Source organism: Wujia sp. (assembly GCF_056872695.1).
The window spans coordinates 1-57,671 of the sequence record NZ_DBMFCD010000012.1 but is presented as its reverse complement, the minus strand read 5'-3'; the positions used below and the strand labels follow the sequence as shown (position 1 = coordinate 57,671).

Here is a 57,671-nt window from a genome sequence, read left to right as displayed (position 1 = left end):
AGTACACAGACGCAGGTCGTCACAACCGCCAGCGCAAAGCTGTACGCAAGTGTACCGATCGTATTCGGGCTCGTAAAGAATGCCGCCAGATTCTGCACGGTAAACTGACCTTGTCCGTTTGTAAACGCATAATATAAAAGAACAAACAATGGGGCTACTACAAACAGCAATAGAAAAAGTGCATAAGGTATACCCAGTCCGCTCTTTGCAAAACGTGAAGAACGCATACAATATCACTCCTTTTCTATTTCTTAATGGAAAACTGGATATGCTCCTCCGGAATAACCAGACTTACATAGTCATCCATATTCCACAGGTATTCATCGTTAACGATGAAATCTTCATCCATATCCGTACGGACCACGTAGCTGTAATGATCACCCTTGTAGATCAGGTTGATGATATGTCCGCAGACGATACCCTCTTCCTCATTATCGCTCATGGAAATATGCCGTGGCTTGATTGCAAGCACGACCTTCAGTTTCTCATAATCAATCACGTCACCATGTGCATCTAAAAGCTCATGCGCGTCGTTGAACTTAGAACCCGGAATGATCTTCGTCAGATCACACTGAATCTTTCCATCAAAGATTGTAAGCTCATAATTCTTGTCTACATCACTCTCGATCTTATTCAGTGTGTGTTCCGGAATCATGATATGGATACCGTCCGGTTCCACATTCAGTCCAACCTGGCTTCCAACCGCTGCGGTCTTCGTCGACTGGATCACGATCTCGTTCTTGCCAGATTCCACTGTGATCTCATAGTGGACACCCTTGAATACAACCGATGTAACCGTTCCTGTGATTGCACCATTCTCAGGCGTTGTGATCTCCACATCCTCCGGACGCACAACAACTTCCACCAGCCGTCCATGCTCGACATCATCCACACAGGTAAATTCCGCTCCGCAGAAACGCACCTTGAGCTTGTCTGTCATAATGCCCGTAAAAATATTACTCTCACCGATAAAGTCTGCAACAAATGCATTTTTCGGCTCATTATATATATCCTCAGGAGTTCCGATCTGCTGCATACGTCCTTCGGACATGACAACGATCTTGTCCGACATCGTAAGTGCCTCCTCCTGATCGTGTGTTACATAGATAAAGGTAATGCCAAGTCTTTCATGCATACTTTTCAGTTCAAGTTGCATCTCCTTGCGCATCTTTAAGTCGAGCGCACCGAGCGGCTCATCGAGAAGCAGGATCTGCGGCTCATTGACCAGTGCACGTGCGATTGCGATTCGCTGCTGCTGTCCACCGGACAAGGTTGCTACCTTCCGCGTCTCAAACCCTTCTAAGTCTACCATCTCCAGAACTTTCTTTACCTTCCGCTTAATCTCGTCCTTCGGCAGCTTCTTAAGCTTTAATCCAAAGGCGATATTGTCAAAAATGTTTAAATGTGGAAACAATGCATACCGTTGAAATACTGTGTTGATCGGGCGTTTGTTTGGTGGTAGATTTCCAATCTCTTTACCATCTAGCAGTATTTCTCCCTCTGTAGGAATTTCAAAGCCCGCAATCATGCGGAGTGTTGTGGTTTTACCACAGCCCGAAGGCCCTAAAAACGTTACGAATTCGCCCCTTTTTACCGTAAGGTTAAAATCCTCTACAGCGACAAACCCATCCTCAAATGTTTTTGTGATGTGCTTTAGCTCAATAATGTTTGTTGAACTAGTGTTGTTTTCCAATAAACTCTCATCCTCCTTGTGTTCCTGACATCCTTATCCATGGCATTGGCGGATGCAGGCCAGATTTTTCTTTCGTATTCTCTACGAAAATGCATAAAAATATGCCTGTTTTTTCTTACAAAAACAAGCATATTTTATCAGATTCATATTCTATTTACAATCAATTTTTTAACGTCTGTGATATTTTCTGTCTTCCTCTTCATACTTCGGGGAGCACGTAAGCTGGACACCTATTTTCTTCAGGAGTTGCTCATCCACCGATGAAAGCAATACTGTCGAATGTGCCTGACAATTCTTCAATTTTGAGAGCTGCTCAATTGCAAGCTTTGCTTTTTCATCCTGTGCCGCCGTCGTGGAAAGCGCAATCAGAATCTCATCGGTATGCAGCCTTGGATTGTGGCTTCCAAGATACTGGATTTTGAGACGCTGGATCGGTTCGATGGCTTCCTTGGATACTAACTGTACTTCATGTGGAATTCCGGCAAGTACTTTAAGCGCATTCAAAATTGCAGCTGCCGATGCACCGAGCAGATCTCCGGTCTTTCCGGTTACGATCGTGCCGTCTGCAAGCTCGATTGCCATCGCCGGATGTCCGGTCTCCTCTTCCCTTGCCAATGCTTTCTTTGCCACCAGGCGGTCCTCCATAGAGACACCCGCCTGCCGCAGTAAAAGTTCTAACTTATTCTTGTCATCCTTCGACTGTCCGTAACGCTTTCTGTCACACAGGCACCGATAATACCGGCGGATGATCTCCTGTGCCGATGCATCGCGGCATACCTGATCGTCAATGATACAATTTCCAGCCATATTGACACCCATATCCGTTGGGGACTTATACGGACTGCTTCCGGCGATCAGTTCAAACATTGTCGCAACAACCGGGAATATCTCGATATCGCGGTTGTAATTAACGGTTGTCTCACCATATGCTTCGAGATGAAACGGATCGATCATATTGACATCATTTAAGTCCGCTGTCGCTGCCTCATAGGCAAGATTGACCGGATGCTTGAGTGGCAGATTCCAGATTGGGAACGTCTCAAACTTCGCATACCCGGCTTTCACGCCACGCTTATATTCATGGTAAAGCTGAGACAGGCAGGTTGCCATCTTTCCACTGCCCGGTCCCGGTGCCGTAATGACAACAAGCGGGCGCTCTGTCTCGATATATTCATTCTTTCCATACCCCTCATCACTCACGATATGGGCAATATCACTTGGGTATCCGACAATCTTATAGTGACGGTAAGACTTGATTCCAAGCTCTGCAAGCTTCTTGCGGAAAAGCTCTGCCGATGCCTGCCCGGCATACTTCGTCAGACACACACTGCCAACATACAGTCCTACTGCCTGGAATTCGTCGATCAGACGCAGCACATCCATATCATATGTAATTCCATAATCATCACGTACCTTGTTATTCTCGATATCCTCTGCACTGATTACGATCACGATTTCAGCCTGGTCTTTTAACTGTAACAGCATCTGCAGCTTCGAATCCGGCTGAAATCCCGGAAGCACACGTGACGCATGATAGTCATCAAAAAGCTTGCCTCCAAACTCCAGATATAATTTATTATCAAACTGTGCAATCCGGTCACGTATGTGCTGTGACTGCATCTCTAAGTACTTTTGGTTGTCAAAACCGATCTTCATCTTAATTTTCCTCCCGATAACCGTAATTACGAAGTAAAGTATCGCTGTCTCTCCAGTCCTTCTTTACCTTTACCCATAGCTTTAAATTCACTTTCATGTCCAGCAGATTTTCCATGCTGATACGTGCTTTCGTACCAATCTTCTTAAGCATTGCACCCTGCTTTCCGATAATAATCCCCTTGTGGGAATCCCGCTCACAGATAATTGTTGCCTCAATATCCATGCAACTGCCATCCGGACGTTCCTTCATCCGGTCGATCACAACGGCGATACCATGCGGAATCTCTTTGTCCAACTGTCTGAGTGCCTGTTCACGGATCATCTCCGCCACAATCTGGCGTTCCGGCTGATCGGTAATCGTATCCTCATCGTAAAACTGCGGTCCAAACGGAAGCAGCCGCTTTAACGTCTTAATAAGCTCCGCCTGATTGTGTCCGCGCAGTGCAGAAACAGGAACAATCGCATCAAAATCATGTACCTCTTTGTATGTGTTTATAGCATCTGCAACTGCCTGTTTATCCACGGTATCCGTCTTGTTGATAACAAGCACCACCGGCGTATTTACCTTACTTAGCACATCAATGATATGACGCTCTCCCGCACCGATAAATGTCGTCGGCTCCACGATCCACATGACGATATCCACCTCATTCAATGTGGAGTACGCAACATTCATCATATACTCGCCAAGCTTATTTTTCGCCTTGTTGATACCCGGTGTATCCAGGAACACAATCTGTCCTTCATCATCCGTATATACTGTCTGGATCCGGTTTCTCGTCGTCTGCGCTTTGTTGCTTGTAATCGCAATCTTCTGTCCGATCAGATGATTCATCAATGTGGACTTTCCCACATTCGGACGTCCGATGATTGCAACAAAACCGGATTTGTATGTCGATAAGTTATCCATATGTCTCTCCCTGTGTATTGTACCTAAAATACGCTCTTTACTTCTGTAAATGCATCCTTCGCAGCTTCGATCCGCGCTTCATCGCCGATTGCACAGATCACACCTCCATCGACAGCCGCTTCCACATATCCGGCAAGTCCACGGATTACTTCCGGGGTTGCGCCAAGCACTTCATCTCTTGTCCGCTGCAGATCCGCATCGTCGATTCCCATCAGATAACAAATCAGACTGAAATTGCCATCTGCGGATGGTGTAAGCGGTGCATCCATCCTGCTGATCGCACCGATGATATATTTCGTCATGTCTCTTTCGTCTGCTTCAAAGTTCTTCACATACTCCGGTGCTTTCTTATAGATTTCATACGTCTCTAATAAATTCGGATCACGGTATGAAGTTAAATACGCGTTTCCACTCCGATTGAAGCTGCACATACAGCCGTAAGCACCACCCTTCACACGCACATTGATCCACAGATAATCATATGAGAAGATACACTGCAATACATTCAAAGCGCCTGTATACTCATAGCCACGTTCACAGAAATTACCGGCTGTTGCTACATACTGTACCTGACTTGCCGTCTTGAAGCCCTCGTTCTTCTTTACTACCGGAATTTCCTTCACATTCTCAAACGCCAGTCTTGTCGAAAGCTTGCAGGAAAATCCCGTCAGACTCTCAGTCAGCGTATCCTCCGGCTTCTTATCGGAAGTAAAGTTCACGAGCAGGGAATCTCTGCGCAGAAGCTGGCCAAGTACCTCTTGCAGATCAGCAGCCAGTCCCTCATAGCGTTCTTCGAAATGATCATCCAGATCTGACAGATACATATAATAATCCACACCCTCTGTCAGTTCTTTCACAACACCTATTTTAGAAATATATGCCGTTGCGCGTCCCGCCGCTGTTGTATGTCCGTTCGCAAGCAGATCGTCTTTCATTGCCGCACGCGTCTCCGCAATAATCTCCTTTAATCGCTTCTTATCCGAAAGCTTCGAGGTGAACAAAATCTCCTCAATCAATTCCATTGCCTTATCGAGCTGTTCATCCAGCATCTTTGCACTGACGACAAAATGTGTCACATAACCGCCATATTCTTTCTTATTGGTGACCGTTGTACTGAATCCAATGCCACCGGTGTACAGATTGATTTCGTTCGACAATTCACTGTAACTGAAATGCTCCGTATCCACATACTTAAAAATTTCCGTCAAAAGTGCAATTACCGGGAACTTATCATAGTCGATATCATCCATACAGAAATTCAAGCTGAGATACGTGATTCCGTTTGTGAAAATATCATGACTTAGTACCTTGACATGTTCAATCTCCAGAATGCGGTTATTTATTTTCTTGGCATGCTTCTCGATATCATCGATTGCAAGCATCGGAATCTTCTTCAAGTCTTCCTCCGCATCACCGGAACTCTGGTACTCCTTCAGATGCATCATGTTCGCACGGATCTCCTCGATATCCGCCGCAGAAAGCGTCTCCTTATATGCCGCAAGCCGTGCCTTCTCACGCTCTGCAATCTCATTATTAAGCCCCTTCTTTGGCATCAGCAGACAATATGACTTGTGCGTATTCTGTAAAATATACTGTTTGATCAGAGCCTCAAAATATCCGGTCTCTACATCCTGCTTCAACGCATCATACACATCGTTCAGGCTGAACAGATCAAGCGCTGCCGCATCATCATAAAGCCAGGTAGAAAATGCATTTAATCCGAGCATCAATCCCTTCGGGAATCGTCCAAAGTTTCCTTCCTTGTGCTTAAACTCAAAATAATTGATTGCCGCAAGCAGCGATTTCTTATCCATACCCTGCTCCACAATGGAAGCAAGCGTATCCTCAAGCACCTGTATAAATCGTTCTAAATCTTCTGCATTCGCATTCTTTGCAATGATTGAGAAGTTCGGCTGTTTGATACCGTCATCAAAGGATGACAGAATATCCTTGCCAAGTCCTGCATCAATCAATGCCTTTTTGAGCGGTGCGCCCGGTGCCGACAGCAAGGCATATTCAAGAATCGCGAATGCTGCACATAATTTCTTATCCGCACTTGTACCGATAACCATATTGTATGCCAGATATGTGTTATCCTGCTCGGATTCGTTCTCAGAAATTGAGTAATATGCCCGTTCCGTTACCGGTTTTTCAAATGCCGGCTCGTCTGTCAGAGCCGAATCAATCTCCGCATAATCAAAATTCTGTAAATATTCCTCATCAATAAATGTAAGCTCCTCTGCAGCATCCATATCTCCATACAGATAGATATAACTGTTGCTCGGATGATAATACCGCTTATGAAACGCAATAAAATCCTCCTGTGTCAGATTCGGGATTGCCTCCGGATCTCCGCCGGATTCAAAGCCATATGCTGTATGTGGAAGCAGCGACTTCTCAATAATTCGGTAAAGCTGCTGTTCCGGTGAGGAATACACGCCTTTCATTTCATTGAATACAACACCATTATAGGTTAGCTCACCTGTCTGGTCATCGATTTCATAATGCCAGCCCTCCTGCATCATGATTTCTTTCTTCTCATACATATTCGGATAAAAAACTGCATCCATATAGACATGCATCAGATTATGAAAATCCTTCTCATTCAGACTTGCAAGCGGATATACTGTCTTGTCCGAATAAGTCATTGCATTTAAGAATGTATTCAGACTGCCCTTGCAAAGCTCCACGAACGGATCCTTAACCGGGAATTTTCTGGAACCACAAAGCACCGAATGTTCTGTGATATGCGGCACACCGGTATCGTCGGCTGGCGGTGTCCGAAAACCGATTGTAAATACTTTGTTCGTATCATCGTTCTCAATCACAGCCACCCGTGCCTTTGTCTTATTGTGGGACAGGATATACCCGTATCCGTTAACTTCCTTCAATTCTTTCTTTTCCACTACCGTATATGCGGTCAGTTTTTCTAAATTACTCAAACGATTCATCCTCCATCATCTATTTCAAATTCTCCGGTCCAAAGCTTTCCGGAAGCAGTTCTTCCAATGTATATACCTTATACTCCTCTATTGTGCGTGCTAAAATCACGGTAAATGCGGATGGATTAACGAACTCCCGCAGCACCTGTCTGCACACACCACACGGTGCAGTGTATCCGGTCTGCACAAGCGCATCTTCATCAAGTTTCCCGCCTACGATCGCAATTGCCGTAAATTCCCTGCAGCCTTCACTCACAGCCTTAAACACAGCTGTCCGCTCTGCACAGTTTCCCGGTGTAAATGCTGCGTTCTCAATATTACATCCGGTGTATATCTTCGTATCTGCCCCAAGCAATACCGCCCCGACTGCAAACTGCGAATATGGGGCGTATGCAAATTTACGTGCATCTGCTGCGATCCGGATTAGATTCTGTATCTCTTTCTTTGCTAATTCCATATACTGTTTTTCCTGTATTATTTTTATCTACGAAATCGTATTTTAAGCTTCTATTATACTGTAATCAACAACGGCTTTGACATCGCCCGCCTCTTTGCCGCTCATCTTGACGATCACATGTGTTTCCGTTCTGCCGTCTGTTTTATTCTCCAACTGTGCACGCTCGATCACAAGAGTCTCCCTATACCGCGCCTGACTCTTATATTCCACGCGGATCCGACTGACACGCGTGATATCCTCGAGATATTCATTGGCAAGCAGGATATATTTTGCGTTACTCATATGTCCGTTGTAATCGATGTCGGCTTTTGGCACAACTACTGTGTCAACAACCTCGAATTCCTTCGGCAGACGGATCTTTCTACCGCATCTTTCCATCGGATACCGCGGTCTGATCTCATATCCCTTTGCATCCTCTTCTTCAATCCGAACCGGATGCTTCGTCTCCATATCCATGAGTGTCCACATCGAATCGGCACAGACAATATCCTCGCCGTTCTCATCTGTCACAATAACATTACGATAGCCGATGGATGTTGCAAATTCATACGCCCAGGTCTTCACGCTTATCTCCTCGAACATCTTCGGAATACGGCGGATCTCAATATTCCAGCCGATTGCGAACCAGGTCCGCTTATGCTCAAGCATATAGTCAATGCCTCTGCCTACCGACTCGGAATTGATGTTGACACAATCCTGCATGGCATCCATCAGACTTCCAAACGACATTCTTCTTGTTGCATCAACATCTGAAAAAAGTACTTTTTTATTATATGTGTACATAGTATACCCCTTTATCACGCACGGCTTTCGTGACAAGTGAAATAAATCACCTGATATTCCTTTGCGATTTCTCTTATAAATGCTTTTCCATGCTCTATTTTTTCCTCATCGAGATTTACGAACGGATCATCCAGAATCAGAAACGGCTTTTTCTCCCGGTACATGGCATCCGCGAATGCAAGACGCATGCATAAACCGGTCATATCCTGATATCCCCGGCTGAAATATCCCATATCCCGGTACATTCCCTGCTCCTGCCTTTCCATCCCGAACGTCGCCGTAAGTCCATACGCTGTTCCGTCTTCACCTGCTAACATCCGGTAATACCTCCGGAATGCATCCATAACCGGTGCCTGATAGCGTGCACCGTAATATTCCTTTGCCTGCATCAAAAAAGCCTTAGTCTTTTGTATTATATCACATTTTTCCCGAAGCGTAATCAATTCTTCATTAAGAGAGTGCAATTTTCTTTCCTTTTCCGTCAGTGTGTCAAACTCGCTCTCCAACTCATCAAGTCTCCGGCTGTATTGCAGGATCTGCCTCGACAGCGTCTCCATCTCTGATGCCCGCTGTTGCTGCTGTTCTTCCGAAAGCGGATTTGGCTGCTCCGGCTTTGTCTCCGGTCGTTGTTTTCTCCTGCTTATCGCATAGCCAAGCAGCATAAAAGCACCTGCAGCTACACTGAATCCACCACAGATGAGGATCAACATGCGATACCCTTTGCCTGCGGCAAGCAGTGCATACACGATCACAAGCAGTCCTAAGACGACACCTGTGAACCCTTTATATTTGCGCTGTTCGTTTTTTTCATTTTTTCTGTGCTGCAAGCTATCTGCCTGTTCCTGTCTGGATGGACTTGCAGCTTTTTTCTCATCGTTTTCCCCAGACATTTTCCCTGCGACACATGCATTCCAGTGTGCCTTCACTGCCGTCAACTGGTTTGAAACCGAGTCTAATTCTTCCTGCACTGCAGTTTTTTCCTGTATCTCCTGGGCAATCACTCGCGCTTCCCGTTCGAGCTTCGCAAGTTTTCCGGTGCTCCGCTTATCCGATAACTGATTGATCGCATCGGCAAGCTTTTTATTTGCCACGTCATAGCTTGCCATATCCTCGGTCTCTTCCATCTGATTGCCAAGCTTCGCACTCACACTATCTGTCGCCGCAAACGCCGCACACTCCGCCTGACCGATATAGATGGTCCGCTGAAAGGATTCCGCATCGATTCCGAACAACTCCTGCCCGGTCTGTTCCGTGTAATCCGTACTATCAAGCAAAGTATCCGCATCCTGTAACCGGAAAGAATCGCCCTTTGCTGTCTTCCCGAAGACACGCGACAACAGATAATATTTTCCGTCCACCGTAAATGTAACCTGCCCGCCATAGGTACCACCCTGCCACGGCTGATAACGCTTCCGCTCCTTCTCGATTTCTGTCCGCTTTGTCTCCCCGGCAAAGCCATAGAACATTACACGGATAAATGCCGCAAACGTGCTTTTCCCTGCACCGTTCGGAAGCACAATAGCATTATATCCATCTGCAAAATCATAGGAAAAATCCGACAATTTTCCAAAGTTTTCAATATGACATGTCAGTAGTCTCATACGAACGCCTCCCCGGCAAGTGCCAATATCCCTGTCTGGATAATCTTTGCCTTCTCCTCTTCCGAAAGACCGGTCTGTGCCTGAACCAGCCGAACAAATTCACCCTTTAAAGAGGTATCATATGTATATGACGCATAGTCGATCTCCGGCACGATCCGGTTCACAACCTTTACATAAAAAAAAGATTGCGCAAGCTGCATCGCAAGCAATTCTGCATCTACTTCCACACCTGCAGGCAGACTGCCGGTCAGACAGACCTTCACCAGATCGGCAGACTGCACTTGCATCTCCTGTAACGTCTCTCTGACAGCATCTAAGACATCCACACCGGATGCGCATCCACTTACATCCACCGATGTTTCCCACAGTCTGCGGCTTGCAAACGGGACAAAAGTATCCTGCAGCTTATGATGTGCTGCATCAATATCAAGCAGACAGAACCCATGTAAACCGCATTCATCAAAGCCTCTGCCCTCTAAACAACCGGGATACACATAAATTCCCCTTGCATCGAGCTGCCCGCGCTTGTATGTATGGATATGCCCGAGTGCCAGATAATCGATTCCCTTATTTTGTAATAAAGCAAGTGGAATCTGTTCCGCATCCTGTCTTGACCCGCTTGCGTAGGGTGTCTCCTGCCCATGCAGCATCACAAGATTGATATGCTTTTGATCAAGTCTGAGCGATGTGTATAGCGTCTGCGTATTCCGCGCAGAGCTCTCCGCTCCCGTGATCACGATTGTCGCACCATCTTCTTCCCACGCATATGAACGCCATGTATCACCAAACAGCTTCAGGTTATCCGGGATTTTCTCTAGTGACTGCAGAAAACCATCTGCATCATGATTTCCACGCAGATAGAAAAACAAGATTTCCGGATGTCCAATGATTGCAGAAAGCACGGCATCCCCAGTTGTCCGGTCAACCTTCTTCGTATCAAACAGGTCTCCGGCGATGAGTATTCCATCCACCGATTGCTCTGCGGCATAATCCACCATGCGTAAAAACGTATGCAGAATCTCGGTTCTCCGCTGTTTCCGTTTCTCTCCGTCCAGATGTGTAGACAGGGAGGAATTCAAATGAATATCCGCACAATGTATTAATTTCATCCGTTACCCCTTTCTGTCAATTTCTAAAATATTTCAAGTCCTAACTTGTTCTTCCATCTCAACACATGTGCAACTGCCATGTCTATCTGAGACTCGTCGATTTCTCCATCTTTGACCGCCTGTAACACAGCCTTGAACTGCTCCTGATAGTTCGTAGAAAGAAGCATATCATTTCCCGCTTTGACCGCCTGCACTGCCGCCTCATCCAGATCATATCCTGCAGACACCCCGCTCATCATCAGATCATCAGTGATCACCACACCGTCAAACTGCAATACGTTCCGAATCTCGTCGTGCACCTTTGCCGACAGGGATGCCGGATATGTATCGTCAATCGCAGCAACCACATTGTGACTGACTAAGATACAATCCGCACCTGCATTTACGCCTGCCTCAAACGGAATATAGTCCTGCGTCACAAACTGCTCATACGTCCGCGTGTCTTCAATCCGGTTTACATGGGTATCCCCATTGCTTCCATATCCGGGAAAATGTTTTAATACCGTTCCAATCCGTTGCTTTTGCATTGTCGTAACTACCGTATCGACATATTCCGCTGTCTCCTGTGGATCATCTCCAAAAGACCGTTCATATATAAAATCACTTTTATTTCCGGATAGATCACAGACTGGTGCAAAATTGACATTAATTCCATACGACAACAGTAGCTTTGATTTTTCTTCCGTGTCTTTTCTAATTGCATCCATGCCTCCTGATGCATAGATGGATCTCGGCGAGGCAAAAACATGGTCAGACAGCGCACTATACCGGCTGACACGCGTCACCGTACCCCCTTCTTCATCCGTTCCGATCAGCAATGGGATATCCGAAGCATCCTGAAACGACTGGATCTTCTCTGTCAGCGAATCTGCCGTCTCCCCAGCCAGATCCCCTGCAAACAAAATAATGCCCCCAACCGGATATTGCGTTAGCTCATCCGGTCCGAAGCGTCCATCATTTTTTACAAAAAACATCTGTCCGACTTTTTCTTCCAGACTCATCGTCTGAATCTTGTCCTGTATCCGCACATCAAGCACTGTCATTTGTGCATCCGAAGAAGAATGCGTTCCTTCTTCTGCCGCCTGCTCGGTTGTCGCAGAAATCTGTGTCGTGGCTATTTCTTCCGTATCTGACGATTCCGAAGAAGTTCGCTCTCCATCCCGCAGGAGATTTCCCGAACCGAAAATACCAAAAAAAACCATACAGATGATCAATATTCCATATATAATTTTTTTATGCCGATGCATCATTGAACACGATTCCGTCTTATTCATAATATTCACGATTTCTCCGTTCTGCGAACTCGTGATTATCATTATACATTACATATAATAATCACGATTTCTCCGTTCTTCGAACTCCCGAAATCGTAACAGCCATGCGCATTCCGGACTATCGTCCTTCATGCTTATGTCTGTTTATCCGTCATATAAATAAGCACCTCCGTCTGCAAGCAGCCTCGCTGCTTATTTGCATGACGGAATTATTATATCATGTATTGATCCGCTTGCTCGTTGTTCCAATCAACCAGATCCTGCAATGTGATATTATCTACGACATCCGATATCGCATCATAGAGTCTCTCCCAGATACGAACCGTCACACAGCTATTTCTTCTCTCGCAGTCAATTGGATTTTGTCCAACGCAGGCAACCGGAGCAAGCTCGCCCTCCGTCAATCGTAAGATCATACCAACCGTATAATCCTTCGGTGTACGAGAAAGCAGATATCCACCCTGTGCGCCTCGGATTCCGCGCACAAATCCCGCCTTATTCAATACAGAAATAATCTGCTCCATATATTTTTCAGATATATTCTGCCTCTTTGCAACGTCTTTTAAACTAATCGGCTCTCCGGTGTTATAAACTGCCAAATCAAGCATCAGACGAAGTGCATACCTTCCCTTTGTTGATATTTTCATGCAAATTCCTCCATAAAGTAACCGATTATATAATTATAAGTTCCGTTGCTTTCCGCAGATACAAAAAATTATATAATCGGCACTAACATAAGTCAAGATAACGAACAATATTTTATCCGTTCATTTTCTTCTCTTTACTGCTCTGCAAATAATGCAGTAGACAGATATCTGTCACCAGAATCCGGAAGTAATGCAACAATTGTCTTGCCCTTGTTCTCCGGTCTCTTTGCAAGGATATCTGCTGCTTTCAATGCCGCACCGGAAGAGATACCAACCAGAATACCCTCGGCTCTTGCAAAGGCTCTTCCCTCTTCAAATGCATCGTCGTTCTCAATCGTAATAATCTCATCGTAGATCTTCGTATTGAGTACCTTTGGCACAAATCCGGCTCCGATACCCTGAATCTTATGGGATCCGGCCTGACCGGTTGAAAGAACTGCACTTGTTGCAGGCTCTACCGCCACAATCTTCACATCCGGATTCTTAGACTTCAGATACTCACCAACACCGGTCAGCGTTCCACCTGTACCAACACCAGCTACGAAAATATCAACCTTACCCTCTGTCTGCTCCCAGATCTCCGGTCCGGTTGTCTTCTTGTGCATCTCGGAATTGGCCGGGTTATCAAACTGTCCAAGGATGATTGCTCCCGGAATAGACTCCTTCAATTCTTCTGCCTTTGCAATGGCACCCTTCATTCCCTTAGAACCATCTGTCAGTACAAGCTCTGCACCATATGCCTTCAGAAGATTTCTACGCTCTACACTCATGGTCTCCGGCAGTGTCAGGATTGCACGATAGCCCTTCGCTGTCGCAACGGCTGCAATACCGATGCCTGTATTTCCGGATGTTGGCTCAATGATTGTTGCGCCCGGCTTAAGTTCTCCCTTTTCCTCAGCATCCTCGATCATTGCAAGTGCAATACGATCCTTTACGGACCCTGATGGATTCAGGTACTCCAGCTTTACGAACAGATTTACATCTGTCACATCTGCCTTCTTCGCATAACGATCTGCCTGAAGCAAAGGTGTATCACCAATCAATTCCAACGCACTTTTAATTACTTTACTCATAATGTCTACCTCCAGATTTTCTTATATTATCTATTGCTTCTCTATTTCCCTATATTCCTACTTTTTAAGTAGGATTTGAGTGTATTATAACACGATAAAACAATTTGTCAATCACTTTTTTGATTTTTTTTAATAAAAAGAAACCGCGCTTAAACGGTTTCTCTTTTTGACAATTCCCAGAATGCGACCGCACTCGCAGCCGCCACATTCAAGGAATCCACCCCATGTGTCATCGGTATCTTCACGGTATAATCACTGTGCATAATCGTCTCCTGGCGCAGCCCTTCTCCTTCCGTTCCAAGAATCACAGCAAGTTTATCAAGCTTCGCAAACCGCGAATCACAGATCTCACACGAATCATCCCGAAGTGCCATTGCCACACATGGAAAGCCCAGCGTATGAAGTATCTGTGCGGTATCTTCTTCCGTCTTCGGCAGATATGTCCATGGTATCTGAAATACTGTACCCATGCTGACACGGATTGCTCTCCGGTACAGCGGATCCGCACATCCATGTGTTAAAAGCACTGCATCCATGCCAAGTGCCGCCGCCGAACGGAATATTGCTCCAACATTTGTCGGATTCATTACATCCTCAAGTACAGCAATCCGGTGCATATTCCCACATAAGACATCTGCTTCCGGAAGCTTCTTTCTCTCCATCGCACATAACATTCCACGTGTCAGCTTAAACCCGGTAATCTGTGTCAGCACATCAAACTTCGCAGTATAAACAGGAATATTTCCACACGCTTCAAGCAATCCCTGTTGTTTCGATACCTCTGATTCATCCACCAGGACAGAGATTGAATGATATCCGGCAGCAATCGCCCGTTCCACGACAATCGGACTTTCCGCAATAAAGATACCAGGTTTCGGCTCCCGGTAACGAAGAAGCTGCGCCTCTGAAAGTCTGGCGTATATATCCAGATCCGTATCCTGTAAATTCTGTATAGAAATAATATGTGGCATGAACACACATCCCCTTTCCGTGACATGTGTCCATGCCGCAATCTTAACCTTTATTTATGAGAAATAAGCAACACCGGACTCAAAGATCTTCTGATCCTGATCTCCGTAGATATTTACTGCCACAGCAGTTCCTTTACGCTCAGAGTGTGCCATCTTACCAAGTACACGGCCATCCGGGCTTGTGATACCCTCGATTGCGTAGTAAGAACCATTGACATTGTAATATTCATCCATTGTTGGATTGCCATCCATATCAACATACTGAGTTGCAACCTGTCCATTTGCGAAGAGCTTCTCTGTCCACTCCTTGCTTGCAACAAAACGTCCCTCACCATGTGAGATTGGTACAGTATACACACCACCAAGCTTAGCCTTCTGCAGCCATGGACTCTTGTTTGTAACAACCTTTGTATAAACCATCTTGGACTGATGACGGCCGATGCTATTAATCGTCAATGTCGGTGAATCAGCCTCCTGTGGACGAATCTCACCGTAAGGAACAAGTCCGAGCTTGATGAGTGCCTGGAAACCATTACAAATACCAAGTGCCAATCCATCACGTTCATGCAGAAGCTTCATAACCTCATCCGCAATCTTCGCATTCCGGAATGCAGTTGCGATGAACTTACCGGAACCATCCGGCTCATCACCAGCAGAGAAACCACCTGGGAACATGATGATCTGGCTTTCACTGATTGCTTTCGTGAATGCATCTACCGAATCACGGATACCCTGTGCATCCATGTTGCGGAATACGATTGTCTGTACCTCCGCACCTGCATTTTCAAACGCCTTGGCTGAATCGTACTCGCAGTTTGTTCCAGGAAATACCGGAATAAATACCTTTGGCTTTGCTACTTTATTCCTTGCTACATAGATAGAACCGGCATCATACAGTCCTGTGCTTACCTTTCCGTCTACGATCTTCAATGTATCATTGATCTTATCGTTCTGCTCTACACCGGACTCTGTCGGGAATACCTTTTCAAGCTTCTTTGTCCATGCATCCAGTGCCTCATCCATTGTGATCACACTATCACCATATACGAATTCCGGTGCATCCTGTACTTCACCGATAACTGTACATGGAATGCCAAGCTCTGTCACTTTGTCTTTTTCTACTTCAAGAATGATAGAACCATATTTCTTCGCTGTAAGATCATCTGCATCGACAGTCTTTGCAAGCTTCACACCAAGCTTGTTACCAAATGCCATCTTGGAGACAGCCTCGATCATACCACCGAAGCCGATTGCATAAGCGGATACAACTTTGCCTTCCGTGATTGCCTGATGCAGCTTCTCGTATTTATCCATTGCATCCTTGTAATCCGGCTTATCATAAGCATCGCGCTTGATATCGAAGCATACAAGCTGATTGCCTGCTTTCTTTAATTCCGGTGTTACCACATCCTGATAGCTTGCTACATCCACTGCAAAGCTGACCAGAGTTGGTGGAACATCAATATCATTGAAGGAACCGGACATGGAATCCTTACCGCCGATAGAAGGAAGTCCCAGTCCCATCTGTACATCATAAGCTCCGAGCAATGCGGAAAGTGGCAGACCCCAACGATATGGATCCGTACCAAGTCTCTCGAAATACTCCTGGAATGTCAGTCTTACCTTGCTTACATCACCACCTGCTGCTGCGATCTTCGCAACAGATGTCAATACCGCATAGATAGCTCCATGATATGGGCTCCAGCTTGACAGGTACGGATCAAAGCCATAGCTCATCATCGTAACTGTATCGGTCTTTCCCTTCAATACCGGAAGCTTTGCGATCATCGTCTGTGTCTCAGAAAGCTGGTACTTACCGCCATATGGCATTGTAACCGTACCTGCACCGATTGATGAATCGAACATCTCCACAAGTCCCTTCTGGGAAGCGACATTCAAATCAGAAAGTGTATCTAACCAAAGCTTCTTCACATCCGAAGCATCCTTCTTCTCATCAAAATATTTTGCAGATGCATCCGGCATGGAAACCTTGACATCTGTCTCCTGATGTGCACCGTTTGTATCGAGGAATGCACGGGACAGATTGACGATTTCTTTACCTCTCCATGAAAGTACCAGACGCTTCTCTTCTGTCACGACTGCAACCGCAACAGCCTCTAAGTTTTCCTCTGCAACATACTGCATCATCTTGTCAACATCCTTTGGATCAACAACGACTGCCATACGCTCCTGTGACTCGGAGATTGCAAGCTCTGTACCATCGAGACCTGCATATTTCTTTGGAACCTTATCCAGGTCGATCTGTAAACCATCCGCAAGCTCACCGATTGCGACAGACACACCGCCGGCACCAAAGTCGTTACATTTTTTAATCAGGCTTGCAACCTCTTCCCGACGGAACAGGCGCTGGATCTTACGCTCTGTTGGTGCATTACCCTTCTGTACCTCAGCACCACATGTCTCAATCGAGCTTTCTGTATGTGCCTTGGAAGAACCGGTTGCTCCACCACAGCCATCACGTCCGGTACGTCCACCGAGCAGGATGATGATATCGCCCGGATCAGAATTCAGACGTTTCACACATCTTCTTGGAGCTGCACCCATAACAGCACCGATCTCCATACGCTTTGCAACGTAGTTTGGATGATATACTTCCTTTACAAGTCCTGTGGCAAGGCCAATCTGGTTACCATAAGAGCTGTAACCTTCGGCAGCAACCTTCACGATCTTTCTCTGTGGAAGCTTTCCATGCATCGTATCCTTCAAAGATACGGTAGGATCTGCGGCTCCTGTCACACGCATTGCCTGGTATACATAAGAACGTCCTGACAATGGATCACGGATCGCACCACCCAGACAGGTTGCAGCGCCACCAAATGGCTCGATTTCTGTCGGATGATTATGTGTCTCGTTCTTAAAGCTTACCAGCCACTCTTCTTCGACGCCATCAACCTTAACCGGAACAACAATGGAGCATGCATTGATCTCGTCAGACTCTTCCTGATCATCAAGCTTGCCTGCTTTCTTCAGCTCCTTCATTGCCATAAGGGCGATGTCCATCAGGCAGACAAACTTATCGTCTCTGCCCTTGTACATCTCCTTTGTTGCATCAACATAACGATCATATGTCTCAGCAATCACATCCTTGTAATATCCATCGTCAAATGCAACATTTGTAAGCTCTGTTGAGAATGTTGTGTGACGACAATGGTCAGACCAATATGTGTCGAGCACACGGATCTCAGTCATAGATGGATCTCTGTGTTCTTCGTTCTTAAAATATTTCTGTATATGCTCAAAATCCTTGATTGTCATAGCAAGTCCGAGTGAATCATACAGTGCCTTAAGCTCTGTTTCTGGCATATCCTTGAACCCATCAAAGATCTTCACATCTGCCGGTTCCTCGAAGTTTGTAACCAACGTCTCCGGCTTTGTCTCGTCTGTGATACGGGAATCAACCGGGTTAACAACGTACTCCCGGATTGTCTGCATCTGCTCTTCTGTCACGTCACCCTCTACCACATAGGTTGTCGCTGTCTTGATGACTGGTGTCTCCTCCTCGTTCAGAAGCTTGACACACTGCTCCGCAGAATCTGCACGCTGATCGAACTGTCCCGGAAGATATTCCTGAGAGAAGCATTTCTCCTTCTCATTCATTGGAAATGATTCTTCATATACGACATCGATTGGTGGCTCCGAGAAAATTGTAACCTTCGCTTTATTGTAGGTATCCTCTGATACGCCTTCCATGTCATACCGTGTCAGGACGCGGACATTGTCAGCTTTGATTCCAAGATAATCCTTGAACTGCTTCTTTAAGTCCTTTGCCTTAACCGCATAAGCATCTTTCTTTTCTACATAGATTCGTCTAACCTTGCTCATGACTTTCCTCCTGAATTTTGTAATTTCCTTCCTGCACATTACTGGTGCATACGTCTTACAATTTTGTATATTACCACATTTTGGAACACGAGTGGAGAATTTTGTACAAAAAACACAATTCCATCCGTCGGTGCCAAAATTTCAGCCTTAATATTACCATCCATCGGGTTAATGATCTCCGCAAGCACCTGCCCGCGTTTTACCTCCTGATTTACCCCGACGATGCAACGGAAAAAACCTGCCTCATCGGCACGTACTGACACAAGATCTTTTTCCTTGAGTGTCGTTGAAATATATCCGCCATGGCTCTCATAGCGGATGATCCCCATACGTGTCAGAAACCGGAGCACCGCGCTTACCGCCATCTTTGCACTCTCGCCATCCAGTGTATCTGTTGTAGCAGAGTATACTGAAAAAGCCTGTGTTCCCATCTTCTGCCAGTTATAATTAAGTGTTGCCGTATCAAACGAACGTGTATCTCCGGTAAGCACATATGGCATGCCAAACAAATTTGCCAGACTGGTACTCTCCGTACCGGTCTCCATCATCCGGACATGCGGAATCGAGATTCCCTGCAGATAAAAGCTCGCAAACTGGATACCGTATGTATAATCTTTGACACGATCCATCAGCGTTGCCGCAATCCGGCTTGTCGCAGTTCCTTCGATATTACCAGGAAACGAACGGTTGATATCCGAATCATCCGAAATCCATTTTTTCTTTTCTGCGTTCATTGAACTGTAATTCAGTGTAGGAATCAGCAGGATTTCCTTTCCTGCTACCACATCTCCCTGTGCCTCAATCTCTGCCAGTCTCTGTGCCAGAAGTGAGCACATATATAACTGCTGGTATTCATTTCCACGCATAGAACCAACTATACATGCTGCTTTATCCCCGCGTCCATATGAATATCCATGAATGCTAAATTCTCCACGAAATGCTGTATTCATCGAAAATATAATTTCTTTATTCATAGGTGTTTCCTCCCACAATTCTTGCAAGCAGGGAGCCTTCCTCAATAACCGGATAATCGCGCATGGAACAAATCATACCATCTCCGGATGCATATACAACTTCTTCCACAGCGCCGGTAATCACATTTACAACTGTTCCAAGTTCGTCCCCTTTTTTTACCTGTGCAAATAACTGTACTACCGGAATAAAGATACCGCTGCTTTCCGCATTAATATATCGGATGTCCTTATCATTTGTGATTGGGACCTTCTTCGGTGTCACAGTTTTTCCTTTCCAGATTCCCATCTCCTTCATCAGCGCAAACAATCCATCCACAATCTCATTGCAATACTGCTGATTGATCCGATATGCAACCCCGGACTCAATTACGACCGAACGCACGCCAACTTCATTTAAGGAATATGCAAGGCTTCCGTTCAATACAGAATTGCTCGGATGAATCCAGATCATATCCACATTCAGACACTTAGCGATGGGCATCAGCTCATCCACCCGGTCATCGTTCATACGAACCTGCGGCACCTCATGTACATACAGATTACTTGCATGCAGATCAATACAAACATCAGCCCCTTTGATATCATCGAAAATACAGGATGCGGTATACTCACCCAACGCACCTAGCTTTGATCCCGGAAATATGGAATTCATATCAATTCCCGAACCTGGGATCTCTCTCGTCTTAGAATCGAGGCCCATCGGATTCAAGGCCGGATATACATCCACAATCCCAACCAGATTTTCATATTCCAGTTTAATCCGGCGAATCACCTCATAACAGATATACTGCCCCTGCAATTCATCCCCATACAACCCGGATACAATACAGATTCTCTTTTCTTCTCCCGTAGGAAAATCCGGTGCCAGATGATTTTTCTTTACCTTCAGTTCTTCTTCCACCATCAAATCTACGGATACAACTGTCTCTATCATTTATAAAACAACTCCACTGACTTTATTCAAACAACACAAATGGTCATATATACATATCGGGTATATACGACCATTCCATGCTTATTTTTCTTTTTACTTAACCTTCGAGAACGGTATTTAATACATTCTTGATCGTCTCTGCATCAAATGGTTTTGCAATAAACTCTGCGGCACCACTCTGGACAGCTTCTAACATATTATGCTGCTGTCCGGCTGCGGAAACCATAACAATCTTTGCATCCGGGAAATCCGCCTTAATTTTCTTCAGACTATCCACACCGGACATCACCGGCATTGTAATATCCATGGTTACAAGGTCAGGCTTGTACTGTGCGTACATATCATAACCTTCCTGTCCATTTTTAGCCTCGCCAACAACTACATATCCGTTTTGTTCCAAAAGTCCTCTTAAGATTTTACGGGATGTTCTTGAATCATCTACAATCAATATATTGGCCATGATAATCATTCTCCTTATTTATCCTATTCTTTCCGTATTAACCGATATTCCACTTTGTTTCCAGACAGATTACTATATCTGCACGTTCACCATGCACATAACATGGAAGCAGGAACATCATCCCCTCTGAACTGATGGTTGTGATATCGGTATACATCTCCGGCGGAAGCATATCAATATGAACACCCTCCAGAGACTCCTTTGATGCAAATAACCCATTGCATACATTGATGAACTCACATACTGCATCCAGACTATCCTCATCAATCACTTCAAATTCTTCTTTTGCAAACTCAGTAGCAATCGGCTTTGTTCCAACATTACAGATACCGATAAACAGATTATAATCGCCATTAAAGCACTGGCTTGCAATGTACCTGCTTGTATATGTATGGATACGTTCAATCCGCTCAAAACGAACCTTGTTATCAACAAAACGAACCATATTTCTGGCAAGCAATGCAAGATAATCCTTCACAATTGCCGGAACCTGATTGTCTTTTAAGAAAATCTGAATAATTTTATCGATATCTGAGCTTTTCAATGCATCAATCTCAAGTGCCGTATAACGCTCTGACTTTTTATAATGATTCAGATACTTCTGAATATCCTCCAAAGTAAGCAGCTTGCGTTCTACAAGTGCCTGTACAAATAAAAGATAGGAATCCCCTTGTTTTTTCAGAAGTTTTCCAACCTGCTCATCTGTCAAATAACCCTTTTCCACTGCAATATCACCAAATCTGGCATCCTTCATCGCCTGCAGCTGATTGACCTCGTCTGCCTGTTCCTTTGTCATAATTCCTTCACTGACTGCGAGCAATCCCATCTTTACACGTGCTGTACGACTTGCCTCTACGATTTCCGTATATTGCTCATGTGTCAACACACCCGCATCTTCGAGATATTTTCCAAAATAAACTCCAAACATAACGCCCCTCCTTCATGTAATTCTTCTGTCAAGAATTCATAATTTATTGATTATTATACACAATCCCAAGCCAAAAAGCAACTGCCGTACAAATGCAAAAATAAGTGCTTTCATGATTGAATATTCTTAACTTTTCCTATATAATATATCTATTACATTTATGATACATACTTTACTTTGAGGGGAACGGTTTATGTCTATACAAAAGTCTTTGCGATTGTCGCTTGTTTTAATGGCGTGTCTGCCACTTATATTTCTGACAATCTTTACATACAATTTATCTTATAAAAAATACATGGAGCTTGCAACAGAATCTACCGAACAGCTTGCCAAAAACTATGGCATGGGATTTCAAGCGCAGTTAAACTCCCAGATTGCGGAAGTTGAAGGTCTGGCCAATGGTACAAACATCCAGAATCTGGTTTTGGAAAATTACAATGGTGTTACTCTTGGAAATGACTCTCCTTACTATACAAATGTCTCAGAGCTATTTTCAACAGCTTCCGATTATACCGGAAATAACGTTAACTACTATCTCTATGATGTCGACGGATATTATATTACAAGTTCTGACAAAATAAACACTGCAGACTGGCAGGAGCATATGACAATTCCTGTGGAAGATATCACCGAAACCAAGATTTTACAGTGTTCCTCTCCCAAGGAGATTGAGAGTATTGATGTTGTATCTCCAATTATCATTAAAAGTCAGATTGTGGGTCTGATCCGTGCCAATATTACATCCAAGTATTTCGGATCATTTATCCCGGAAGATGGTTCCGCATTCATCCTGACAAGCGATGGTGGCTATCTCTTCACTTCTACCGGACTGACCGGGCAAAAGGAACTCGAAACACAGGCATTTAACTGTCTGAAAGGAGCTGATAATACAAATGACTATGGACATCTCAAAGCCTCCTCTTTCGGAAATATCTATGGTTTTTGCAAGCTTTCCGATTCCAACTGGCTGTATCTGATCAAACAGCAGGGAACACAATATCAGCAAATACTAACAACATTGCCAATCACAATGAGTATCACACTCATCATCATTCTTCTGATTGCAGTGTGGATGAGCCAGATTTTATCTGCGAAATACACAGAGCCGATTTACACCCTGCGTGACAACATGTCGGACGCCTCTTCCGGAAATCTGGATGTCAAATGTGATATTTTATCTGACAATGAATTCGGAGATCTCGCCCGCATGTTCAACAGCATGATGGATATTATCTCAAACAACTACAAGGAATTATCCGCTTCCAAAGCCGCTTTGGAAGTCAGCGAACAGGAACTGAAAAAGAACTATGCACACATCGAACAGCTTGCCTACCACGATGGCCTGACCGGTTTGTATAACCGTGTTGCATTCATGAAATATGCTTACGATATTTTTCATGACGCAAGCGTCGGTGCCAGCAGGCATGCCATCTTCTTTATTGATCTGGACAATTTTAAAAATATCAACGATACACTCGGGCATGACTATGGTGACCTTCTGTTAAAGGATGTCTCCAGCCGGATGCTTTCCTGTATCGCATCTGATGACATTCTGGCTCGAAATGGTGGCGATGAATTTCTGGTATTAAAGAATCGCTTTGATAACGTGGACGATCTGGAGAACTTCGCAGAACAGCTTGTCAATATTGTACATCATCCATTTATCTTAAACGATGAAACTGCCATGGTTTCCATGAGTGTCGGTATTGCAGTCTTCCCGAATAACGGACTGACAGTCAGTGAGCTTATCAAAAATGCAGATATCGCAATGTATAATGCGAAGAACTCCGGTAAAAACAGCTACTGCTTCTTCGACAGCTACATGGAGGATGATGTCAACCGCAGGAACGATCTTGCCGAGATTTTATCCCATGTTATTGATAAAAATGAGATTTACTTACAATATCAGCCTCAGGTCAATGTGGAAAGTGGTCAGGTTACCGGCTATGAAGCTCTGATGCGTATTGAGTCCGAACTGGTTGGTTTTATCTCTCCTGCCGAATTTATCCCAATCGCAGAGGAAACCGGTATCATCAACATCCTTGGTGAATGGGCATTGATCGAAGCGTGCAATTTCAATCAGGTTCTGATCAAGAGCGGATTTGGTCCACTCCGTGTATCAGTCAATGTATCAACCACGCAGTTAAAAGACGACCATCTGATTGACATCATAAGAGATATCCCGGAAAAAACAGGCATGAATCTGAAGCATCTTGAAATTGAGATTACGGAAAGTGTTCTGATGAACTCTTTCGAACATAATTTAAAGCTTATTAATCAGATGAAAGAACTTGGTTGTTCTATCGCATTAGACGATTTTGGAACTGGCTACTCTTCTTTCAACTACCTGACGCAGATTCCAATTGATACCCTGAAGATTGACAAATCATTTATTGATGGTATCTGTAGCAATGAAAAAGATCGCTGCATCGCAGATTCTATCATTGATCTGGCACATAAAATGGATATCTCCGTTGTAGCAGAAGGCGTTGAAGATAACGAGCAGTTACAGATCCTGCAGAATCAATTCTGTGATACATTGCAGGGTTATCTTTTCTCCAAGCCTTTGAATTCTACCGATTTTATCGAGCTTTTAAGCAAACACAAAACATTGCATGATTGATATTTTTAATTTTCCCCATTCTGTACAGTATGACAGAATGGGGGTTTTATTGTCTTTTATTATCTTCTGTTATGCTTTTTACCCATTACCAATAGTATAATTCCCACAAATGTTGTCGATAAAATCATAATCACCAAAAACAGATTTGCCTCATCTCCGGTTTTTACTGATTCTTCTGTCTGTGCTTTTTCTGTCGTTATTTCTGTCGTCAATGTCTCTGACGTACCCTTTACTTCAGTTGTTGGTATAGTCTCCACGGTTACTATTGTCTCTGTTGTCGTTGGTACTTCCGTTGTCACCGCTTCTGTCGTTGTTGGCATTTCTGTTGTCACCGCTTCTGTCGTTGTCGGCGTTTCCGTTGTCTCCTCCTCTGTCGTCGGTTCTTCATGCTTTGGAAAACATATTGTCTGCATTCCATCATTGATATCGGTATGTACCGCTACTGTCTCTCCCGGATAAGCGGTATCTTCCACATATTCAAAAAATACAATCGGTACGCCAGCCAGCGCTTCACAATATTTTATTTTATAGAGGACATCCACATCCATTTGCTCCTCAGTTGCAACAAATTCTGTATATCCTGCCTGTTCTATGTATTTCTCTTCTAACAGCCCCGCATCTTTTTGCCAGCGAATTTCTCCGCTTATTCGATAGGTATGTCCTATTTCCAGCCCATCAAACGATACAATATCCGTGCACGGAACAACAGAATCCGGCATCTCCGTAAAGTCTGTCAGATTATATCCCACCTTTGTTTTAATAGATGGAAATCTGTAATTTACAAATGTTCCCAACTCAACAATCGTATTATTTTCTGATATACGAACCGTCACAGCTTCCATATTCCGATATTGATTTTTATTTGCGTCACACCGTAATTCCTGAATGCTATATTCTCCATACGGAAGTGCACCCTGTGCATCATCCACCTCTGCACGTCCAAACCAGACTCCACATCCCTGTTTTTGTTCATTGGTTCGATATGAATGTGGAATATAGGATGCCGCTGTTGAATAATATCCATTTTGATCTGTCCAGACATGGTATGAAGTACCTGCCCCATCCGAAATTAGAAACTCAACATCAGCAAGAGGCGTTCCATCTTCATTTACTTTTCGGAAAGACAGATCCCCCCTTATTTCTTTCTCTGTAACATAGGTTGCATTTTCTGACATGACCATTTTCTCTCCATCTGGAACAATTCTTTTCACATATACCGTGTCATCCAGTAAATATCCTTCCGGAGCCCGTGTTTCCCGAATCGTAATAGTTCCTGCCGGCAATACTTCATTTCTGTATTCATCTTTATAAAATGCATCTCCATCCACGAACCAGGCAGGATCATTTTTATAAATTATCTGCCCATTTTGATCTGTCTTGAAATTCCATGTTCTTGCTGCTGAATGACCATTTTCTCCCGGATTCCGATCGGATACGCACGGATAGTACTTTACCTCGTAATAAGCCCCCGCAACCGGTTGTTGCTCTTTCCCTCTTTTCTGCAGCAATAATCCAATACTTGCATACTGTGGTTTATCCGACACAGTTATCGTAACCGGCTCCGTATGTCCACCCATAATCTGAACCCACTTTGGAGTTGTGTTTATGCGCATACTTGTATTTGCCTTTGTCTCATAGATCAGATACCAGCCCAACCGCAATTTCATTTTGTTGGTTCCTATACAAGCTGCATCATGTGAACAGGATTGTACAATTCCTTTTCCGGATTCATCAATCCGAAAAGTACCAACCGGATTGGAACCATCAAACACCTGATCACCAGAAACAGCATAAATCGTATACTCAATTCCATCTAACGAATAGTTGGAATTATCTTGAATCATTTCCTGATACTTGGGATCCACGTTTTTCTTTAACTGAAGTTCCCCCAGAAACTCCCGCTCCGGACCTATCGTCTGCGTATCACAATACATAAAATAATAATCCATATTAATCGGGTTCGCATTGCTGTCTCTTGGTAATCCTAGCACAGTAAGCTTGTCTGCATATATTTTTGTCTCATAAACCATTGGATCCAGACGCCATGCACCGCTGGTTGGTACATTATATTCTTTCACATAATACGTTCCCTCTTCAAACTGCACTTCCACACCATTCTGGTTCGGATACGTAGTTGCAGTACATGAAACATTGTCACCTGCAGGTCCACCATTCCAGTCCGGTTCAATATAACAATATCCCTGTGCATTTGTTCCATTAACCGCATCCTGCCGGGTTGCATAAACTGCATAATTGGCACCGGCAATATCATATACCTCTGGATTAGTTTTATACACATCTTCATTATAATTTTTACAGACACAGATCGTTCCTTTTTTTGGTTTCTCCTTATATCGATAAACGATCATTCCGGAACAAATCTTTCTGACATCGACTGCATTATCAATATAATAGCACGAGCGCAAAGAATCCCATCCGGAACTTTTTAAATGTCCGATCAATGCAGCACCGCCTCCTGCAATACCACAATGGACATAATTATCCAGACTACCATTTACAAAGCAGACAATATCTCCAGGATTTGTCAGACCATCAAATATTGCATCAAACTCCGCTTCTAATTTATCAGTCGGAAAGCAGGCAGCATCCGCATATACACATTCCCAACTGCTGCTCCCTGTTAACGTATTGGATATCTGTGATACCAATGTCATTCCGGAAACAGGGGCCTCATCTCCATAATATCCATACAACGCCTGCGATACATACGTTGCACACAGATTATCTGAATTCATACCACTTCCTCTTGGAATATTCATTGCATAAGCCACAAATGGATTTGATGTATCCGGAGCCTGGTAATATAAATCAGAATTGGCACTGTATACCTCTACACCGTCTATTTCTATCTGCAAATCATCGCTTTCCTGTTCCTGCAGATTCATATCCGGATATGCGTCAATCCACGTTGCGTCTCCAATGCTTGCCACCTCATCAGGTATATTTTCATTTTCAAATGCAAACGGCAACTGATAACACTGCATAATCAAAAACGCTACGATTCCATATACAAGAACCTGTTTCCATATTTTATTAATTTTTAGTTTGTGAATAATTTTCTTCCAAAACGAAATAAACATATTAATTCCTCCATACCTTAACTATATGCAGAAATCTGACGGAATCCATCTTCTATGTTTATCGCAAATGAAAAAAGATATAATTATATTGTTAAAAAAGAGTATGGTAACTGTACCATACTCTTAAAAGTCCTGTCAATTCAATTCTGTAAATTCACTTATTTTTCACAATCTGTTCGAGACTCCATGAACCCCTTAAAATGTAATATCCTTCTTACCTGTAATCAGGCGCGCACCATTCACGATCATCGTCACACCAGCACCAACGCCTACAATAATTGTCACGATTCCAATAACCAGATTGCTGATTCCGACTGTATTGAGCTTATGATATAACTTCTCCATACTTTAGACCTCCCATACTTGCAATAAAACTATTTTACTCCATACTGCTCATAATATGCGTCAATCGCTGCCTTCAAGGTGTCATCAATCACGACATTTCCCTTGTAAGGCTTGTTGTACAAATGCTCTACAACCTCTGCCATCGTTACGATTGCAGTCGTCTTTAATCCATAGTTTTCTTCGATCTCCATCAGTGCACTCTTCTCCCCCTGGCCACGCTCCATACGGTCAACCGATACAACAAGACCGAGCACATCGACATCGCCCTGTGCCTTCACAATCGGGAGTGTCTCCTGAATCGAAGTACCTGCGGTTGTTACATCCTCGATAATCACAACCTTGTCACCATCGTTGATCGGACTTCCAAGCAGGATTCCCTTATCCCCGTGATCTTTGATTTCCTTACGGTTTGAGCAGTAACGGATGTCTGCATCGTACTTGTTGGCAATCGCCATTGTTGTAGCTACGGAAAGCGGGATTCCCTTATATGCCGGTCCAAACAGCACATCGAAATCAAAGCCGAACTTGTCCTTGATTGCCTCTGCATAATACTCGCCCAGGCGTGCTAACTGGGAACCTGTTCTGTAAAAACCTGTATTCACAAAAAATGGTGTCTTTCTTCCGCTCTTTGTCACGAAATCACCAAACTTCAATACGTTACAATCGATCATAAATTCAATAAACTGCTCTTTATACTGTTCCATATCGTATAAATCCTCCTGTTTTTCGGGCTGTCGGCAGCAACAAACAACATTCACGCATGTAGATTCATGTCTGCCATAGATTTCTCTATACGCCACATAATTGTATATATTCTAGCATAGTTACCCGTTTGTTTCAATCAGTTTTGCGCAATCATAAACGGAGAATTTTGCCGTGGAATTTTCACTTTTATCGAAGATGTACTCAGCGATTCCGTTCATTCTTCTCGCGCGACTGCAGTACAAGCTCATACACCTTTGGATGGCGTTCTTTCAGATGTGTATCGAGGACATGTCTGCGCTCCTTGAAACGCTCTGCAAGCTCCGGATGATTCTTTGCAATCCGGTCATGCACCTGTTTTCTGTGTTCCTCAATCTGCATCGCAAGGGTATGTTCATCCTTACCGGATATATTGACAATCTCCTTCAGGTGTTCCTCCAAGTGTTCCAGCCACTCATCTTCGTCAAGCTCCTCCATATGCGCCCATCGTCCATGCAGCAGATCCTCGATATCCCCACTTTCTTTTAGATGTGCAATCTGCTTTTCAATCTGACGCTCGATCTGTTTTTCCGCATCGGAACCGAACGCCCACACAAACTCCTGCACACGATTATCTGCACGTTTCCGGGACGCACTGCGATCCTCATTATCCACACCGTCTTCCAATGGATACGGACGGTTGATTCCCATATCCTTCAATGCAATATGAATGGTTCTGCGCACGCACCCCTCCTCAATCAGATATCCGAGTCCAAGCTTCCTTAACTGTTCGTTCACCTCCGAAATATGTTCCGTCATATAGAACCGGATGCCCTTTTCTTTCAATGACTGATGCAGACGTTTCAGGCAGTCTGCCGCAGTAATATCCAGACTTCCGATTCCGCCCGCATCAAGGATCACAGCTTTCGTATCCGGTTTAATATGATCCTCAATATCGTTTTTCAGCACCTGCACATTTGCAAAGAACAGATTGCTGCTGAACCGGTAAACAAGCACACCGGACAGTGCGTGGATCTGGCTGCTCTCCTTCAAATCCCGGAAATGCTTATGCCCCGGCTGAATCCCAAGAAAGCAGGTGGATGGCTTCGCTGTCCGGATGATCACTTCCGCAAAGGAAAGCAAAATACCGATCAAAACACCATTGATCGTACCAAGCAGAAGCACACCTAAAAATGCACCGACAAAAATCATACATTCGGTCCGGCTGACCTTCCAGAGCCGTGCCATCAGATCAAACTCCGTCGCCCCAAGCAATGCCGATATCACAATCGCGGTAAGAACCGGAATCGGCAGATACTGGATAAATCCCGTTCCACACAGCAAAAGCACAATCATGGAAAGTCCTGCCACAAGTGAGGTAAGCTGTGTCTTTCCCTGATACTGCTCGCCCATCGCTGTACGGGATACGGAGCCATTGATTGGACAGCACCCGGTAAAGGCTGCAAGAAAGTTTCCGACGGAGAATGCAAAGATCTCCTGATTATCATCAATTCGGTAGCCATTTTTCTGTGCAAAATTATTTTCTGCGAGCAACGTCTCCGCCATAATTACAACTGCCACCGACAGGCTGACTGTCACAGCCTCACGAATTGAAACGGCTGAAAAATCCGGTATCTGCCACTTCGGAAGTCCCGTCTCCACCTTCGAGAGTGTCTGGATTCCAAGCTCCAGCACATTTCCAAACCGCGTATAGCAGGCTCCAGCAGCCATCAGTACAACTGCCATCGGGAATTTCGGAACCAGTTTTTTCGCCACAAGCAGGATTACAAGTGATACCACGCCCAAGAGGATGGATGGCACATTCACATGCTTTGCTGTCTGTCCGATATGCTTTGCCAGTTCAAAAAACTCTCCGGTTCCTGCCGTACCACCAAGAATCTTCGGCACCTGCATAAGAATGATCGTCGAGCAGATACCTGTGATAAATCCTCCCATCACCGGAGCCGATATGTAATTGACCAGCTTTCCCGCTTTCATAAAAGAAAATGCAAGCAGCCACACCGCGACAAAGAATGTAAGCACCGGTACAACCGCCATGGCTTCTTCACTTCCTGCCTCAACATGCAAGGTTAAAAGTGCAGAACCAATCAGTGCTGCCGGAGCCGCATCCACGCCGAATATGAATTGCGGTGACGTTGAAAGAAGCGCGAACGCAAGAATCGGAAACACCGACCCATACAGACCATACACCGCAGGGAGTCCCGCAATCAGGGCATATCCCATCGAAATCGGAATAGAAACAGCCATGATGATGAGTCCCGCCAAGATATCTTTTCCTATATTCTTTTTATCATAGTGCCGTAATGTATGCGCAAATGATAGTTTCATTGATTTTCATCTCCCTTATTCTTTTATCTTCATCAAAGCAACGTTTTATTTATGTATATGTTTATAGTAATTCGTATGATATACGATGTATAAAGTCAAGAAGTTCTAAATGTTCTAATTTACACATTCTATTAATACGCAACCGCCGCCAATTCGCCATCCATGGCTCAGTGGCGGCTTGTTTGAACTTCGTGTTCAAACATTGCTATATACCTATAGAACATTAAGAACTTCTAAGACTTCATACATATTGTATATCATACGAATTACTATAATCATACACACATAAATAAAACTTTGCTTTCTATATATTAACACATATAAAAAGAAGCGGGTAGATTTCCCACTTCTTTTTGTGTGTTTTAGTATTCACATGTTGTAAATTGTCTAATTTAGTGCAATCTTCGGATTCCCGGTGGCTTCAAACTCCAAAAGCGGCAGTCTGGTCTGATGAAACAGCTTCGCAAGAATCGACTTTGGGAACATCTGCAGCTCGATGTTATATTTCGTCGCCGCATCATTGTAAAACTGTCTTGCCTTGCTCACACGGTCTTCGGTCTCAGCAAGCTCTGTCTGCAGTTGCAGAAAGTTTGTATTGGAACGCAGTTCCGGATACTGCTCTGCCACGGCAAACATCTGACGGGACGCCTGATTCAGATCAACACTTGCCTGATACCGCTCCTCCCTTGTATCTGCCAGTGCAATCCGGTTTCGAAGCTCTACCACTGCGGTCAGCGTTTCTTTCTCATGCTTAGCATACCCCTTCACGATTTCTACCAGATTCGGAATCAGATCCGCGCGTCTGGCAAGCTGAATATCGATCTGCGATGCCTGATTCTCCGCTCGTGTCTTTAATACCATAAATTGATTGCAGATACAGATTGACATAATTACCAGTATCAATGCGACCACCATAATAACAACCTTTATCATCCATGCTACATCCATTGTATTATCTTCCTTTCTTCTTTTTTGCTTATTCCGCCACTGTCCGCTTTCCGTAATTTCCGTGTGCCATAATCTCCTGCCGTATCTGCGTATTTTCTTCCAGCACTACCGCATAGATTAGATAATCATCCCACAAGGCAAGTGCATCCTTGTCCGCTTCATTTAAGTAAGAGTAATCGTGTATGAAATTCTTCATGCCCCAGATGTATTCCGCATACTCGTTTCCTTTCTCCGTCCGACCGTAATCGACACGTTCCTGCACCCGGTTTTGCTGCATCTTCACATACAGAAACGGAGCCAGAAAGAGCAGGAAGAACAACACATAGACGGAAAAACAAACAATCATCGTCGGCAAAAGCTGCGGGGTGTTCATGATCACTTCTATTTCACTTGTACTTCCGCGTATATTATTCAGACATGTAAGCATCCAATTTTGCTGTCTGCCAAACCAGAACACCCAATCAGGAACCGGAAGGGTAGGTGCATCCTTATACCCCTGCATCGCAGACTCTACTTGCCCGGATGCGATCAGCAGGATACACACAATCAGCAACAGCAGCCAGATAAGTGTTATTTTTTTCGCATGTACATCCATCTTTGATAATGAAAATCCTTTTTTCTTCGTCAGGAATCCATCCGTCTGTGCTTCCTCGATTACTTTATCCTTCCACGTCTGCGCGTTACGATTCCATGTACCATCCAACAGCTTCTCGAGCAGATACCGGTCTGACTCCCGCAGGCTTTCAAGCGCACCCGGCTTTGCATTTCCGCGCTCGTATCCATCTGTTGTCTCCCGCAGCACCCCCAGACGCTCATATCGTAGGATACATGCACTGACATCCTTTTCCGTCTCTAGCGACAAATCCTCCAGCAGACTGATCTCCCCCGGTGTCAGTCCAGTCAGCTTATCCCGGTAATAGTCGAGATCCTGCATCGTGATAAATGTACAGTTTGAAAGCAGTTCCTTCTTCGCACCAAGCAGCTTTGCTCTCCGAAAATAAAACGGAATACAGCCGAGCACAAGTGCAAGCAAACATGCAATCACAAGAAATCCCATTGCATTCGGAAGAATATTCTTTCCTGCGGATACGTTAAAAATCTCCCAGCCATAACGAAGCAGGAGCACCCCCATGATGACCGGAAAGATCAACCATGTACGATGCTCCTGCTTTGTGATATCATTCAGATGTTCTGTTCGAAACCGTTTCTGCTTCATCGAATTCTCCAATTCCGGTTATCAATAAAACCATACATCGTTCTACATAAACTATGTGATCTTATCTATAAAGTATCAGCTTCCTCGATTCGAATCTATCTGTACTATGTAATTCTCATGTTAAGTTTTCGTTAAACCCTACCGGTTATGCCGCACACACGCGACAATACACCATATGATGATTCCAAATAAAACTGCCAGGAATATAAACGTTGCTGCAAGCATGCCATCCATCTTCTGCATATAAGCGGTTATCGTGCTATAAAGCGTAAATACACCAAAACAAAATTCCATCCCCACCATCATCCAGACAACGTCTCTGTACACACGCACCGCATGTTCCGGTTTTACTTTCACTGGCATGCTCCACAGATCGGGTGGCAGAAAATGCAGGATCAGACTGCAGATGCCACAGGTAATCAGCATAATAATTGGTAAAAATAAGAAAGAATACGGAGATCCATATCCATCTGCATTTCCAGCCGCATCAAAGTGTGTTGCCACTTCCTTCGGCAGCTTTGCAGACCATATAATTCCAATCACAATCGATGCCCACATCAAAACATAGGCGAGTATCTCAACAATCTTCTGCTTGAGTGTAATGTAGTTTTTCATCTCAATTCCTCCTTACCTTGGGGACGTTGTTTTTGTCATGAAGAGTGTCCCCCTGTCTTTTGGGGGACATTTTATTTGTCCCGGAGAGTGTCCCCTGTCTCATATCATTTGATATCCAGTTCCGGTGGAACGTCAATCTCCTCAGAGACATATTTTCCATCTTTCTTCCGTTGTCTCACGCACTCGGATAGGAGATATTCGATCTGTCCGTTAACGGATCGAAAGTCATCTTCTGCCCATGCGGCAATATCGGCATACAGTTTTTCCGATAAGCGGAGCGGAATCTGTTTTTTCGTTGCCATCTAGTATAAGCTTCCCGAGTTCACGATTGGCTGCGCATCATGGTTGCCGCACAAAACTACCAAGAGATTTGAAACCATAGCTGCCTTTCGCTCCTCGTCCAAGTCAACGACCTGTTTTTTATTTAATTCTTCTAACGCCATTTCTACCATTCCAACCGCTCCGTCTACGATCATCTTTCTGGCATCTATAATAGCAGATGCCTGCTGCCGCTGCAACATTACAGATGCAATTTCCGGTGCATATGCAAGATATGTAATTCTTGCTTCCACGATCTCAAGGCCTGCCTCATTGACCTTGCTCTGGATCTCATCACGGATTCTTCCGGCTACAACCTCTGCGGAACCACGCAGACTGCCTTCATCGGCTACGCCGTCACCGGTTGTGTCAACATTCGGTGCGACATCATATGGATAGACGCGCACAATATTACGAAGCGCACTGTCACACTGCAGGGATAAATATTCCTTATAGTTATCGACATTGAAAACTGCCTTTGCTGTATCCATTACACGCCAGATAACTGCAATTCCGATCTCAACCGAGTTACCGAGACAGTCGTTGATCTTCTGTCTGCCATTACTTAAAGTCATCGCCTTTAATGAAATCTTCTTTCCTGATGCACAACCATCAACCGATACAGACGTACCATCCGCAGAGATGGAAAATGCACTCTTCGCTGCTGTCTGCTGGATATCCCCGCTCTGTGCAAGCTTCGTTGTTGCTGCCGGATTGATTGCTGTACAAAATGGATTCACGAAGTAAAAACCGGCTTCACGGATCGTACCAACATACTTCCCGAACAACGTCAGAACCAATGCTTCCTGTGGCTTCAACACCCGAAGTCCAATCAGCGGAAACCATCCAAGCGATAACACGACGATGGAAACAACCATGAGTACCATATAGCCTGTTTCTGTGGAATCCTCATACTTTACAGCTCCGAATACAGTACCTGCAATCGCAATCAGATAAACGAATAAAACCGTCAGTAATACTGCCATACCTTTTCGCTTTGTAGTATAAATTTTCTCTTCCATAACCAATTCCTCCCTTTGAATCGATGCATGTTTTATTTTGATATCAAAATCATATCACTATGATTTTTTCTTGTCAAGAAAAAACCGGCACATCTCTGCACCGGTCTTGGGGACGTTGTTTTTGTCATGAAGAGCGTCCCCTGTCTCATATAGATTTTCTTTCTTACATCGGGCACCGGCTCCGCTGTGGCATATCCTCGCCCTTCACATAGCGGGCATTGAATTCCATATTAATCTCGCGCAGCTCCTTCTTCCCATCGATGTAATCCTGATACATCTCCGCTAAGCCACTCATACAGCCATCACAGGTTGCCTCAATATTTCCGAGCGATTCTGCTACAATCTGCTCGCGTTCTTCCTTCGTTGTATCCTTGATCAAATAGCCTGACATCTCGTATCCGTCCTTTCGTCTTCCTCAATATTATACTCAATATTCCACTTCTAGAAGTGTAAGTCCATGTGGCGGTGCTGTCGGTCCTGCCATCTGTCTGTCCCGTGACGCAAGCACCGTCTCCATATCTTCCGCGTGCATCCGTCCATAGCCAACCTCAAGCAGTGTTCCGGTCAGTATCCGGACCATGTTCTGCAAAAAACCATTTCCATGAAATGTCATCCGCAGATATCCTCTCTCCTCTGCGATTGTAATATCATAGATTGTCCGTACCGTAGATTTCTTCATCTTATTATTTCCACAGAAGCTCTTGAAATCATGCGTGCCAATCAGGTATCCTGCTGCCTTTTGCATCGCTTCTATATCCGGCATCCGGTCAGATGTCCCATTCGTAACCCATTCCGGTAACACCCATGTATACATCCGGTCAAATACCGGCTTTTCGTCCCCGATATAACAGGTATACTGATACACCTTTCCTTTGGCATTAAGTCTCGCATGAAACCGCTCGGATGAAACTGTTACATCGCGGATGCAGATATCATCCGGCAGATAATGATTCGCATATGTTTTGATCTCTTCCGGTGTAAGCGTGGTATCTAGGAAGCCGTTTGCAACCATGCCCATCGCATGCACACCTGCATCGGTTCTTCCTGCGCCATGAATCTTCACGTCCTGTTCCGTCATCCTCGTGAAGACCGCTTCTAACTTTCCCTCGATCGTATCCACTTCTTTTTTACTTTCCCAGCCATGATAGCGCGTGCCATCATAGCTGATCGTCAATCTATAATTCATTCTACTTCCTTCCTGTTACCTTCCGCCGCATACTGCAGCGTGCTTCCTGATTCGCATAAGCAACCTTCTGTGCCTCCTGCAGCAAAACATTCCCCTGTCCTGCCCGCGTATAAACACAATCATACGCGCCGATATATGGACGCATGCACTCTGTAAACTGCTCTGCCTGTTCTTTCTTCGCCGAAAAACAATCCGGCACTGCAAAGAAACGGTCATTTCCTCTTTGTCTTCCATGCTTGACTAAGATGTATTTCTGATTCTCAACCGGTGCAAAAAACTCATTCACACACCGGGAAAAAAGCGTGCCATCTCTTCCACTTCCGCCCTGCAGATATACGACATGTTTATACGCCTCCGGTGTTTCCGTCACGACCTTACTGTCCGGCATATCCAAAAGCTTCTGCTTCTCCAGTGCCTTCCGGATTCCCTTGCCAAATGTCTTCAACCGTTCGTACGGACTTCCAAGCATAAACATCTTCGGGAAGCAGTATGAAAGCATCCCCAGTCCCGCCAGCGTAAATATTCCGGCTAGCGTTCCAAGCCACGCACTCCCGGTTTTCGCACCTGTCTGCGCCGCCATATACCACGCAGCACACAACAGGAATATCGAGAATATCATCTTTGCTACCGCATCATGAAACGCCGCCCTTGGCACCGCTTTATCCCGCACCTTCACCTCTGTCACAACCTCCATCTTCGGATAGATTGTAAGCGAACGGTTCCAACGTTCCCGCAATCGGCTCCGCTCCTTCGATAAGGCAAGCATCGTTGCATTCATGTTCGCGACATTTGCTTTTGTAAATGGTTTCTGTATAACCGACAATCGTGCCAGACCATTTTCAATCACATCCTCAGCGTAGTGCAGACCTAAGAAATGTTCCATTCGTCTGGTAAGCATCCGGTAATCCTCGCTCGTCTCCGGTTTGGTTCCGAACGAACTCTCATACCACGGTTTTAAGCATACCAGATGCCAGATATTGCTTGTCTTATCCGGTTCCCTGTCCCATGTGCGGATGGCTCTGCCACGCATCTGGTTACTGAGCATAAACGAACCAACCGTACTTGCAAGGATCAGGGAATTGATGCACGGGGAATCCCAGCCTTCGCCAAGCAGTGATTTCGTACCGATCAACACCTGTATATATCCATCTGCAAACAACTGTGTCACCGCCGGTATCAGGAAATGTGAGTCACCAACCGCAGATACCTTCACATACTCAGTCTCCGGCAGACTTCCAAGCTTCGAGAATGTCACCGTGCCTGCATCACCCACAGTTTTTAATAGTGCATCCTTCGCCCCGGCTGGTATCACAATGATACTTCCACATAGCACGCCGAGCCGCATATCCGACCACATATCCTGTGCATCCCGTCGGAGATTCTCAAAGAGCGGCAGCACCCCGAGCAGATTCACATCTGCTTCCCGGTTTCCGATTGATTTTTCATGTTCCTTCCGTATGTAATCCGTGAGGATCAGCATATGCAGCCTTCCATGAAGTGATGCATATTCATGCTGTGTGATCTGGCGAATGCTTTCGATCTTCCCAAGGGAATTCGTCAGATGCTTCTCTATCTCCGGATCTAACTCCTCACAGTCCGGATGTGCCTGCATATACCGCATCACTTCCGCTTCTTCCTGCTTTGTCGGATAATTGAAATACACATAATCCTGATGCGGGCAGAGGCTTCCCTCCTTCACCAGCTCCGGTGTCGTGATCTCCTCATCTATCTCTCCGCACATCGCGATATAACGGTTCCACATAGCAGGTGTCGAATCATATGGCGGTGTCGCTGTAAGTGCGATTGTTGTCACATCGATCAGCTTCTCCTTCAAGCTTTCCAGAGATTTCCACCACTCGCTTCGCAGATGATGGCATTCGTCGAGACAAAGCGTATCTACCTTTGCATCCTGCAAGACCTGAAACAGGGAAAATCCCTGATAATCTTCCTCTCCATCCTGTATCTGCGTCATAGCACTGTGCAATGCCTGATATGTAGTCACTGTGATTGCACGCGGATTTTTCAGGTTTTGTGACAGATACGCTTCGGCGTCCACGCCATCACACAAAAATGCCTCTTTGATCCGCGCGATCCACTGCTCCCGGATCGTAATGGTCGGCACAAGCACGAGCGCCGTTCCCTGCAGCCTGCGTATCAGTTCGATTCCAAGCGTAGTCTTTCCCGAACCCGGAGCTGCTACGATATGGATCTTTCCATCCCTCACATAATGCTCTGCCCGATCCAGCACCCGTGCCTGATACACACGCCATGTTCCTTTAAATTGTAAAATGTTTTCGTAGTTCATGATTGGTTATTCACTTCTAAAAATATAATTAACAATTTGATATTTATATAGTAAACTTCAACAAAAGAAACGAAGTTTTCTACCGTACAGTTTTTACTCAAGCGGCGTGCTCGTTTCTTTTTTTATTTGAATTATATCATATAAAAATAATTTCCTATCATTATACTTTTGTTCCAACTATATTTCAATCGAAAATAGGCAGCCATCACTCTGACTGCCTACCCACTAATGAGATATTTAAATTCAGGCATCACCCTTGCCTCTATACGGCCATAACATATACAAATGACTATATCTGCTTATCTGGGGATAATAACATTTTATCTATTACCGGATGAATCATACTTGTTTTTAATATCACATTTATGGCGCAAAGTTTCTTTCCCGCATCCTTACTGGATGCACCACAATGATATGCTTGTTCTGTAGGCTCACCATAATCCAAAACTATCAATCTGTCATGACAATCTACATTCGGCTTAATTCTTAGTGGTGGATATTCTTGTATAAAATCATTTACAACTGTTGTTGTCAAAAATCCTCTTTTCCCGTGACCATTTTCCGTAAATAAAACCACTTCTACACCGGCATGCTTCTGTGATAAAAGCTGTAATGTCTTTGTATTCACATAATCATCCACCACATAAATACTCTTCCTAGCTTGTTGATATATATCTATGTATGCTGCATCTGCTTCGAACTTCTGTCCTTTGTAGATAACAAAATTTTTGAAATCCTTATCTGAGACAAAGTTTTCATTTAGAGTATCTATACTTCTTTGAATACTATCAAATCTATCCTCAGCTTTATTCTTCCAATCTGCAACACCTACAACCTGCACTGATATCTCCGAAACTTTTGCCGTAACAAGTCGCATCTCAGACTGTGTAACAAACTGTTGATTTTGCTTTATATAATGACGCATCTCACGAAACGCACGCATTATAAAAATGCTTTGTTGTTCCGCAAGTTCTCCTCTTAGAACTGTAGCAAGCATATAAATACCTTGCTCCGTGAATGCAAATGGTAATTTTTTAATATGAAGACCTCTTCTATTTCCATTTTCGTTTAAAGTCGCAATTTGCGACTTTAAATTTTCTGCCATAGCATTCCTCCTAAAATTGTGCTACAAGCTGCGGCACAATTATCTATACATTATTCTTTAATCGATTCATCTCTCTGATCATTCTCTATTTTCTTACAATTACATTACAACATTCATATTGTTAATAAGTCCTTTTAGAGAATTGGCAATTGGCTTGTCTTCCACTTCTCCATCTATATCCATATTTTCCAAAAAAATGTTATGACTACTCACTTCATAGAGAACGTATCCACCAGAATAGCCAAGCCATCCTATAGGAATAAATTTTTTAATATCACCTATCTTTTCCCAATCTTCAGCCATTGAAATCAAACTATTTTTATAGAATAATATGTCATCACCGGAATCCCCTTCCTTTTTCAAAACGGAAAATAATACAATAGATTCTTTCGTATTACAATATCCTCTAATACAAGGATGCCAAAATAGATTAATGTAATCATTAATTTCTGTAGGTAATGCATATCCATATTTTTCTTCAAATACAGACAAATCTGTTTCGTCTCTCCTCTTAACAAGAAATACACCAGCATCAATTTCTTTTTTAATATCATCACAAATCGTACTAAAATCTTCATTTGAGTAATAATCAGGATATTGTTTTGTTTTTTCAAAATAATTTTGAATAGTTTCTCTCATGTCTACATACCTCAATTAAATCAATTTTGTAATAATTCTTGCAGAATATTTCCTGCCTTCAAGCCATCTTCTTGAGTGAAACCATAATCAACTGCATCTTCCTCAAACTCTGAGTCGGAATAGTTTGTCTTCTTTATTCGTCCTAAAATGCTTCTTATACTATCTTATTAAGAGCATCTAATTCCTGGTCATTCAAATAATTCTTAGCAATTTCAGAATCAGATTTCTTGATTTGCTTTCCTTCCCAAGAAGTAAGTCCCATATTATCCTTTTCGGAATCAGCTCTTGAAAAGATAATCTCTGCTGCAGTATGCTTATGTGCAGCCCAGTGCATTTTATTTTGGACCTGCTTAAAAAACAAAACTGATTCCTCTGCATTAGGATTATAATCAATACTAGTGGCATATATTTCAAGCACTTTTCTCAAGAATACTTTCTCCGAAGATCGAATATCTCTGATTCTGGATAACAGTTCGTCAAAATAATTACCACCACCAAGGCGCTTAAGTCTGTCATCGTCTAGAGCAAATCCCTTTTTCATATATTCTTTTAAAATAGAATTTGCCCAGATTCTAAACTGTGTTCCACGCAAGGATTTTACGCGGTAACCCACAGAAATGATTACATCAAGATTGTAGTAATCAACCTGATATGTTTTTCCATCAGATGCAGTTGTTGCAAAATTTGCAACAACTGCATTTCTGTTCAGTTCTCCTTCTTCAAATATATTTTTTATATGCCTTGATATTGTAGACTTATCACGCTGAAACAACTCCGCCATCTGATCAATCGATAGCCAAACAGTATCATTTTCAAAGGTTGCTTCAATCTTTGTTAAACCATCTTCCGTTGTATACATTAAAATATTTGAATTTGGCATTACTGTTCACCTCGTTCCTTCACCATGTTTTCCATCTTAATATAATATGCTAAAAGTCTCAGGAGATAATCCGGTGCATTACGAGTGCCTCTCTCCCATTCTGTAACAGTTCTATATGGGATATCAAAACATTCACAAAATTCCTTGCGATTCATCCCGGTGGATTCTCTAAGTCTCTTGATTTCAATTTGACAATTTGTTTTTTGCTCCATATTTTGTCACCTCGTGTTTACACTTTGTGTACATTATAACGCATATCCTTATGTTACACAATGTGTATTTATCGCAATTGAATGAACAACTTATTTTTTACTGTCTTTCTGCTTTTGAGATATTATATGTATATATTCCGAAGGACATCTTCTTACAAGTTGAAGAAGAACTGGTCCGCAGGCGAGTAAACACATACAGTTTGTATTTATATTTGAACCTCTTCCCTTATTCAAGGTGAAATTTTTGCACCTTAAAAGCTTTTCCACTTCCTCATCATCTAATTCAAACATAAAATCATCACCTTCAAATTTTTCAATGTTATTCTTAACCCGCCTTTTAAATTTCCTTATGTCGAACATCAGTTTTTGTTATAATTATCTCATGAGTTGCATATCATATAATCACTACTAAAAAGCATTTGACATTCTGCCATAGATTACTTATACTTTTTGTAGTGAATGAGTTACGGAAACTTGAGAAGCCCGTAACCCGAACGGCTCCTGCGGGGTCGTTTTGTTATTTATACAGCAAATGTTGGATGTTTTTATGTATAACACTTTACCAAGCACTTACTTTCAAAAATAGACAGCCATCACTCTGACTGTCTACCATCTTTCCTATACTTCTTCGTATTCTCTTCCAGTTCCAGCATGTATCTATCGAAGTCGGACATAAATAACCTATCTTGAACAACTCGATATTTTTCAAATTCAGTTTCAGCTTTTGCCTTGGCAATCTCTGCAGTGATCTTGCCTGCATTCTGAAGAACCGCTCTGTCATCTGCCATCAGAAATAGATCCAGTCGTTTCGCCCAATCTTCCATAGTCATTGGAATGTAACGTTCTGCACGGTCTTCTGCCAAATCCAAATACGCCGAAACAATACGCTCTAATGAACGCATTTCCTGCTCACTCAGATAATTCTTCGCAACATGCACATCACTTTTTACGATCTTATTTTGCACTTTTGCATAGAACTGTTTTGTCGTTTTTGCCGTACGGTCATAGTCAATAGCTGTAGCATAGATGTCTGTTATCTTCTGATAAAATCTACGCTCAGAGAGACGGATTTCACGAATCTGCTCAAGTAAACGATCGAAGTACTCTACTGTAAGCACAGAGCCACCATTTTTTAAGCGCTCACCATCCATGGCCCAGCCTTTGATAGTATAGTCCTTAACGATACTGTTAGCCCATTTCCGAAACTGAACGGCTCGCTCATTATTCACTTTAAAACCGACAGCAATAATCATCTGAAGATTATAATGCTTGATATCACGTGTAACCTGACGGGAACCTTCGGTTTGAACTATTCGGAAATTCCGCATAGTTGCATCTTCCTCAAGCTCTGAGTCGGAATAAATCTTCTTGATATGCTCATTGATTGTACGAACATCTACATCATATAGTGTCGCCATCATCTTCTGCGTCAGCCATATATTATCATCCTCATAGTGCATCTCAATACTGTCCTGTTGGTCACCAGCAAAAACAACATCTGCTAAGTATTCCGCTACACTGGAACGAATGGTTATTTGGTTCTTTTTCAAATAGGATTCTCCTCTATATATTTTTCAAGTGTCCGGATTGACATTCTTAATCTGTTGTAGTATTATCAATGCAAAGAAAATGGGTTTTTTGTCTGGTAAGCGATTATTCGCCGAGAGAGTTGCTCGTTTCTTTTTTTATGTCAATTATATCATATAGATACATCTTTTCGTCATTAGAATGTCTAATCAACATGGATGCATGAAACACATTATATCTTTCTACTTCTCCATCATCACCATATACCGGCAAAGCAAATCTTGAATCATATCTGTACCATCCATTTTTGCCATCTCGCTTATGTTTGTCTTCTTTATTCGTCCTAAAAGAATAGTTTTTACCCACCACTTAAATACATTAAAATGTTCCAATATCTTTTCTCATACTATTAATAATTTTCCTCCGAATTATTTCAATGCTATTATTTAGTGGATCATTAGCGGCACCTACACTGTGACCAGATATAAATACATTATGGAGAATCACCTCGAATTCTACAAGACAATTTCGCACATCCTGTCCTGCATAGAGATCAAACACTGCTTTATCTGATTTACAAAATAATTTATATCTATCTTTTGCCATATAATATGCATCTCGGATATCGGATATCTTTTTCTTCGCATATTCTCTATTCGATATTTGCGTTTCAGCGTCAATCTTTCTATCATAATTAATATTCACATTATTTAATTGTCTTTTATAATCTTCAATCTGATAATCCAAACTAGTTAAAACAGCATCAAACGATTCCATTGAAAAGTTTGGAGCATTATCTACAAATAGTAAAACATCACTCGGTGATGAATTTGGATACTGATTTACAATATCAACTAACTTTTCATATATCGTAGCAAGTTTCTCTCTCCACTCCACGTTTGTAACAGCCGTTTTTCCATTCGACTTCTTTAAAATACTTCCATCCCTTGTCCTAAGTACACCTGTATTTGATGCAATAACAGTATCTTCACTTGCTTTCTCTTCTAATTCAAAAACAGCCATCTGCTCTGAGATTTCTTTCCATTTCTTTAATTTTTCAACAGTATATCTTACTTCATCTGAATCTATCAATTTTGAACACGACTGACATAACCATATACCATTTTCATAAGATTTTCTTTCCTGGGCAGTCATATTCTCATCGTATCTAGGACCTCCCATAGACGCCGCTGTAATATGCGATGCGACTCCTATATTTATAACATTCATTTTGTCCATTCCTGCGCCACGTGTTGCTTTTCTACAATTAGGGTTGCTACATTTCCATCCAACCCTATTTGCTAACAAATCCTTTGTAGTTTGTGAAAAATCGTCTCTCATACTTTATCACACCATAAGTTTACATCATCATTGACATTTTACCACCCCGACCAAGCATCCACACTCATTTTCTACTCTTACAACTTCACAATTACCTTTTGTTTTATACGCTTCTATAAGTCATGTCTATTCAAAAGTAATCATTTATATATCCCGCTTATCTATTACAAACATCTAAAGAATGTTGGATATTTCTCCGCCTAAAATATCATCAAAATAGATACTAATATCACTTCTACGATTCTTTCCATATTGACATTGCCATTTTTAACCAATACACGTCCACCATTAGAAACAGAAACAGCCTTCAAATTATCAAATTGTAATTTTGAAAAGCCAAACTCATCTCCCAGGATGCGATAATAATCACCGTTAGATTCAGTGACAATCTTATCCGAACGTTCAATTATATGCATTGGTACATTTCTCATTGTTGCAATTTTACATGCATTCCACAAAATCAATTCTCCATACGATGACTCCACATTTCTTTTAATTTGATCTATATTCAATCCGTACTCAAGCATATACGGTAAATAGAACTGGACACTTTCTTTATCCCAATAACTCCCTATATTCCAACAGATAACTATATCAAATTTAATATCTGCTAGCACGCCTAAATAAAATTCTTCAGTAACAACATCCGCTTCAATAAAACATACATCAGCATCCGATATCTTTCCTATTGAATAACCTTTTTGTCGTATTAATTCTGTTGCCTTTTTTATACACTAATATTCTTTTCAATTGCAATTACCTTGTGACCATTCTCTAATAATGCCAATATACTATATCCAGTGCCACATCCAATTTCCAAAATGATGTTAAAATTTTCTTTTCTGCATCCAGTTATAATATTTTTTGTCATAAAAATATTTTGAACTAACTTTCCACTGCTCAGCATACTCTATTTTTTTATCCAAATTTTCCCTTCTTTCTCTTTTACCCCCAAGTATCCTTTTTTCCAAAATGTATATTTCTCATTTTCAAAAGACTACCCATGGAGTAAACCTTCACTTATATCTACCGAAACACATATCTATTTTCTCCAAAAAATTGCTGAATCCTTTGATTTATTATGCTTCCCTTGCCAGCAAACACACCGTTTCCACATGCGTTGAAAGTTACTTCTTATACTAAATAGCGAAACTGTCACCTTTTGCGGAAAGGTTTATACACCACTTAGGGGGATGTCCTTCACCCCGATTATGGCATATAAATCAAACAAGATTATTAAGTAAATTATTTACAAAGAAAATATTTCTTATCGTATCTGCATCATTTCTTACTAATAATCCTGTATGTGCACTATTTCTACGCATTTGATTTACAGCTCGTAAATCTGACAAATATGAGGTATAAGGATGTATATTATTTGTCGAAATCACACCTATTATCTCTCCTAGCATGTGCATACTGCCAGGTATTTGACTTCCCAACAGTACCCTTAATTGCTTTTCAACAACCTTACAATATTCCACTATTATAGGTGCAAAATCGATAATACTCATTTTATGTATTTCATAAAGAGTTTCTGCTGTAATTAAAAATTCCTTTGCATCTGCATCAAGATATGCATATGTTGAATTAACCCAGTTCCGGCTATTTTGATATATGATACTATCTTTATTTACCGCCTGCACCATTTGATTGAGAACCTCGTCCATTTTTTCTAAGTATTTATCCCAATCATCGTTTTCATCCAGATCTAATTGTCCAGAATTATTCTGAAGCTGTATTAATTGAAGCGCCCACTGGCGAACAGAACGTTTCTGCTCTATGGCTTTTTTATTGCTTTGACTAAGTTGCTCCTTAATTTCTATATAACGCTGATTTGCGCTTTCTATTTCTGGTAAGGTTTGTTCCCATATTTCCCACTCACTTTTTTGAGGAATCCTTTCTTTCGCAATTAATAAATATGCTTTTGCTTGCTCATACTCTCTCAAAAAACTATATGATGAAATAATTCCTTTTAAAGCTTCAAACATTATCATGCCAAGACCATTATTAGATGCTATTGAATACAACTGCTTTCCATTTATGTCTTGAAACTGATAAACATTCTCATCTACGCTAAAATGTTCAAGGCATTTTTGATACATAAAAACTGCATTCTCGTATTGCTTCATTTTCTTATAAATATCAGCAACAACTAATAATGTTGTATCATCTTCTACAATAAAAAGCGCTTTTTTTCCCCATTCCAATGCATCTTCTAATTTCCCTTGTCGTTTCAACAGTTCTGCATAATTTGAAAAATTTTGATTACATGGATGTTCGTCAATCAAATCACACATAACTTTTTCAGCCTCTTTAAATTGTTCGTTCTCCAGCAAAGCAATAAAATAATTTCCAGTAATATCTTTTTTTAATTCTCCATCTTCTGCTAATTCTATTGCTTTCTCAAAAAATCCAACTGCAATATCCTTCCTATTAATTTCCGGTGTTAAACATACCCAGCCTAAACTATTATAAGTCACCGAATTTGGATATTCCTCAACACTTCTTTTGCCAAGTTCATACGCTTTAAGCGCATCATTGCCAACCCCTAAATAATATGAAATAGCAACTGCACATAAACCTGCATTCATACCAAATTTCTCAAATAATGTATTGGTTATTTCATCTAATCCTTTTTTATTATCTTCTCTATACTCTTCTCTGTTAGCCCATTCTATTGCATTTTGATATTCTTCTACAATCTGTACACTCATAGGACTATATATATTAGAGTCTTCATATTGCGCTAATGCTTTGTTGGCATCTCCGTATTGTTTTAAATGTAAACAAATACTATACAGCATTCTCAATGCCACTTGATTATTATGTTTCAACTCAAGCGCACGTAAGCAAAAATCTTTAGCTTCCTCTAAATCTAACTGATTATGATTTAATAAATATAATACCCTTTTAGCGAGTGCCATATTTACATATGTTCCTGTGGCACATATACTATTTTGTTGCTGTTCGATTATCCTTTTTCCTATATCTAATATTTTGTAACACTTATTCGCCTCATTTAGTCCTTTGGTCAATTCAAATTGCTCTAAATACAATACTTGTATTTCTTCCTCTGACATCTTATTGATACAACACAATTTATATTTTTTCCCACTTCCGCATGGACATGGATCATTTCTTCCAATTTTCTTCCCCATACATTCTCTTCTTTCATCTAAAACATTATTTTAAGGAGCAATAAACATTTTCTCTATTTTTATATGCACTGTTCTAACCTCTCACTTTCATATGGCAACAAATTTTTTTTGATATTGCTGCGATTTTTCTTAATAAAGTCAATGACTTCATCCTCTGACAGATTAGACGGAATTACATTCTCCAATCTTCTTACAGCGTTACTAGGTATACCAAATTCGACCAGAATCGATAAATTCTCACGTATAAAATCATTTTCCAATTGTTGAACGAAAAAACTATAAGACCCTGGTTTAATGTTTCTCTTTTCACATATCAGACGTTGGATACTATCTACAACTCTAAACGCCTTTGGCACAGTAAATTGGAACCAATGTCTGTAGATATGGAATGCTGTTTCTACAGCTTCATCATAATATCTTGCTTTTCTCTCATCTGTCAAAGTCTTTACAGTCGCAATTTTACTATTATAAATATCATTAACAATATCAATAATATTCTTTTTTGTTCTATACATATTTAAATATCTTGCAAGTTGCTTTACCGAAAACACTCCCCTTTTGCTATCAAAGTTAAATAGATTATTTTCTGCCAGCTCTAAAACATAGTACATTTGATCCCATGTAGGTAATTGGCTCCACTGAATATTTTGTAATACACTTTTTGATTTCAAATCATTAATCAATTTGTTATAAATCCTAATTTGTCCATTTACAGAAACGCCATTTTGTTTAATAATACTTAATAAATCAGCGGGAAGTGCATTAATCTGATCATAACGATTTCTGACCTCTTGCTTTACATCATCCTTTTTTATGTTAATAAGTATTTCATTTGTCAATATTTCTGGATCTTGTTCATAAAATGGAATATCTATTACAATAGACTTCTGCACCGGAACGTGACAAAAATTAAATATTCTTCCCACATAATGTTCCATCATCCTTCCAGAGCGACCCTTAATATTACTGTAGTCAAAAAAATCTATTTCATTTCCTCCCTTTTTTTCATCGAACAAAATTACATTTTTAGCACTAGTATTGACACCTTCAATTATCGTAGAGGTACAAAAAATACAGTTTAACCGTCCCTCATTAAAATACTTAATAATTGAAGCCCCTATATGCTTTTGTAAAGAGCCATCATGAATTGCCACACCGTATTGTAATTCCTTAGCTAAACTCCATTCCGGCGAGACATTCTTATTAATCCATTCTACTAATGGTAGTTGATTATTCTTTTCTCGTCCTATTCTTTGTAAATATTCTAAATATACTTTGGCCATACGCCTTGCTCGTGCAGGAGTTGAACAATAAATAAGCGTTTGTTCATCTCGCAACTCATCTAATAGTTCACACAAAATTGTGATTTTTTCCTTATCAATCTGTTTATCGCTGTTACTCCAGTTAATTAAATTGCTCTTATCTATTACATTGCAATCTACTAAAGAAAAATCTGACTTGTAAAAGATTGCATCATATTTTTCTGCAAAGCCATCTGTTATTCCATCAATATTGGGTCCTAAGAAATAAAATCTGGGATGAAATTTATTTACCACCTTCAAAAACGCATTGTTTAAGGTATCTGCCCGGGCATCCTTTCTTCTAAGGCTCAATTTGTAGAATTCATCTATAATAAGAAAATCTATTTGAGGTAGAGGCTCATACTCCATTACCCTTTCCGCTGTTAAGAGAAAAAGATTTCTCTTATCTTCAGAATATGGCTGCGAAGTTCTCACTATAATTTTGTAATCATCGGCATATTTCTTCAATTTTAATCGAGTTTCATCTAACAATGCTAATGTTGGCTGTATGATAACTATGTTGTTATATTTTTTTGAAGCTACGATTTCTTCTATAAGCAAACTTTTCCCAAAGCTTGTTGGCGCACTAGCAATTATATTTTTCCCTGACAAAAGATAATTAGAAATTTTCTTTTGCTCTTTATGTAGATATGTATTCTCTAAAAAATCTGACTGAAAATAACTCATTCGCACATCGTCTGCAAAAGACATAATTTTTAAATCAGAACTATTTTTTTGAATATACGGATAAAATCCTAACGTTTCAATCAAATCTGCCCACACTTTATATAGATTTTTATCAACTTTTCTCCAATTATTCAGAACATGTATTACTATTTTCCTCGCTGATAATTCTGCTTCCGCTGAATGTTGCAACAACAATTGTGTGCAATATGAAACAATTTTAAAACTCTGTTCAAAAGAGATTCTCTCTACATTTTCAATTTCTAATATGATTTCTGTTGTCTTGTCCATATTTCACCTCAAATATTCTGCATATGCCAAAGACGTTTATGCAAATTAATGACTAATTCATTTTTGTCATTTACAGGAAATAGCATAAGTATAATATTAACTCTGTCTTTTAGTGGCATTTTGTTTTGTGTATCAAAATACTCTTTTAACTCTCTGATATTTAATTCGTGGTAGGCTATTGCATTAGGATCATTCATATCAGAAAACTTTTTGTAAATGTCATGTGTATAAATACAAAGCATTGGTATATTTATAATATTAAGTTTGTCGCTTAGCTTTGTACAATTCGTTATCGTATCAATCCATTCCTCTCTGCCAGGTATAGAATTATTTTCCAGATTCTTTTTAATTATTACAAACTGATCATTTAAATAATCTGTATTAATATGTTCATTCAAATCTTTCACTAATGCTTTTATTCCCTCTTTACTATCATCATAAAGCTTACTTTCACCAAGCCATAAAATTTTTTCATTCATGGAAACATGTACCGCATCAAATCCATGTGCAGGCACACTCGCACTATCTTTGAAATAAACTTTAGAAATTAGTGGTATTGTATGCTTAAATTCCCTTAATATCAAATGCAGCAACAATTCACCAAATTCTCCCCTTTTTGCTGTACTGGATCTTTTTAATTCGTTATATGCATTAATATCTTTATCTACACACCACTGTTTCATTAATTGAAAATCTTTGATTTTATAAATGCAATGAGCCGCTTCTCTTAACTTTTCAACAATGTCATTTTGAGGAATATTTGGATCTTCATATTGTGCAAAAACATATTCTGGAATTGTATTGCATATGGCTTTGGTAAAATCTTCCAAGCAATATTGGGGATTTCCTTCATCATCAATATCCATATCAACTAAAAAGGTATTCAAATCATCTTCGTTAACTTTCAGTAATATTACATTCTTTTTATCGAAAATTCTGTTAGTCATATTAAGCAGTACCTCCACAAAACCAAATAAAGTACATAATAACTTGTTCTTTTCATCAATATCTCTACATGCTATTATAATATTTTACCATAAAACTCCACATTTTACTATCTGCAAAAGAGCAAGAAAAAAAGCCGATTAGGAATCTAAACTCCCAATCGACATCTTTTCTTACGCCTCTTCATTTTTACATTCAATCTCCGTTCCATCTAGGAACACTACCAACAATGTTCCATCCTCAAATACCTTGATGTGATCCAGTGTTTTCAGCATGAAATCCGTATCCACCTCCTTCAATGGTTCTGCCCCATCGGTGTATTCTATGAACTTCTCTGCTCGATAACCTTCCAAGAGGTTCTCACTCTGCAACTGCTCCGTCCACTGTTCCATGAAATCTGCTCGGTTCTCCACTAGTGCATTCCATGCCATTAGATAAGCCTTTAGCAACGTTTCTTCCTCCACATGGCGATTGGCACATCCCATGACTCCTTTTACCTTGTACCGCTCACTGCATTGCCATACCTTTCTGTCCACTCCCGTGCTGCTCCGCCATCCCTTCCTTTTCAAAAATACTTTTAATGTAGTCCATTGTTTTGCCATCCAAAAATTCCTGATACAGCCGTACTACAATCGGCTCCTGCTGCCTGTTTATTACCAGCTTGCCATTCTCATCCGCATCATAGCAAAAAAAACGTTTGGTACTCATTTTGTGCTTTCCTGTTTTAAACCTCCTGCGGATTCCCCATGTGCAGTTCTCTGAAATGGAGCGGCTCTCGTCCTGCGCCAGAGAGGAAAGAATGGTAAGAAGCACTTTGCCTTTTGCATCGAGGGTATTGATGTTTTCCTTTTCAAAAATAATTCCAATCCCCAGGTTCTTCAGCATAGCCCGTGCAATAGACAATCTCTGCTTCTCACCACCAAAAAGTGCATTTCCCCCTTCTCCAATCATGGTGTTATATCCAGCTGGGAAAGCCTCGATAAAGTCATCACAACAGGCCCGTTTTGCTGCCTCCACATCCCAAAACGTGCAATTAGATCACACAAAGTTGTTTTTCCAGAGCCCGATAGTCCAACAATAGCGGTCATTTTCTTCTCTGAAATTGTCACAGACACTGATTTCAAAACAGAGTGCTCACCATAGGAGAAATCAACCTTATCAAACTTAATTTCATGATCAGCAGGAACAATAGTTTGTGCACCTTCATCCATAACTGGCACATCATCCAGACCATTTGCTCTGTCAATAGCACTTTCCGTTAAACGAAGTGTAGCCACACCACTACCTGCTGCTTTTAATTGATCGAAAATCATAAATGAAGCAATTACCATTCCAAAACCGCAGAAACCTTTGATTTATTGGGCTTTTCTCGACAGAAGGCAGACCGTCTCCACATGTATTGATTTTTGGAATAAAAACTATAATTCCCTTAGATTTTCAACAATGCTCTGTCTCTTGTCAGCACGGTAAAGTACAGCAGGAATCAGCCAGCCCAGCAGGAGAAATACCGGTATAATCAGGATTACAGGCATGATTGTAAAATAGTATGTTACAAACCAGAACATATCGCTCATCATATTGCCCAGCATAGGGCTGAGCACCACAGAAAGTATAAGAGATGCTATGATGGAACCCACCGCATAGAATAAGCCCTCATAGATAAGCATATGCTTTAGCTGTCTCTTGGTCATGCCCACAGACTGTAATACGGCAAATTCTCTTTTTCTGGACAAAATTCCTGTCATAATTGCATTGAAAAAGTTAAGTATGCCCACAAGTCCGATTATAGCACAGAGGGCACCACCACAGATTAAAAACATATTTTTAAACTGGGTAAATTCACGTCTGATAGATGCCTTGCTCTCATACATGAGAGTAGATGTATCTCCGGCTGTGAGCTTTTGCAGATATTGCTCAGCACTTGCTTCTGCCTGAGAATCCGGTGTGTCAAACATATAAAATTTTGGAATGACATCTGTACCGCTGTCCTCCTTAAGCTTCTCTACCGGCAAAACCATACTATAACCCAGACTTGTATAACGGAAGCTGATGGAATAAGGAACCGTCACAAGAGCACATACACTGTACTCCACCTCCTTTGCCTCTTCCTCATGGTATTCCAAATACTCCTCAGGCGTGGTCTGTTGGTCTGCCCGCTCGCCGGTTCGGCTGTCTATGTCATATCCAATCTGGTAGCTTACGGTATAAGTGTCTCCCAACTCAGGGTAGTTGTCCAGATTTACTATATTGCCGTAATCGTCTGTGGATACAGCTACAGCGATTGCGTGGCTATCCGGGTCTGATAGTGGCTCCAGGGAGCCTTTTACTACAGTAAGCTTATCAAAAAGTCCATCGTCAAAGCCCTCTATACTGGCGTCGACAAGTATGCTGTCACCTTTCTGCTCGTAGTGGGAGATTTCCTCCTGCGGCTCTTTGCCGCTTAGATAGTTTTCTGCCAGTTTACTATACTGGTCTGTCTCCATCCACATCATAGGGGATATGTCTGCCAGGTCATAGCCGCTTCCAGAGACAGTCTCATCTGTGTTTTTCTTTATATCATCAATGGTATCCTGTCCTATATACTCTTCCGCCGTATTATACCGGAAATAATCTGTACTACTCACGATAAAGTCTGCACAGGTTGACCTGTCCACATATTTATCCATGTCAAAGCCGTTGACAAGTGAAAAAAGCACATTGAAAAGAGTTACGGAAAGTGTCAGTGAGACTACCACAAGGGCTGTTTTCTTCTTATTTCTGCCCAGATTGGCAAAAGCCATCTGATATACCTTAGCCCCACGGCTGTGGCGTTTTTTCTTTTTGCCGGTCATGCCTTCTGTGTATTTTACAGCCTCAACAGGAGATACCTTCGCAGCCATTTTACCGGGCTTCCTGCAAGACAAAAAGACAGTGATAATGGCAAACAAGGCAGAACCTATAAAAATAAGTGGAGAGCTGCTGATCGTAGCCTTTGTGCCTATAATGCTTGTGATCTCTAATGCAATAGGAGCTAAAACTGCACCAACGCCATACCCCAGAAGTAATCCTATAGGAATACCGATAATACACAAAAGAAGAGCTTCCTGTGTGATTATGCGCCTTAATTGTCTTGGTGTGGTGCCGATGGTCTTTAGCAGGCCATAAAACCTGATGTCCTCGGTCACTGACATCTGGAATATATTGTATATAATCAGATAGCCTGTAAATATAATAAGCAGGCAAAAGGCAATGATTGCAGCTACCAGCGAAAAATCTATCCCAGAGCTTATAGATGAAGCTGTAAGCCCCCAGTTCACACCTATTCTGGCACTGTTCTCCTGATCTCTTGTATTCCAATCATAGCCTAAGTCTGCATCTATTTTCTCCATCTGCTCCCTGATATTAAGCTTGTAAGGAAGCATAACATTTAAATCTATGTCAAGGGCTTCATTGCCAGCGGCTATGCACTTTTCGTTAGTTTTATCTACATAGGCTTTTGAGACGTTGATATAGTGTACAGGCATCAAATCATCATACTCCCAGTAACCCACGAGGATAAAGCTGTCGGTCTGGGTCATGCTGCCATTACCCGCCTGATAAGTAATAGTCACATTTGCTCCCAGCTCAGGCTCTACTCCAAGGAGCCTTAAGGCTGTAGTGTCCATGGATATTTCATTTTCTTTTTGAGGCTCTTTTCCCGTGGTTGGGGTGGCGTAACTCCACTCGGTACAGTTTTTATCCATGTAACTTACCTCTGCCACTACCTTGCCAAAAACATCAGAGGAGCTGAAGCCACACACGATACGCTCACCGGATGCCTTGATTCCCTTGTGGGCAGCTATTTTATCTGCCTGTTCTCTGGATAAATCCTTAAAGCTGCCATCGCTATAGCCGCCTGCCTGTCTGAAATTGTAGGTCTCATAGCTTGAGTTTACAGACAGCATAATGGTAAATAATGATGTAAACATCAAAGTTGTGAGTGCTATAGCACAAATTGCAATAATATTTCTTTTCCTGGATGCCCACAGAGACTTAAAGCTAAGTCTGCGGATACATTTTCTGTTCTTTACTCTCATACTGCTCTCTCCTGAATATGTCCGTCCTCAATTCTTATTATGCGATCCGCAAGCTGGGCGATTTCCTCGTTGTGGGTAATCATCACAATCGTCTGTGAGAACTTCTGGCTAGTCACCTTTAGGAGACTTAATACGTCCTGACTTGTACGTCCGTCTAAGTTTCCTGTGGGCTCATCCGCAAGAATTATGGCAGGCTCTGCCGCCAATGCTCTGGCTATGGCAACTCTCTGCTGTTGTCCGCCTGAGAGCTGGTTTGGGAGGGCGTCAAGCCTCTGGTCGAGCCCCAGGGTCTCTGTTATTTCTTTAACAAAGTTCTTATCAACTTTACCGCCATCCAGCTCGATTGGAAGCACAATATTTTCGTACACATTTAGTACCGGCACCAGATTGTATGCCTGAAATACAAAGCCTATTTTTCTGCGCCTGAAAATGGTAAGCTCCTCATTCTTTAGGGAAAAAATGTCTTTGCCATCCACAAATACCTTGCCGGAGCTTGGTCTGTCCAGACCTCCCAGCATATGTAAGAGGGTAGATTTGCCACTGCCGCTTGTTCCCACAATAGCCACAAACTCTCCTTTTTCTACAATGAGGCTCACGCCATCCAAGGCATGTACACATGCCTCACCTGTTCCATAGGTTTTCTTCAAATCACATGCTTGTAAAATGTCCATATATCCTCCATAAAAACTAAAAAACTGTATGCAGCATTTTTGGCTACATACAGATTATTACACAATATTCTTTCCAGGCTCTTTCCGGAAACAATTAAATTATTACAGTTTTGAAAGATTTAAGCCAACTTTGGCAAAAAAACAGAAAAAGTACTGCCCTGTCCGTATACTGAGGACACCTTTATGTAGCCGCCCTCTCCGCTTAGAATCTGCCGGCTTAGATACAGGCCGATGCCCACGCCTTCCATATTTTTTGTATCTTCTGAGCGGAAAAATCTGGAAAAAATCTTAGGAAGTTCTGCCTCCTTTATGCCGATTCCGCTGTCCTTTATATCAATTCTTACAAACATCTCATATGCAGTGACAGATAGGCTTATACTGCCTTCTTTTGTATATTTTACAGCATTATCGAGAATGTTGCAGATGGCTTCCAGAGTCCATTTGCTGTCAAAATAAGCTTTCTCATCAGTGTCATGGATCATAAGCTCAAGCCCCTTAGCCTTGGCTTTGGCCACTGTCTCTTTTACTGCCAATGTCAGCATGGGCTTAAGCGCTTCTTCCTGTGGGGAAAGCTGCAATATGCCGTTTTCAAGCCTTGACAACTTCACCAGAGAGTCGATTAAAAACTGCAATTTCTCAGACTGGGCATGAAGCTGGACAATATTTTCACGCATCTGGGCTGATAAATTGCCGGTATCATCTTCAAGCAGCAATTCACTGTACAAGAGCAGATTGGCTATGGGAGTCTTGGTCTGGTGGGAAATATCCGCAATCAACGACTTAATCTTGTTTTTTTCCAACTCCACATTTCTGGCAGAGACCACAGAAGCACTCAAATAATGGGCAAACTTGGTCTCAAGCGAGGACAAGCGTGTCTCGTCAAAGCTTTTTTCAGAGAAATCCCCTTTAACTGCCTGATTTAACATATTTTCTATTGTATCTATGGTTTTCTTCGTGCGCAGATGGTTGATTAAAATTACAAGTGCTGTAATTACAAGGCATACGCCCACGATACAGATGGCTGTATTATAGTTATTCATTCAAATCTATACCCTATTCCATATACTGTTTTAATGCTGTCCGGGGTGCCAAGCTTGTCCCTGAGCCTCTTGATAGATACAGAGAGGGCATTGGGATACACAAATTCCGCGCTGTCATTCCAGACTCTGTCCAGAAGGAAATCTCTGCGGAGGTTTATGCCCTCATTTTGAACCAAAAGCCTTAAAAGACGCTGCTCGGTCTTACTAAGCTCGATTTCCTGTCCATCTACTAAAAATATCATTCTCTCAAAATCAAATTCATAGCAACCCTTTTTGTATACACTGGCAGAGGTATGTGCCTGTAAGCTTTCCGCCTTTCTAAGTTGAGTATTTACCCTTGCCCTTAATACTGACAGGGAAAAAGGCTTTGTGATGTAGTCATCTGCACCAAGCTCCAGCCCCTTTACTATATCCATGTCGGTATCGTTTGCGGTCAGGAGAATAACCGGTATATTGGGATAGTTTCTCTTTAGTTCCTGTAAAAAATCAAGCCCGCTTCCATCCGGCAGATTTATGTCAAGTAATATGAGAGACGGACAGCCGCACAGGAGCTGGTCTCTTGCAGTTTTTATAGTCTCACAGGAGACAAGCTTTCGGCTATCTGTCTTTAATGCCTTGCACAAGCCCTGATTTAAGGCTGTATCGTCCTCTAGGATTAATATTTGCTCCATCTGTATTTCCTCATAGTCAATCAATATTTTACTATTATAGCACAGGAGAATTTTGAGAATAGGGTATTTATCAAACTCCCCATTGCACTTGTCAACAAATTTTGGACACGAAATATAAAAAAATAGTCAGTTACATTGTACGGCTGTATACGCCATACGCCACCCTTGACATCGCTCCAAGAAA

General features: G+C 42.1%; 48 protein-coding genes and 1 pseudogene (1 of these 49 running past the window's edge). 1 reads left to right on the top strand and 48 read right to left on the bottom strand.

Features of this window, described 5'->3' with window-relative positions:
• The 18 genes from ACZQK9_RS11240 to ACZQK9_RS11155 form a co-directional block, all read right to left on the bottom strand.
• Positions 1 to 227 carry the start of an ABC transporter permease gene (locus ACZQK9_RS11240; RefSeq protein WP_178017196.1) on the bottom strand. The gene continues 571 nt to the left of window position 1, outside the view, so 227 of the gene's 798 nt are visible here — the first part of the coding sequence; it begins with the start codon at positions 225 to 227; its stop codon lies beyond the left edge, outside the window.
• 17 nt (positions 228 to 244) lie between these two features.
• The gene (locus ACZQK9_RS11235; RefSeq protein ID WP_483270619.1) at positions 245 to 1,693 is read right to left on the bottom strand and encodes an ABC transporter ATP-binding protein; all 1,449 of its coding nucleotides are present in this window, start codon (positions 1,691 to 1,693) and stop codon (positions 245 to 247) included.
• Positions 1,694 to 1,861: 168 nt separating this feature from the next.
• Positions 1,862 to 3,349 (bottom strand): DUF1846 domain-containing protein, encoded by a 1,488-nt coding sequence (locus ACZQK9_RS11230; protein WP_021985080.1) that lies wholly within the window; start codon positions 3,347 to 3,349, stop codon positions 1,862 to 1,864.
• Position 3,350: 1 nt separating this feature from the next.
• The gene (gene era / locus ACZQK9_RS11225; protein WP_483270618.1) at positions 3,351 to 4,259 is read right to left on the bottom strand and encodes a GTPase Era; all 909 of its coding nucleotides are present in this window, start codon (positions 4,257 to 4,259) and stop codon (positions 3,351 to 3,353) included.
• A gap of 23 nt (positions 4,260 to 4,282) precedes the next feature.
• Positions 4,283 to 7,210, bottom strand: coding sequence for an insulinase family protein (locus tag ACZQK9_RS11220; RefSeq protein WP_483270617.1), 2,928 nt, complete (start codon positions 7,208 to 7,210; stop codon positions 4,283 to 4,285).
• 10 nt (positions 7,211 to 7,220) lie between these two features.
• Complete coding sequence (locus ACZQK9_RS11215; RefSeq protein WP_483270616.1) at positions 7,221 to 7,658, bottom strand: cytidine deaminase; 438 nt, start codon at positions 7,656 to 7,658, stop codon at positions 7,221 to 7,223.
• Positions 7,659 to 7,700: 42 nt separating this feature from the next.
• Positions 7,701 to 8,441, bottom strand: a complete 741-nt coding sequence (locus ACZQK9_RS11210) for an acyl-[acyl-carrier-protein] thioesterase (protein ID WP_483270615.1) — start codon at positions 8,439 to 8,441, stop codon at positions 7,701 to 7,703.
• Positions 8,442 to 8,455: 14 nt separating this feature from the next.
• The gene (locus ACZQK9_RS11205; RefSeq protein ID WP_483270614.1) at positions 8,456 to 10,042 is read right to left on the bottom strand and encodes an ATP-binding protein; all 1,587 of its coding nucleotides are present in this window, start codon (positions 10,040 to 10,042) and stop codon (positions 8,456 to 8,458) included.
• Entirely contained in the window at positions 10,039 to 11,151 is a 1,113-nt protein-coding gene (locus tag ACZQK9_RS11200; protein ID WP_483270613.1) for a metallophosphoesterase family protein, read from the bottom strand. Before ACZQK9_RS11200 ends, ACZQK9_RS11205 begins: the two co-directional genes overlap by 4 nt.
• A gap of 23 nt (positions 11,152 to 11,174) precedes the next feature.
• Positions 11,175 to 12,425 carry a glycoside hydrolase family 3 protein gene (locus tag ACZQK9_RS11195; protein WP_483270612.1) on the bottom strand — a complete coding sequence of 417 codons (1,251 nt, stop codon included), beginning with the start codon at positions 12,423 to 12,425 and terminating at the stop codon, positions 11,175 to 11,177.
• A 212-nt stretch (positions 12,426 to 12,637) separates the two neighbouring features.
• Positions 12,638 to 13,072 (bottom strand): RrF2 family transcriptional regulator, encoded by a 435-nt coding sequence (locus ACZQK9_RS11190; protein ID WP_178017206.1) that lies wholly within the window; start codon positions 13,070 to 13,072, stop codon positions 12,638 to 12,640.
• A gap of 134 nt (positions 13,073 to 13,206) precedes the next feature.
• Positions 13,207 to 14,145, bottom strand: coding sequence for a cysteine synthase A (gene cysK, locus ACZQK9_RS11185; protein WP_178017207.1), 939 nt, complete (start codon positions 14,143 to 14,145; stop codon positions 13,207 to 13,209).
• A gap of 149 nt (positions 14,146 to 14,294) precedes the next feature.
• Positions 14,295 to 15,116 carry a TrmH family RNA methyltransferase gene (locus ACZQK9_RS11180; RefSeq protein ID WP_483270611.1) on the bottom strand — a complete coding sequence of 274 codons (822 nt, stop codon included), beginning with the start codon at positions 15,114 to 15,116 and terminating at the stop codon, positions 14,295 to 14,297.
• 54 nt (positions 15,117 to 15,170) lie between these two features.
• Positions 15,171 to 18,959: a phosphoribosylformylglycinamidine synthase gene (locus ACZQK9_RS11175; protein ID WP_483270610.1), complete on the bottom strand. Its 3,789-nt coding sequence runs from the start codon at positions 18,957 to 18,959 to the stop codon at positions 15,171 to 15,173.
• Between the two features lie 38 nt (positions 18,960 to 18,997).
• The gene (locus ACZQK9_RS11170; RefSeq protein WP_178017210.1) at positions 18,998 to 19,933 is read right to left on the bottom strand and encodes a M14 family metallopeptidase; all 936 of its coding nucleotides are present in this window, start codon (positions 19,931 to 19,933) and stop codon (positions 18,998 to 19,000) included.
• Positions 19,926 to 20,867 carry a M14 family metallopeptidase gene (locus ACZQK9_RS11165; RefSeq protein ID WP_178017211.1) on the bottom strand — a complete coding sequence of 314 codons (942 nt, stop codon included), beginning with the start codon at positions 20,865 to 20,867 and terminating at the stop codon, positions 19,926 to 19,928. Before ACZQK9_RS11165 ends, ACZQK9_RS11170 begins: the two co-directional genes overlap by 8 nt.
• A 97-nt stretch (positions 20,868 to 20,964) precedes the next feature.
• Positions 20,965 to 21,327, bottom strand: a complete 363-nt coding sequence (locus ACZQK9_RS11160) for a response regulator (protein WP_178017212.1) — start codon at positions 21,325 to 21,327, stop codon at positions 20,965 to 20,967.
• 37 nt (positions 21,328 to 21,364) lie between these two features.
• Entirely contained in the window at positions 21,365 to 22,255 is an 891-nt protein-coding gene (locus ACZQK9_RS11155) for a chemotaxis protein CheX (protein ID WP_483270609.1), read from the bottom strand.
• Positions 22,256 to 22,448: 193 nt separating this feature from the next.
• On the opposite strand from ACZQK9_RS11155, the gene ACZQK9_RS11150 reads away from it, so the two are divergent.
• Positions 22,449 to 24,878, top strand: a complete 2,430-nt coding sequence (locus ACZQK9_RS11150; protein ID WP_483270608.1) for a bifunctional diguanylate cyclase/phosphodiesterase — start codon at positions 22,449 to 22,451, stop codon at positions 24,876 to 24,878.
• 59 nt (positions 24,879 to 24,937) lie between these two features.
• On the opposite strand, the gene ACZQK9_RS11145 is transcribed toward ACZQK9_RS11150, so the two are convergent.
• From ACZQK9_RS11145 to ACZQK9_RS11000, 30 genes and pseudogenes are all read right to left on the bottom strand, one after another.
• On the bottom strand, positions 24,938 to 27,979 hold the full coding sequence (locus ACZQK9_RS11145) for a SpaA isopeptide-forming pilin-related protein (protein ID WP_483270607.1): 3,042 nt from the start codon (positions 27,977 to 27,979) through the stop codon (positions 24,938 to 24,940).
• 195 nt (positions 27,980 to 28,174) lie between these two features.
• Positions 28,175 to 28,324 carry a hypothetical protein gene (locus ACZQK9_RS11140; RefSeq protein ID WP_483270606.1) on the bottom strand — a complete coding sequence of 50 codons (150 nt, stop codon included), beginning with the start codon at positions 28,322 to 28,324 and terminating at the stop codon, positions 28,175 to 28,177.
• Positions 28,325 to 28,353: 29 nt separating this feature from the next.
• The gene (gene pyrE / locus ACZQK9_RS11135) at positions 28,354 to 29,028 is read right to left on the bottom strand and encodes an orotate phosphoribosyltransferase (RefSeq protein WP_483270605.1); all 675 of its coding nucleotides are present in this window, start codon (positions 29,026 to 29,028) and stop codon (positions 28,354 to 28,356) included.
• Between the two features lie 202 nt (positions 29,029 to 29,230).
• On the bottom strand, positions 29,231 to 31,354 hold the full coding sequence (locus ACZQK9_RS11130) for a SulP family inorganic anion transporter (RefSeq protein WP_483270604.1): 2,124 nt from the start codon (positions 31,352 to 31,354) through the stop codon (positions 29,231 to 29,233).
• Positions 31,355 to 31,741: 387 nt separating this feature from the next.
• On the bottom strand, positions 31,742 to 32,302 hold the full coding sequence (locus ACZQK9_RS11125; protein WP_483270603.1) for a LemA family protein: 561 nt from the start codon (positions 32,300 to 32,302) through the stop codon (positions 31,742 to 31,744).
• A 28-nt stretch (positions 32,303 to 32,330) separates the two neighbouring features.
• Positions 32,331 to 33,518, bottom strand: coding sequence for a DUF2207 family protein (locus ACZQK9_RS11120; protein ID WP_483270602.1), 1,188 nt, complete (start codon positions 33,516 to 33,518; stop codon positions 32,331 to 32,333).
• A 138-nt stretch (positions 33,519 to 33,656) separates the two neighbouring features.
• Positions 33,657 to 34,133 carry a DUF1648 domain-containing protein gene (locus ACZQK9_RS11115; RefSeq protein WP_483270601.1) on the bottom strand — a complete coding sequence of 159 codons (477 nt, stop codon included), beginning with the start codon at positions 34,131 to 34,133 and terminating at the stop codon, positions 33,657 to 33,659.
• A 104-nt stretch (positions 34,134 to 34,237) separates the two neighbouring features.
• Complete coding sequence (locus tag ACZQK9_RS11110; protein WP_483270600.1) at positions 34,238 to 34,435, bottom strand: type II toxin-antitoxin system antitoxin; 198 nt, start codon at positions 34,433 to 34,435, stop codon at positions 34,238 to 34,240.
• Complete coding sequence (locus tag ACZQK9_RS11105; protein WP_483270599.1) at positions 34,436 to 35,473, bottom strand: SPFH domain-containing protein; 1,038 nt, start codon at positions 35,471 to 35,473, stop codon at positions 34,436 to 34,438.
• Between the two features lie 163 nt (positions 35,474 to 35,636).
• A complete protein-coding gene (locus ACZQK9_RS11100; protein WP_178017219.1) occupies positions 35,637 to 35,864 on the bottom strand; it encodes a purine biosynthesis protein PurH in 228 nt (75 codons plus the stop codon).
• Between the two features lie 36 nt (positions 35,865 to 35,900).
• Positions 35,901 to 36,659 carry a tRNA pseudouridine(38-40) synthase TruA gene (gene truA, locus ACZQK9_RS11095; RefSeq protein ID WP_483270598.1) on the bottom strand — a complete coding sequence of 253 codons (759 nt, stop codon included), beginning with the start codon at positions 36,657 to 36,659 and terminating at the stop codon, positions 35,901 to 35,903.
• 1 nt (position 36,660) lies between these two features.
• Complete coding sequence (locus ACZQK9_RS11090) at positions 36,661 to 38,964, bottom strand: DEAD/DEAH box helicase (RefSeq protein ID WP_483270597.1); 2,304 nt, start codon at positions 38,962 to 38,964, stop codon at positions 36,661 to 36,663.
• Between the two features lie 289 nt (positions 38,965 to 39,253).
• Entirely contained in the window at positions 39,254 to 40,069 is an 816-nt protein-coding gene (locus ACZQK9_RS11085; protein ID WP_483270596.1) for an ORF6N domain-containing protein, read from the bottom strand.
• 99 nt (positions 40,070 to 40,168) lie between these two features.
• On the bottom strand, positions 40,169 to 40,708 hold the full coding sequence (locus tag ACZQK9_RS11080; RefSeq protein ID WP_483270595.1) for a hypothetical protein: 540 nt from the start codon (positions 40,706 to 40,708) through the stop codon (positions 40,169 to 40,171).
• Between the two features lie 157 nt (positions 40,709 to 40,865).
• Positions 40,866 to 41,588 (bottom strand): annotated as a pseudogene (gene rhuM, locus ACZQK9_RS11075) (RhuM family protein); the annotation flags it as partial.
• Positions 41,589 to 41,890: 302 nt separating this feature from the next.
• Positions 41,891 to 42,091 (bottom strand): hypothetical protein, encoded by a 201-nt coding sequence (locus ACZQK9_RS11070; protein WP_483270594.1) that lies wholly within the window; start codon positions 42,089 to 42,091, stop codon positions 41,891 to 41,893.
• Positions 42,092 to 42,393: 302 nt separating this feature from the next.
• The gene (gene rhuM / locus ACZQK9_RS11065; RefSeq protein ID WP_483270593.1) at positions 42,394 to 43,350 is read right to left on the bottom strand and encodes a RhuM family protein; all 957 of its coding nucleotides are present in this window, start codon (positions 43,348 to 43,350) and stop codon (positions 42,394 to 42,396) included.
• 355 nt (positions 43,351 to 43,705) lie between these two features.
• Positions 43,706 to 44,668, bottom strand: coding sequence for a hypothetical protein (locus ACZQK9_RS11060; RefSeq protein ID WP_483270592.1), 963 nt, complete (start codon positions 44,666 to 44,668; stop codon positions 43,706 to 43,708).
• A gap of 200 nt (positions 44,669 to 44,868) precedes the next feature.
• Complete coding sequence (locus ACZQK9_RS11055; RefSeq protein ID WP_483270591.1) at positions 44,869 to 45,285, bottom strand: hypothetical protein; 417 nt, start codon at positions 45,283 to 45,285, stop codon at positions 44,869 to 44,871.
• Positions 45,286 to 45,495: 210 nt separating this feature from the next.
• Positions 45,496 to 45,639, bottom strand: a complete 144-nt coding sequence (locus tag ACZQK9_RS11050; protein WP_483270590.1) for a hypothetical protein — start codon at positions 45,637 to 45,639, stop codon at positions 45,496 to 45,498.
• 252 nt (positions 45,640 to 45,891) lie between these two features.
• Positions 45,892 to 47,829, bottom strand: a complete 1,938-nt coding sequence (locus tag ACZQK9_RS11045; RefSeq protein WP_483270589.1) for an SEC-C metal-binding domain-containing protein — start codon at positions 47,827 to 47,829, stop codon at positions 45,892 to 45,894.
• A gap of 59 nt (positions 47,830 to 47,888) precedes the next feature.
• Positions 47,889 to 50,105: a DEAD/DEAH box helicase gene (locus ACZQK9_RS11040; RefSeq protein WP_483270588.1), complete on the bottom strand. Its 2,217-nt coding sequence runs from the start codon at positions 50,103 to 50,105 to the stop codon at positions 47,889 to 47,891.
• An 8-nt stretch (positions 50,106 to 50,113) separates the two neighbouring features.
• Entirely contained in the window at positions 50,114 to 51,052 is a 939-nt protein-coding gene (locus ACZQK9_RS11035; RefSeq protein ID WP_483270587.1) for a HamA C-terminal domain-containing protein, read from the bottom strand.
• A 171-nt stretch (positions 51,053 to 51,223) separates the two neighbouring features.
• Positions 51,224 to 51,586, bottom strand: coding sequence for a hypothetical protein (locus tag ACZQK9_RS11030; RefSeq protein ID WP_483270586.1), 363 nt, complete (start codon positions 51,584 to 51,586; stop codon positions 51,224 to 51,226).
• Entirely contained in the window at positions 51,558 to 52,001 is a 444-nt protein-coding gene (locus ACZQK9_RS11025; RefSeq protein WP_483270585.1) for a recombinase family protein, read from the bottom strand. The genes ACZQK9_RS11030 and ACZQK9_RS11025 overlap by 29 nt, the downstream gene beginning before the upstream one ends.
• Positions 51,998 to 52,381 (bottom strand): ATP-binding cassette domain-containing protein, encoded by a 384-nt coding sequence (locus ACZQK9_RS11020; RefSeq protein ID WP_483270584.1) that lies wholly within the window; start codon positions 52,379 to 52,381, stop codon positions 51,998 to 52,000. The genes ACZQK9_RS11025 and ACZQK9_RS11020 overlap by 4 nt, the downstream gene beginning before the upstream one ends.
• Before the next feature lie 87 nt (positions 52,382 to 52,468).
• Positions 52,469 to 55,105, bottom strand: coding sequence for an ABC transporter permease (locus ACZQK9_RS11015; RefSeq protein ID WP_483270583.1), 2,637 nt, complete (start codon positions 55,103 to 55,105; stop codon positions 52,469 to 52,471).
• Positions 55,102 to 55,776, bottom strand: a complete 675-nt coding sequence (locus ACZQK9_RS11010) for an ABC transporter ATP-binding protein (RefSeq protein WP_483270582.1) — start codon at positions 55,774 to 55,776, stop codon at positions 55,102 to 55,104. Before ACZQK9_RS11010 ends, ACZQK9_RS11015 begins: the two co-directional genes overlap by 4 nt.
• Before the next feature lie 119 nt (positions 55,777 to 55,895).
• Positions 55,896 to 56,816: a sensor histidine kinase gene (locus ACZQK9_RS11005; protein WP_483270581.1), complete on the bottom strand. Its 921-nt coding sequence runs from the start codon at positions 56,814 to 56,816 to the stop codon at positions 55,896 to 55,898.
• Positions 56,813 to 57,487, bottom strand: a complete 675-nt coding sequence (locus ACZQK9_RS11000; protein ID WP_483270580.1) for a response regulator transcription factor — start codon at positions 57,485 to 57,487, stop codon at positions 56,813 to 56,815. The genes ACZQK9_RS11005 and ACZQK9_RS11000 overlap by 4 nt, the downstream gene beginning before the upstream one ends.
• Between the last annotated feature and the right edge of the window lie 184 nt (positions 57,488 to 57,671).

What these genes read in the sequence shown, in the direction of transcription:
- pyrE (WP_483270605.1), bottom strand. Translation starts at nt 29,028, where the DNA reads ATGGAACAGTATAAAGAGCAGTTTATTGAATTTATGATCGATTGTAAC.
- ACZQK9_RS11155 (WP_483270609.1), bottom strand. Translation starts at nt 22,255, where the DNA reads ATGTTTGGAGTTTATTTTGGAAAATATCTCGAAGATGCGGGTGTGTTG.
- ACZQK9_RS11085 (WP_483270596.1), bottom strand. Translation starts at nt 40,069, where the DNA reads ATGGCAGAAAATTTAAAGTCGCAAATTGCGACTTTAAACGAAAATGGA.
- ACZQK9_RS11025 (WP_483270585.1), bottom strand. Translation starts at nt 52,001, where the DNA reads ATGATTGGAGAAGGGGGAAATGCACTTTTTGGTGGTGAGAAGCAGAGA.
- ACZQK9_RS11160 (WP_178017212.1), bottom strand. Translation starts at nt 21,327, where the DNA reads ATGGCCAATATATTGATTGTAGATGATTCAAGAACATCCCGTAAAATC.
- ACZQK9_RS11140 (WP_483270606.1), bottom strand. Translation starts at nt 28,324, where the DNA reads ATGGAGAAGTTATATCATAAGCTCAATACAGTCGGAATCAGCAATCTG.
- ACZQK9_RS11215 (WP_483270616.1), bottom strand. Translation starts at nt 7,658, where the DNA reads ATGGAATTAGCAAAGAAAGAGATACAGAATCTAATCCGGATCGCAGCA.
- ACZQK9_RS11145 (WP_483270607.1), bottom strand. Translation starts at nt 27,979, where the DNA reads ATGTTTATTTCGTTTTGGAAGAAAATTATTCACAAACTAAAAATTAAT.
- ACZQK9_RS11120 (WP_483270602.1), bottom strand. Translation starts at nt 33,518, where the DNA reads ATGAAGCAGAAACGGTTTCGAACAGAACATCTGAATGATATCACAAAG.
- ACZQK9_RS11220 (WP_483270617.1), bottom strand. Translation starts at nt 7,210, where the DNA reads ATGAATCGTTTGAGTAATTTAGAAAAACTGACCGCATATACGGTAGTG.
- ACZQK9_RS11090 (WP_483270597.1), bottom strand. Translation starts at nt 38,964, where the DNA reads ATGAACTACGAAAACATTTTACAATTTAAAGGAACATGGCGTGTGTAT.
- cysK (WP_178017207.1), bottom strand. Translation starts at nt 14,145, where the DNA reads ATGAGTAAAGTAATTAAAAGTGCGTTGGAATTGATTGGTGATACACCT.
- ACZQK9_RS11080 (WP_483270595.1), bottom strand. Translation starts at nt 40,708, where the DNA reads ATGAGAGAAACTATTCAAAATTATTTTGAAAAAACAAAACAATATCCT.
- ACZQK9_RS11230 (WP_021985080.1), bottom strand. Translation starts at nt 3,349, where the DNA reads ATGAAGATCGGTTTTGACAACCAAAAGTACTTAGAGATGCAGTCACAG.
- ACZQK9_RS11040 (WP_483270588.1), bottom strand. Translation starts at nt 50,105, where the DNA reads ATGGACAAGACAACAGAAATCATATTAGAAATTGAAAATGTAGAGAGA.
- ACZQK9_RS11175 (WP_483270610.1), bottom strand. Translation starts at nt 18,959, where the DNA reads ATGAGCAAGGTTAGACGAATCTATGTAGAAAAGAAAGATGCTTATGCG.
- era (WP_483270618.1), bottom strand. Translation starts at nt 4,259, where the DNA reads ATGGATAACTTATCGACATACAAATCCGGTTTTGTTGCAATCATCGGA.
- ACZQK9_RS11170 (WP_178017210.1), bottom strand. Translation starts at nt 19,933, where the DNA reads ATGAATAAAGAAATTATATTTTCGATGAATACAGCATTTCGTGGAGAA.
- ACZQK9_RS11000 (WP_483270580.1), bottom strand. Translation starts at nt 57,487, where the DNA reads ATGGAGCAAATATTAATCCTAGAGGACGATACAGCCTTAAATCAGGGC.
- ACZQK9_RS11045 (WP_483270589.1), bottom strand. Translation starts at nt 47,829, where the DNA reads ATGGGGAAGAAAATTGGAAGAAATGATCCATGTCCATGCGGAAGTGGG.
- ACZQK9_RS11115 (WP_483270601.1), bottom strand. Translation starts at nt 34,133, where the DNA reads ATGAAAAACTACATTACACTCAAGCAGAAGATTGTTGAGATACTCGCC.
- ACZQK9_RS11200 (WP_483270613.1), bottom strand. Translation starts at nt 11,151, where the DNA reads ATGAAATTAATACATTGTGCGGATATTCATTTGAATTCCTCCCTGTCT.
- ACZQK9_RS11015 (WP_483270583.1), bottom strand. Translation starts at nt 55,105, where the DNA reads ATGAGAGTAAAGAACAGAAAATGTATCCGCAGACTTAGCTTTAAGTCT.
- ACZQK9_RS11105 (WP_483270599.1), bottom strand. Translation starts at nt 35,473, where the DNA reads ATGGAAGAGAAAATTTATACTACAAAGCGAAAAGGTATGGCAGTATTA.
- ACZQK9_RS11110 (WP_483270600.1), bottom strand. Translation starts at nt 34,435, where the DNA reads ATGGCAACGAAAAAACAGATTCCGCTCCGCTTATCGGAAAAACTGTAT.
- ACZQK9_RS11130 (WP_483270604.1), bottom strand. Translation starts at nt 31,354, where the DNA reads ATGAAACTATCATTTGCGCATACATTACGGCACTATGATAAAAAGAAT.
- ACZQK9_RS11035 (WP_483270587.1), bottom strand. Translation starts at nt 51,052, where the DNA reads ATGACTAACAGAATTTTCGATAAAAAGAATGTAATATTACTGAAAGTT.
- ACZQK9_RS11190 (WP_178017206.1), bottom strand. Translation starts at nt 13,072, where the DNA reads ATGAAAATATCAACAAAGGGAAGGTATGCACTTCGTCTGATGCTTGAT.
- ACZQK9_RS11060 (WP_483270592.1), bottom strand. Translation starts at nt 44,668, where the DNA reads ATGAGAGACGATTTTTCACAAACTACAAAGGATTTGTTAGCAAATAGG.
- ACZQK9_RS11180 (WP_483270611.1), bottom strand. Translation starts at nt 15,116, where the DNA reads ATGCCACATATTATTTCTATACAGAATTTACAGGATACGGATCTGGAT.
- ACZQK9_RS11100 (WP_178017219.1), bottom strand. Translation starts at nt 35,864, where the DNA reads ATGTCAGGCTATTTGATCAAGGATACAACGAAGGAAGAACGCGAGCAG.
- truA (WP_483270598.1), bottom strand. Translation starts at nt 36,659, where the DNA reads ATGAATTATAGATTGACGATCAGCTATGATGGCACGCGCTATCATGGC.
- ACZQK9_RS11165 (WP_178017211.1), bottom strand. Translation starts at nt 20,867, where the DNA reads ATGATAGAGACAGTTGTATCCGTAGATTTGATGGTGGAAGAAGAACTG.
- ACZQK9_RS11205 (WP_483270614.1), bottom strand. Translation starts at nt 10,042, where the DNA reads ATGAGACTACTGACATGTCATATTGAAAACTTTGGAAAATTGTCGGAT.
- ACZQK9_RS11020 (WP_483270584.1), bottom strand. Translation starts at nt 52,381, where the DNA reads ATGGTAATTGCTTCATTTATGATTTTCGATCAATTAAAAGCAGCAGGT.
- ACZQK9_RS11125 (WP_483270603.1), bottom strand. Translation starts at nt 32,302, where the DNA reads ATGGATGTAGCATGGATGATAAAGGTTGTTATTATGGTGGTCGCATTG.
- ACZQK9_RS11070 (WP_483270594.1), bottom strand. Translation starts at nt 42,091, where the DNA reads ATGTTTGAATTAGATGATGAGGAAGTGGAAAAGCTTTTAAGGTGCAAA.
- ACZQK9_RS11210 (WP_483270615.1), bottom strand. Translation starts at nt 8,441, where the DNA reads ATGTACACATATAATAAAAAAGTACTTTTTTCAGATGTTGATGCAACA.
- ACZQK9_RS11005 (WP_483270581.1), bottom strand. Translation starts at nt 56,816, where the DNA reads ATGAATAACTATAATACAGCCATCTGTATCGTGGGCGTATGCCTTGTA.
- ACZQK9_RS11195 (WP_483270612.1), bottom strand. Translation starts at nt 12,425, where the DNA reads ATGAATAAGACGGAATCGTGTTCAATGATGCATCGGCATAAAAAAATT.
- ACZQK9_RS11010 (WP_483270582.1), bottom strand. Translation starts at nt 55,776, where the DNA reads ATGGACATTTTACAAGCATGTGATTTGAAGAAAACCTATGGAACAGGT.
- ACZQK9_RS11150 (WP_483270608.1), top strand. Translation starts at nt 22,449, where the DNA reads ATGTCTATACAAAAGTCTTTGCGATTGTCGCTTGTTTTAATGGCGTGT.